The following is a 44,585-nucleotide window of genomic DNA, read 5'->3' as shown; positions in this document are numbered from 1 at the left end:
GTGCGGCGACGGCGTCCGGGTACTACGGTGCGGCGACGGCGTCCGGGGACTACGGTGCGGCGACGGCGTCCGGGGACTCCGGTGCGGCGACGGCGTCCGGGTACTACGGTGCGGCGACGGCGTCCGGGGAGAAGTCCGTTGCCCTGGCCAGCGGCTACGACGGACGTGCGCGCGGAGCTATCGGTACCGCCCTCTTCCTCACTGAGCGCTCGTCGGACTGGACCATCATCGCGGCGGCCGGCGTCGTCGTCGATGGTGCGGCCATCAAGGCCGACACGTGGTACTCGCTGCGTGGCGGGAAGGTCGTGGCGTCGTGAGCAAGACCTTCTCCGTCCAGAACTTCAAGGGCGTCCGCGAGATCGAACTGAGCCCGACCGGGTCGCTGATCGTCGTCGCCGGCGCGAACGGTGCCGGGAAGTCGAGCTTCATCGACGCGTTCGTCGAGCTGTTCGACCCGAAGGGCACCCGCCTGACCCCGAAGCCGATCCGTGAGGGCGAGGACGAGGCCCGCGCGGAGTACACCGACACGGACCTCGGTGTCCGCATCGTCCGCACCTGGAAGAAGAACGACGCGGGACGCCTCGAGGTGTTCGCGCTCGACGGCGCGAAGTACTCGAAGCCCGCCGACGTCGTCGCGTCGCTCACGGGCGGCTTGATCTTCGACCCGGTCGCGTTCCTGAACCTCGACGAGAAGCGACAGCGGGACGCGCTCCTCGCGAAGGTCGACCTCCCGTTCGACGTCGACGCGTTGGCGCGGGAGAAGGCTGGTGCGGAGGAGCGCCGCCTGATCGCTGGCCGTGACGTGAAACGCCTGCAGGGTGCCCTGTCGGCGATGCCGAACCCGCTGGACGCGCCGAACGAGGAGGTGTCGGGCGCCGCGGTCCTCGCCGAAATCGAGTCCGTGCAGGAGCACAACCACCGCATCGACCGGGCCGAGGATCTCGTCACCGAACTCGGACGTCAGGTCCTCGACACCGACCGCACGATCGAGCGCTTGGAGGAGCAGATCACTCAGGCGCGCGCGGACCGCGCCGTCTGGGTCGAGAGGATCGAGGTGGCCCAGCGCGCTGCCGCTGCTCCGCGCGCGGATCTCGCGCCGTTGCAGGCAAAGCTCGCGGCCGTCGACGAATGGAACGCGGCCGTGCGAGCGCGTCGCGAGTATGCGAAGGTCGCCGACGAGTGCGCCGCCGCGGAGTCCGCTCAGGCCGCCGCGAACCGCGACCTCGCCTCGATCGAGAAGCGCAAGCGTGACGGCCTCGCAGCGGCGACGTTCCCCGTCGACGGGCTGTCCGTGGACGAGGACGGCGTGACGTTCGACGGCGTGCCGTTCACGCAGGTCAACTCGGCCATGCGTCGCCGCGTCGCGTTCGCGATCGCGACCGCGGGAGACCCGAAGCTGCGTCTCGTCATCGTGAAGGACGGTGACCTGTTGGACGCCGACTCCCTCGCCGCGATCCGGGATCTCGCCGACGAGCGCGGATACACCGTGCTCGTCGAGCGGGACCGTGACGAGTCCCGCCGGATCGGCTTCACGATCCAGGACGGCGCTCTCGCATGACCGCGCGCATCGACCATGCCTCCGAAGCGCTGAAGGCTCTCGGCCACATCACGGGAGTCGATGAGGCCACGAACCAGATCACGCTTGCGCTCGAAGCGCAGGTGCACGCGACTCTCGCTCTTGTCGAGCAGCAGCGCCTCGCCAACCTCATCGCGTTCCACGATGTCGCGACGCGTCAGGCGGACGCGGGCCACATCCTGAGCAGCGACGGCCTTGCCCGAGTCGAGCGTGCGGCGCGGGAGCTCCGGGCGGGGGTCGGACTGTGAGCGCCCTCGCGATCCTGGATCGCACCCTCGCGGACTCTGCCGACCGCGAATCTTGGCTGGACGCGCACGACAAGGTCATCGGCTCATCGACGGCGGGGAAGTTTGCGAAGCCGGGATCTGTGGAGCTCTACGTCCGGCAGATCCTCGAACCCCGCACGTTCGGCGGGAACGAGGCGACCCGGTCGGGCAACGACTGGGAGCCCGCGCTGCTCGGCGCGGTCGGGGCGCGTCCGAACAGCCTGCTGATCCACCACCCCGACTATCCCCGGTTCGGCGCGACGATCGACGGCACGAAGCCGGTCGGCGACCGTTTCGCGATCGTCGAGACGAAGACGAAGCACAACAAGGTCGTGACCGGGCCGACACCGTACGAGGTCCGGCAGCTCGCGTGGCAGTTCTACTGCATCCCCGAAGCCGTCCACGCGGAGTGGGTGTGGGGCGAGCTCGTCCGCGACCCCGACGCGCCAGGACTGTGGCGGCTGCGCCGCCCCGTGCAGTCGCGCACGTTCCACCGCGACCACCCACAGATCATCGCCGCGACGGACCTGATCGTCCCCATCGCGCACCGCGTCGTCGAGCTGCTCGACGCCGCCCGAGAGGAGGCATGGACATGACCAACCCCACCCCGCCCGCGACCCTCACCGAGGCGCTCAGCGCCTTCCAGGCCGAACTGCCCCGCGTGCAGAAGGGTGCACGCAACGACCACTTCAAGTCGTCGTACGCGGACCTCGCCGACGTCGTCGGCGTCGTCCTCCCCGCGCTCGCCCGCCAGGGCCTCGCCTGGGTGACCGTTCCGACGATGACGGAGGCCGGGTTCCGGCTCGAGTACAGCCTGCAGCACGTCGGCGGGGAACGGATCGACGGCTCCTGGCCGCTCCCGAATCCGACCGAGAGCACTGCACAGGCGGTCGGGTCCGCGATCACGTACGCGAAGCGCTACGCGCTGTCCGCGGTCACCGGCGTCGCTCCCGATCAGGACGACGACGGAAACAGCGCATCCCAGCAGGGAGCACCCGCCGCCGCGCCGAAGGAGTGGAAGAAGCAGGTCGCGGCCGCCGCGTCCGTCGCGGAGCTGCACGAGATCTACCAGTCCGCGGAGCGCGACGGATGGCTGAACGCATCGATCATCGCGAGCCTGAACGCCCGCCGTGCCGTGCTGAGCACCCCGGCCGCGCCGGACGCCGCCGACGCGTACGAAGCGGCGGCATCGGCGGAGTACGACGCCGCGGTCGCGCGTGGGGAGGTGGCCGGTCGTGTCTGAAGTGGCGCACCTCTCGACGGGCGAGATCGTCGAGTACGAACCGGCCTCCCCGCTCGAGCTGGAGCAGATGATCCGGGAGATCGGTGACCGGCTCGAGCGGGCGGTGCCCGTGATCCGTGGACTGTGGGCGGATCGGTACGCCGCGGAGCGGAAGTTCATCGAGGAGCGCGCGAAGGCCGTGATGCGGTCCGCCGAGCCGACGGTGACTCGGCAACGGGCCGAGGCGGATCTCGCGGCGATGCCCTTCAAGCACGAGTTCGACAACGCGAAGGAGATCTTGCATGCGGCTGAGGAGCTGCAGCGGGCGCTCACCGCGAAGTTGAACGGCTATCTCAATCTGAACCGCGCTCTCACGAGCGCGTACATCGCGAGCGGAGCGAGCCGATGAGCGACCGCCTACGCGTCATGAAGTCCCGGAAACCCGGCGACCGCCCCTGGAAGGTCCGCGCAGGTCGCACCGTGCTCGGCGCGTTCCCGACCGGTCCCGACGCGCTCCGATTCGTCCGCCGCCTCATCGCGGCGGCGCAGTGACCACCCCGAAGAAAGGAACCCAGGTGGCAGAGAAGAAGACCCAGGAAGGACCGCCGAGCTTCGCCGCGATGCTCGCCACGATCCGACCGTCGACCGACGTCGAGCTCGCGGAGAACCTCGCGAAGCTCATCGAGGAGGTGAAGGCGACGGGCAAGAAGGGCACGCTCAGCGTCGTCTTCGAGGTGAAGCCCGTCAACGGCGGTGACCGTCTGGTCATCGTGAACGACGCGTTGAAGCTCCGTCTCCCCGAACGAACCCGCGAGGGCACGACCGCGTTCGTCACCGACGACAACGGTCTCTCGCGCAGCGACCCGACCAGCAGCCCCCTGTTCACCGACGACGACATTCGCGATGCCGGCGCGAACGTCGACCCCCGTACCGGCGAGATCAAGGAGACCCCGAACGCATGAGCACCACGGAGAAGACCCTGGCGCCGGCCCCGACCGAGGCGGGGGCGATCGCGTCCCTCGCGGACATCGCAGCCGATCAGCAGCGCACCCCGATCACGCCTGGCGAGGTGTTCATCGTCCGCGACGGTGACGGTGGCCTGCGTGTCATCGACACCGACGCATACGCTCCGACGCCCCGGCACATCGCCGCGGCGCGCAGCGTGTCCGACGCGGCATCGTTCTGCGCGTACATCCACCGTCACGGAGGCCCCGGCACGGAGGTGTACGCCCACACGAACACGTCCAAGGTCGTCGGCATCCTCGACTCCCACCCCGCCTCCACGTCTGACACCGCGGGATGGCAGAAGCACCGCGTGTCCCTCGACCTCGAGAAGACGAAGGCGTGGCTCGCGTGGGAGAAGGCCGACGGACACCTGTTCGCGCAGGACGAGTTCGCCGACTTCCTCGACGACCGCTGGTCCGACGTGCTCGAGCCGGACGCGGGCGTGCTGATCGACATCGCCACCACCTTCCACGCGAAGACGAACGTCGAGTTCAACGGCGGTGTCCGACTCGACTCGGGCGACGTGAAGCTCACGTTCGAGGAGAAGACGACCGCGAAGGCCGGCCAGAAGGGCGACATCGAGATCCCGAAGAAGATCAAGCTCGGCCTGAAGCCCTACGTCGGCGGCCCGACCTACGCGATCTGGGCGCACTTCCGCTACCGGCTCCGCGGCGGCCAGGTGCTCCTCGGCTTCAAGCTCGAGCGCCCAGAGAACACCCTCGAGGCCGCGTTCGCCGACATCGTCACGGACATCCGTGAGGGCCGGAAGAACGGCGACGAGGTCGTGCACGAGGGCATCGGGGAGATCCCGATCTTCGCGGGCAAGCCCTCCGCCTGATCCGTCCGGTCGGCGTCCCCCATCGTCGACCGAACGAAAACGGGGGCCGAGCTGATTGCAGCAGCTCGGCCCCCTCCACCCACCACCGCCTCTAGCAGGAGTCCAGCGTGAGCATTCCCATGATGCCCCCTCAGGCATCCCCCACACCCTTCCGCGGCGTCGCGTTCATCGTCCGCGGCACCCCAGCCCCGCAGGGCTCGAAGCATGCGTACGTCGTCGGCAACCGCGCCCGTGTCGTCGAAGACAGCAAGATGTCCGCCCCGTGGCGGGACAGCGTCGCCGCGGCCGCCGCGGACGCGATGAACGGTGCGTCCCCGATCGACGTACCCGTGACCGTCACCATCACCTTCTTCTTCGCCCGCCCCCAGTCGGTGAAGCGCCCGCTGCCGTCAGTGCGACCCGACATCGACAAGCTCGCCCGAGCGGTGCTCGACGGCCTCACCGCCGGCGGCGTGTACACCGACGACTCCCGCGTCGTCGACCTCCACGCGAAGAAGCGCTACCGGGACGTCCCGGGCGCCGAGGTCACCGTGACTGCCGCGGAGGTGGCTTCTTGACGACCCTGTATGTCGCGGGTCCCATGACCGGCCTTCCCGACTTCAACTATCCAGCCTTCCGTGCCGCTGCAACCGAGCTACGGGACGCGGGATACGTCGTCGAGGACCCATCCACCAACACCAACCCGACTCCCGACGACTACCACGGCTGGCTTCGTGCGGGGCTCGCGCAGCTCATCACCTGCGACGGCGTGGCAATTCTCGACGGATGGGAAGCATCCGGCGGGGCCCGACTGGAGGTGAACGTCGCGGCGACGCTCGGCATGAGGGTGCGCCCCGTACACGAGTGGGTCACGGAGGCGCAGGCCGATCCCGAGCGGGAGTTCCCTGACCGCCCCGAACGCGTGAAGTGCCGCGGGTGCGGCTCGTTCGACACGCACCGAATCGGTATCGGGTCGCGTCTCATCGCGATCGACGACGCCATCGATTACGAGAACTGGCAGTGCATCGACTGCGGTCGGGAGTGGGAACGATGAGCCTCTACTACGAAGACGAGTACATCGAGCTCCACCATGGCGACTGCCGTGCGGTCCGCGGATGGACTCGGGCAGACGTCCTCGTGACGGACCCGCCCTACGGAATGAACTTCCAGTCCAACCACAGAAGGTCCGGCAAGTTCACCCGAATCGTCGGCGACGACGACGCGTCACTTCGCGACGCGGTACTCGAGCTGTGGCCAGACCATCGACCAGCAATCGTCTTCGGTCGCTGGTCTGTTGCGGCTCCCGTCGGAGAGCGTCAGCGCGTCATCTGGTTCAAGTCCGGAGGCGGACCCGGCATGGGCGACCTGCGTCTGCCCTGGGGGCCCGCCCACGAGGACATCCATGTCCTAGGTGATGGCTGGGATGTGGCAGCGACCGGGAAGAAGCGGACGGGCAGCGTGATCGTCACGTCGCGCGGCCGGGGGGGGTCCAGCGGCGACGAGAACGCGTTCGGTCACCCCACCCCAAAGCCGGTATCACTCATGGAGGATCTCATTTCGAGCTGCCCTCCTGGGGTGATCGCGGACCCGTTCGCGGGTTCAGGTGCAACGCTCATCGCGGCGCGAAACCTCGGCCGCCGCGCTATCGGGGTCGAACTCGAGGAGCGCTACTGCGAAGCAATCGTGCGCAGGCTGTCGCAGCAGGCGTTCGACTTCTCCGCGCTCGAGTCGGGTGCGGGCCAATGATGCGCGCCGGCCGTCGGCGTCCTCCACGCGCCGCCGGCGACCGCGGCCTCGCCGTCGCCGCGTTCCTCACCGGAGAGCAGGCCGCCGCATGAGCGCCGCGCACCCTCCGGTGGACGTGAAGCGCGCCGTCATCCGTCGGGATGGCGGGTTCTGCCTCCTTGCCCTGCACCGCTGCCAGGGAGAGGCGACGACGACCGATCATCGCGCGAACCGTGGCATGGGCGGATCGCGACTCCTCAACGACCCTGTGAACCTGATCGCCGCGTGCGGGATCTGCAACGGCGACAAGGCGGACGCGACCTCGCTGGTGCTCCTCGAGCTGGAGGAGCGGGGCTTGTGGGTGCGTCCCGCGGCGACCCACGAGAAGACGTTGGTGCGTGCACGTGAGACGCCCGTGGAGGCGTTGGACGGCACCCGGTGGTTCCTGCTGTCGGCGACGGAGCGGATCACCGTGGCGGAAGCGATGGGGGCGCGCTGATGCCGGAACTGGAAGTCAACGACAACACCAACGAGAGGAGCGCGTGATGGCTGTCACCAAGCGCACACGGTTCGAGATTCTGCGACGCGACGGGTACCGCTGCTACTACTGCGGCGTCCGCGGAAACGAAACGGGCAGCGGACTCACGATCGACCACGTCACGCCCGTCGCCTTGGGCGGCAGTGACGACGCCACGAACTTGGTCAGCGCGTGCGCTGACTGCAACGCGGGTAAGTCGTCCGTCCCAGCCGATGCGGCGACGGTTGCGGACATCGACCGCAAGGCCGCCGAGTACGCCCACGCTCGCACGATAGCGCTGCGTGCGCTCGACGCCGATCTTGATGCGGAGGCTGAGTACCTCACGGGAATGTGGGATGCGTGGGACGCTGCCGCGCCGTCTTACTCGAAGGGGTCAGCGCCTGGCGAGATCGAATCGTTCGCCTCGGATTGGTTCCGACGCGGTGTGCCGCTGCGAGTCGTGGAGAAGGCATTCACGATCGCCTGGGCCGGTCCCGCGCGGCCTAACCAGAAGGTGAAGTACGCGGGCGGCGTGGTCAACAACATGATGGCCGGCGCAGAGGACCGCACCCGCTCGATGGTGGCCGGCGACTCGGTCGTCTTCGGCAGCGGGTATGACGCCGGGTGGGCGGACGGTGTCGCCTTCGCTGGGCTGCTCACTGACGAGCGCGACCTGGTCGCGCTGCACGTCGACGGCCGGAAGAACGAGTTCTGGCGGGTGATGTCCAATGCCTCGTGACTATGCCCAGATCCGTCAAGACATGTGGTCAGACGACCGCTGGCGCGCGCTCACCGCGCCAGCGCAGTGGCTCTACATGCTCCTCCTCTCCGACCCCCGCCTGACCTACGCAGGCGTGACGGACTGGCACCCCGGGAAGCTCTCCCAGCGGGCGAAGGAATGCACCGGCCGGGACGTCGTGATCGCCGGATTCGAGCTCGCGGAGGCCTACTTCGTGGTCATCGACGAGGACACCGAAGAGGTGATGATCCGCTCCTACCTGAGGCACGACCCGCTGATGCGTAACCCGCGCCTCGCGGTGACGATGGCGAAGGACTTCGGAGGCGTCGCGTCGAACAAGATCCGCGCCGCGATCGTGTGGGAGCTGCAGCGGTTGAAGCGGTCGGAGCCGGACCTGCCGGCGTGGGAGAAGCCCCAGGTGAAGACGGTTCTGAAGCAGAACGCGGTGAACCCGAGGGAGATGACGACCGACCTTCCCACGGGCACCGCAACGTACCTGTTAGGTGCCGGTTTACCCACCGGCTTAGGGAAGCGGTTAGGTGACGGATCGCCCGCAGTGAGGGGAACGGTTTACCAGCCCTCTACAACAGCAACAGCAACAGCAACAGCAACAGCAACATCTTCTAACGAAGATGCGGTCGATTCCCGCGAGAGTTATCCACAGCCCCCAGTTGCCGATGAAACGGCATCCGACACAGAGCCATTGCAGGTGGCGTCGTGATCGCGGAGCGAGAGCCGGACGAGACCGAACAGAGCCTCGAGCTCTACATCGCCGCGTGCCGGGAGCGGTACGCCTTCGACCGCGAGTATCGCGCGCGCCTGCAACGCGAGCTGTTCGACACCGACGCTCACCGATCCATCCAAGCAACCCTCGAGGCCGTCCGATTCGAGACGGCAATGAAACGAAAGGCAGCAGCATGACCGGAGAAACAACCATCACCGTCGTGGGCAACCTCACGGCCGACCCCGAGCTGCGCTACACGCAGAACGGGCTGCCCGTCGCGAACTTCACCATCGCGTCGACCCCCCGCACGTTCGACCGTCAGGCGAACGAGTGGAAGGACGGCGAGGCCCTGTTCCTGCGTGCGTCGGTCTGGCGTGAGTTCGCCGAGCACGTGGCGGGCTCGCTGACGAAGGGGTCCCGTGTCATTGCGACCGGACGTCTGCGTCAGCGCTCCTACCAGGACCGCGACGGTCAGACGCGGGTGAGTGTCGAACTCGAGGTGGACGAGATCGGCCCGAGCCTCCGCTACGCGACCGCGCAGGTGACACGCGCGGCCTCCACGGGCGGCCCGGGAGGCCGGCCGCACGCGCCCGCGACTGAGGAGCCGTGGGCGACGCCTTCGAGCGCTCCTGCGGGCGAGTGGGCCACGCCGGAACCGACCGCCTACGGCGACGAGGTCCCGTTCTGATGCGCATTCTGACTGTTCGGCAGCCGTGGGCGTGGGCGATCATCCACGGCGGGAAGGATGTCGAGAACCGCACCCGCAACATCGCCGGCTCCTACCGCGGGCCTGTCGCGATCCATGTCTCCGGCAGGTTCGCCGAGGACGTTGACAGTCCCGCTCTCGACGACGCGACGGAGCGTTGGCACGACCAGCCTGAGGCGGACTGCAATCGGCATCCATGGCGATTGAACGTCGGCAAGACCATCGGCCTCGTCGACCTCGTCGACGTGCACCAGGGCGCGGATTGCTGGGATACGCCGTCCTTCTGCTCACCGTGGGCGGATGGCCCATGGCACCTCTCGCTCGCGAACCCGCGGCCACTCATCGAGCCGATCCCGTTCAAGGGCGCTCTCGGCCTCCGTCACCTCGATGACGACACCACAGCGCGGATTCTCGCGCAGATCGGAGACCCCACGTGACGATCATCTGCATCACCAACACGCCCATCCCGGGGATGCGGCCGTGCACAGTCCGAGACGAGCACAAGATCACGTGCCCGGACCGCGACGTGAACCGCGCCCTCGCCAGCCACGTACACGGCGAGGCACCCGACCCGACGTGCGGCGGGTGCCTCCCGAGGCTCGCGCACCGCGGCTACCTCTGCCAGGGGTGCTTCGCTCGCCTCGAGAGCGTGTACGCGGGTTGGGAACGGTTCGCGCGCACGATCCAGGGCGTGGACCGTGCCGTGCAACGCGACAACGCGGGCGTCCGCACCCGCCCGGAGGGGCACATCCCGATCCCGTTGACGTCGCTGTCGGTCGACGAGTGCTGGGGGTTCCTCGCGTCGTTCACACAACGCTCCCTCGACGAGTGGGTGTCGACGCCGGCGGGCGCGGCGGACGCGGTCCAGTTCACCCGCGCCGCGCAGCGCGCGTACCGCGACCACCCTGTGGAGGAAGCGGAGACGGAGCTTCGACGGGTCCGGTGCCCGTCGTGCAAGCAGCTCACCCTCACCCGCCGGCCGCCCGCAACCGACGGGCAGCTCGTGACCGTGAAGTGCCAGAACACGGCCTGCGGACACACCATCCGTGAGGGCGAGGAAGCGCTCTCGTATGTCCCCGACCCGACGGAGGGGTGGCGGCCCGTGCGGGTCGAGAAGCTCGCCGTCATCCGCCGAATCGAAAGGAACGCATCATGACCGAGCGTCTCGCGAAGTTCCACGTCCGCGTGCACGCGTCGAACCGGCACGCCGGTTACGGAAGGCCCTACACGGTGATCGCGGCGACGAGGCAGGAAGCCGTGAACCGCGCCGTCGACCTCGGATGGGGCGGTCACCCAAGCGACGCTCGCGTGACGATCGACCGCATCGAGGACATCGACCCGCGCGAGTGTCCTCACGCCACCGAATCACCCGACCACACGGATGGGAGCCGAGGTGAGTGATCTGCGCATCGTGCCCGTCGATCTGAAAGACGCTCGCGCGTTCGTCGCCGCGCATCACCGCCACAACGAACCGCCGATCGGGCACAAGTTCAGCGTCGGCGTAGCGTCCGGTGACCAGCTGGTAGGCGTGGCGATCGTCGGACGCCCGGTGTCGCGGGTGATCCAGTCGCAGGGCGCGACGCTCGAAGTGATCCGCACGGCCACGGACGGCACCCGCAACGCGAACAGCATGCTCTACGGCGCTGCACGCCGCGCCGCGTTCGCGCTCGGCTACGACCGGCTCATCACGTACACGCAGGCCGACGAAGGTGGCGCGAGCCTTCACGCGGCTGGTTTCCGCGTCGTCGCTCAGCGCCCGCCTCGCCCCGGCTGGGACACGCCCTCACGACCGCGCACGAACAGGGCCGACAACGTGCCGCGCGTGCTCTGGGAGTCGGTCACCCATTCGACCGATCCGTCACCCGACCACACGGATGGTGGCCGGGATGCCTAGGTTGCTCGATCTGTTCAGCTGTGCGGGTGGTGCCGGGATGGGCTATCACCGTGCCGGGTTCGAGGTCGTCGGTGTCGACATCGTGCCGCAGCCGCACTACCCGTTCGAGCACCACGTTGCCGACGCGCTCGCGTTCGCGGTCGAGCATGGTCGGGAGTTCGACGTGATCCACGCCTCGCCGCCGTGCCAGGTGTACAGCGCATCGGCGAACGCGCACGACGTGAAGCATCCCGACCTGCTCGCTCCGACGCGTGAGGTACTGCGATCGCTCGGCGTGCCGTACATCATCGAGAACGTCGAACGCGCGCCCCTGATCGATCCCGTGCTGCTGTGCGGATCGATGTTCGGCCTACGCGCTCCCGACGTGGATGGGGTCGAGTTGCAGCTACAGCGTCACCGCCTGTTCGAGACGTCATTCACAGTCGGTATGGCCCCGGCACCGTGCGCGCACGATGGCGCTCCTGTCGGCGGCTCCTACAAGGGCGCGCGGCGACGCACACCCGAGGATCGCGACCAGAAGCGGCGCGGCGGCTACACCCCCGCGCTGCCGGTTCGAGCTGCGCTGCTCGGCATCGACTGGATGGACATGCGTGACGAGCACGAACTCGCGCAGGCAATCCCGCCCGTCTACACCGAATGGCTCGGGGGCCAGGCGCTCACTCACCTCCATGAAAGGACAGCAGCATGACCGCGATAGTGATCCACGACATCGAGACGCACGAGACTATCCACCGCATCGACACGACAAACCTCGACCGGCGCGCCCGAGAGAAGGCGTTCATGGGCGTCGCGATGCAGACCGACTTCGACCGGTACTACATCGCCGAGGAAGGCGAGGGCGGCACGACCGATCGGGGGTCTGACGATGCCTGAGCCGATCAATCTGCGGGTGCCGAAGTCGATGCATCCCGACGATGTCGTGTGGGCGTTCCGCTACGGCGTGGCGTGGGCACGGTACTCGGTACTGGGTGACGCGTCAGCGATCCGCCGTCACGGCCTCGCCTACACGAACCACTACCGCAACGTCCACGCACTCGCTGACAGGGTGCGCGTCGCCGCGATCCGTCGCCTCCGCGATCGCGTGGCTCAGCAACCGACCGATCCGTCACCCACAGAGGAGACCCGATGAGTTCCCAGCCGAAGGAGTGGGTGACGGTCGCCGAGGCCGCGGGCTAGTCCGACGACTTCAGGGAGATCTGGATGCCGCGCGGCGAGAGTCCCGTGATCTCGCCGGCGCGCACCCAGGTCACCCCGGATCCGAGCGCCTGACGCAGGACGTGGTTGCGGTACTGGCGCTGCTGTTTCGTGCGCTGCTCTAGCTCCTCGAGCTTGGCCTGCGCGGCTGCCAGATCGTCTTCCACGGCCACACGGAGAACTCTACCTGGGTAGAGCAACACCCGCTATACTTTGGTATAGCGATGGAGGGGAACAGATGGTCGAGTACTACGAGGTCGCACCCCCCGGCTACGTCCCGATCGGGCAGGCAGCCGGCACCGTGAACCGCAGCACCCGCACCATCTACGAGTGGGTCCGCTCCGAAGGCGTCCGCACGTTCAAACGCTCCAACGAACCAGCCCTCGTGAACCTCGACGACGTCCTCCGCGTCGAGAGCGTCCGCCAGAACGGCCGACGCCGGAAACCACGACCCCCACACGCGTGACACGCCGCCCGCCTACTTGACACTAAGCCGCACTGGCTGCAATCTGACCGAGATGGTGGCGAACTACGCCCACCGAACACACTCAGCCCCGGCCCTGACCACAGGTAAACCGGGGCTTCGTCGTACCATCCCGCGTTCGTAGCTCAACAGGCAGAGCACCGACCTCCCACGTCGGGGGTTGCGAGTTCGAACCTCGCCGAACGCTCACACCACGTCACCCGCTGACCGCGCATCACGCGCCAACCCTGAACGTGGCCTGGCGCCACCGAAGAGGTGAACCACCATGGCCACACGCGCCCGTCGTGCACATCGACCAGTCGAAGCCCTTACGCGCGAGAAGATCCAGGAGGCGGCTCGGGACGGCTCGCGTAGCCGTAACTCCATCGCCCGCGAGTTCAGCGTCTCAGGTGAGACGGTGACGCGGATCTGCGCGGAGGCGGGCATCACCTTCGACCGGTCGAAGACCGAAGCCGCGGTGCGGGCTCACGCGCTGGACATCGCTGCTGAGCAGCAGACGCTCCTGCGGATGATGGTCGCTGAGGTGCAGGAAGAGCTCGACCTGCTGAACGCCCCGTACCTCGTGTGGTCGTTCGGGGGCATGGATGGCGAGATCCATTCGCACCTCCTCGACGCTGCCCCAATGGACGTCCGCAACATGGCGATCCGTTCCGCGGCGACCGTCGTGGACAAGGTGGCGCGTCACCTCGGGACGACTCCGGAGGGTGCGGCCGCAGCGGAGTCGGTGCTGGACCGTATCGAGGCGGAGTTCGACGGCGAGTTCGCCGAGGCGGACGACACCGAGTTCGGCGGCGTGGGGTGACTCGACCGCCGGCGCTGTCACGGAAGCAGCGGTGGAGCATCGCCCGCGCGTCGCGGCGGAAGATCGCGCTGTGGGTCGGTGCGGTGTCGGCGGGCAAGACCATGGTGTCTCTGCTCGCTCTGTTCATCGCGATCCGGCACACCAAGGGTCGCGGCCTGATCGTCATCGTCGGGAAGACGTTGCAGACGATCGAACGCAACGTCATCGGCGAGATGCAGAAGCCGGAACTGTTCGGGCGTCTCGCGAAGCAGGTGAAGCACACGACCGGGTCGAACACGGCGATCATCCTCGGCCGGGTCGTGCATCTCGTCGGCGCGAACGACGCGCGCTCTGAGGAGAAGATCCGCGGGTCGACGATCGAGCTCGCGTACGTCGATGAGGCGACGCTGGTTCCCGAGGCGTTCTGGGCGATGCTGCTGACCCGTCTGCGTGTCGCCGGCGCCCGCCTCCTCGCGACTACCAACCCTGGATCCAGTCAGCATTGGCTGCGCGTGAAGTACATCCTCGACGCGGACGCGCAGAACATGATCGTGTTCCACTTCACGATGCACGACAACCCGCTCTACTTCGAGGGCGGCGACCCGGGCCCGTCGTACATCGCCGACATGGAAGCGTCGTTCCGGAAGTCGAAGCTGTTCTTCGACCGGTTCATCCGCGGCCTGTGGACGAACGCTGAGGGCGCGATCTACGACGGTTGGGACCCGGCGGAGCACGTGATCCCGTGGGAGCAACTCCCGCCCATGTACAGGCTCCTCGGCGTCGGCATGGACTTCGGCACCCAGCACGCCACGTCGGTGATCCTTCTCGGCCTCGGCTACGACCGGAAGCTGTACGCGATCGACGAGCTCCGCATCGAGTCGGACGCGCAGACGCACCGCCAAGCCCCATCAGTACAGGCGAAAGCGATCGCCGACTGGTTGAAGATCAACCATCTCCCCGAGGGGTTCCTGCGACCCGAGGGGCTGTTCGCCGACCCGGCCGCGCTCGCGTACCGGCAGGAACTCCGCGAGTCGCAAGGAGTGGACACCGCCCCGGCCGACAACTCCGTCGCGTACGGCATCGGCCTCGTCGCGTCTCTCCTTGCCCGCGGCCTGCTGAAGGTCACCGACCGGTGCTGGGGCGTCATCAAGGAAGCCCCCGAGTACCGGTACGACCCGAAAGCGCAGGAACGCGGCGTCGACGAGCCCATCAAGGACCGCGATGACTCCCTCGACGCTCTCCGCTACGTGATCGCCTCCACCGAGTACGAGTGGCGCGACGAAGTCGGCCCGAGACCACACACGTTCTGACCTGGGAAGGGGGAACCTGATGCCGCTCCCCGCTTCGTCCCTGACCGCACAGTGGCCGCCGAAGGTCCTCGACAACCTGCTGCCCGCGATGGCCCGGTGGGGTGCGTGGTGGGCGAACGACCTGAACCGGCTGCAGTACGTGTACGGCGGCGGGATCATGCCGGACCGGACGGGGTTCTTCGCTTCCGACACGGGCGGCATCAAGGTCCACTCGCTCGGCCCGATCCGCTGGTTCGTCGCGCAGCCCGCGATCGGTACCCGCCTGAACACGAAGCTCCCGGTCCCGATCGCTGCGGAGATCTGCCAGGCGTCCGCGGATCTGCTGTTCTCCGACCCGGTGACGGTGACCGCGAATGACGAGGCCACGCAGGCGCGCGTCGGGGAACTGCTGGACGACGGGTTCCACTCGTCGGTCGCGGAAGCCGCGGAGATGTCGGCCGCGCTCGGCGGCGTGTACCTCCGCGTCACGTGGGACGACACCGTGAAGCCCGACGGCCCGTTCACGACCGTGAAGGACGCTGACGAAGCGATCCCCGAGTTCCGGTTCGGTGTGCTCACCGCGGTCACCTTCTGGGCTGTGGTCGCTCGCGACGGGAAGAACGTGTGGCGTCACCTGGAACGCCACGAGCTGACCGCGCTCGGGCGGGGTGTGATCCTCCACGGCCTGTACGTCGGGGACGACACGACTCTCGGCATGCGCGTCGGCCTCACCAGCCGCCCCGAGACAGCGCCTCTCGCGATCCACGCTGACCTTTCCGCCGAGGGCACGATCGACACCCTGTCGCCGGGCCTCGCGGTCACGTACATCCCGAACCAGACCCCGAACCGGTCGTGGCGTCACGACCCGCTCGGGCAGAACCTGGGACGCTCCGACCTCGACGGCATCGAGCACCTGATGGATCAACTGTCGGAGACGATGTCGGACTGGATGCGGGCACGCCGCGCCGCGCGCGCCCGCGTGCTGGTGTCGAAGGAGCTCGCGAAGTCCGCCGGCCCCGGTCAGGCGTCCGTGGTCGACATGGATCAGGAGACGTACGTCTCGACCGACATGAGCGGCCAGTCCGGCACGGCACCCCTGTCGATGGCGGACCGGATGAACGTGATGCAGCCCGCGTTCGACCCCGCCGGGTACAAGGCCACCGCCGACGAGCTGGTCGAGCAGATCCTGCAGATGGCGGGCTACTCGATGTCGACGTTCGGTGTGCAGGGTGAGCAGCGCGGCGACCGCACGGCGACGGAGATCGAAGCCCGCGAACGCCGCTCCCTGATGACCCGTGCACGGAAGATTCGGATCTGGCGTCCCGCACTCGAGGCGTACATCGAGAAGCTGCTCGCCGTGGACCGTGACTTCTTCGGCCACCCGAGCAGCGGTGAAGTGCACGTCGAGTTCTCCGATGGTGTGCAGGAGTCGCAGTTGCATCTCGCGCAGACCGTGCAGGCCCTGTACGCGTCGGAGTCCGCGTCGGTCGAGGAGCGGGTGAGCATCCTGCACCCCGACTGGGACGAGACGCAGATCAACGACGAGGTCTCGAAGATCAAGACGGAGTTCGCGCAGACGCTGCCCGACCCGATGATGAACCCGTTCGACCAGGCGGCGTCGGGTGACCCCGCAGCCGGCTGAGCCGTCGTCGGAACAGATCGCGGCAGCACTGATCGGCCTGTACGTCCTTGCCGAGCATGAGCTGCTCGCGGGAGTGTCGGCGGTGCTGCGGATGCCGTGGTCGGTGTCGCGGGACGCGTTGATCCTGACCCGCGCGCGTCTCCTCGTTCGCCAGGTGCTGACGTACCTCACGGCACGGTCCACCCCGATGCTGCAGGCGATGATCACTGCCGCGGTGGCTGAGGGCCGCCGGGACGCGGAACTCGTCCTCACCCGGGCGCACCAGGCCGGTGGCGGTGGTGGTGGGCGTGTCCCCCCGGGCCGGGATGTGACGTTCCCCGGCGGTGACCCGTTCGACCTGTCGATGCCTCACGGTGAACGCGCAGCGGCCGCGATCCGCAACGACATCGTGTCGTCCCTCGATGACGTCCGGTTCCGGATCACCCGCCTCCCCGACGACATCTACAAGATGATCGCCCCGAACGGCGCGGTCCGGCAGGTCCTCGACAACAACGTCACCCCCGCGCAAGCGCAGGCGATGGCGTGGCGGGTGTTCGTGTCGCAGGGCATCACCGGGTTCACCGACAAGTCCGGCCGGAACTGGTCCCTGTCGGCGTACACGGAGATGGCTGTCCGCACCGCCGCGACCCGCGCGTACAACGCGTCACACCTCGCCCGCATGCAGGCCCTCGGCGTCGACTACTTCTCGGTGCCCGACACGGGGCATCCGTGCCCGTTGTGCTTCCCGTGGCAGGGGCGTGTGCTCACCGCGACCCCGGTCGCGTATCCGACGATCCCGGTCGACGCGACGATCGCGGAAGCGACCGCGGCGGGCCTGTTCCACCCGAACTGCAAGCACACGCTCATCCCCGTGTTCCCCGGGGTGACGGTGCTGCCCGAGGCCCACGTGTGGACCCCGGAGATGCAGGACGCGTACGACCTGTCGCAGAAGCAGCGTCGCCTCGAGCTGGACGTGCGGAAGGCGAAGCGGCAGCTCGAGTTCGCGGTGTCTCCGGAGACCCGCGCGGACGCGCGCGTGAAGGTGCGTGCGGGTCAGGCGAAGCTGCGCGACTTCGTCGCGACGTCCGGGTTCGCCCGCGACTACCGGCGTGAGCAGGTCGACCTGACCGACGCCCGCATCAAGCTCCCGACTCCCATCCGGTGAGTCGGGTCATCCCCAAGCAAGGAGAACGATCATGGCACTCACCGATTCTGACCTCGTCGACCACGACGACGACGCTGACCTCAAGGCCGCGTCCCAGCGAACCGACGATCGACTCAGGATCGCGTCCGACTCGCCCCCTGCACCCGATCACGCAAGGCGTCTGGCAACTCAGCAGGCCATCCGCGGCTACCTCTGGGACGCCGCGTTCGAGATCGAGGCGAATGTGCAGCCCTGCCGTGAAGCATCTCTGGCCCTCACGCACCTCGAAGAGGCGCTGATGTGGGCGGGCAAGGCCATCTTCCGCTGATGCCCACCCGCCAACGGAAGGCCCGGAAGCGCGCCGGCATCGCGTTCACGAAGACGCCGAAGACAGCCCCCAGCGTCCCGACACCCCCAAGCCTCGGTCTCACGTCGATGGCCGAGATCCTCGCCGGCCTCGTCATCCGCGGCCGGTAACCATCCCCACCACGAGCCTGGCGCTCGGAAGGAGCACGACCATGTTCATCAAGAAGCCGTTCCCGCTGCTGCGGTTCGTGGGCGACGCCGTCGAAGGCACGTCGACCCCGCCCGCTCCGGCTGCGCCGGCCGCGCCCGCCGAACCGGCCGCACCGCCCGCGCCCAGCGAGAAGGTCGAGGACCTCCCCGACTGGGCACAGAAGGTCATCCGCGACACCCGGAAGGAAGCGGGCGACTACCGCACCGCTGCGAAGACCGCCGCGGAGGAGGCGCAGAAGGCCCTGACGGACAAGCTCGCCGTCGCCCTCGGCCTCAAGCCGGACGCCGCGACCGACCCCGCCGCGCTCACCGCGTCGCTGACGAAGGCGCAGCAGGACGCCGTCACCTCCGCCCGCGAGCTCGCCGTGTTCAAGCAGGCCGCTGCGGCCGGCGCGGACCCGTCGAAGCTCCTCGACCGGGCTTCGTTCCTCACTTCCATCGGCGGTATCGACCCGACCGATGGTGCGGCGATCAAGGCGGCCATCGACGCCGCCGTGACCGCAGATCAGACCCTCAAGGCGACCCGGGCGGTCGGCGCGAGCACTGTCGAAACTCCCGGCGGGACCGGCGAGCAGGGACAGATCACCGAAGCGCAGCTTGCGCAGATGACCCCCGAGCAGATCGCGGAGGCCCACGAGAAGGGCCTCCTCAAGGATCTGCTCACCTAACCCCTGAAAGGAGAGCCTCGTGGCTTTCAACAAGTTCAAGCCGGAGATCTGGAGCGCCCTGCTCCTGATCGCCCTCCGGAAGTCGCTGGTGTACAGCGCCTTCACCAACCGCGACTACGAGGGTGAGATCGCGGAGGCGGGCGACACCGTCCGCATCACCTCCGTCGGCCGCCCGACTGTCTCGAACTACGTCCCGGGAACGACCGTGATCGCGCCCGAGACCGTGGCGGACAGCCAGCGCACCCTCGTCGTCGACCAGGCGAAGTACTTTGCCTTCCAGGTCGACGACGTCGACAAGCGCCAGGCGAAGGGCGGCATCCTCGAGCAGCTCACCAACGAAGCCGCGTACGCGTTCGCCGACACGGTCGACCAGTACATCGCGTCGTTCTACACGTCGATCCAGCAGGCGAACCAGCTCGGTTCGATCTCGGTGTCGGCCGCGACCCCCGGGCAGGCGTACGACAACGTGCTGGTGCCGCTGAAGGTCAAGCTCGACAAGGCGAGCGTCGCGACCCAGGGTCGCTCCGTCGCCGTCACGCCCGACTTCCACGGTGTCCTCCTCCGCGACCCCCGCTTCATCAAGGTCAACGAGGCTGGCACCGACCAGGGCCTCCGAAACGGTCTCGTCGGCCGCGCCGCCGGGTTCGACATCCTGCTCACGAACAACGCCCCGAACACCACGGGCAGCGAGTTCGCGACGATCGCCGGCAACGACCGCGCGATCACCTTCGCGGATCAGATCAACAAGGTCGAGCCGTACCGGCCGCAGTCCTCGTTCTCCGACGCCGTGAAGGGCCTGCTCCTCTTCGGCGCGAAGAACGTCCGTCCCGACTCGCTGGCGAGCGCGCTCGTCACGGTCACGGCCTGAGAAAGGAGCGCTGACACATGGCACGCGCAACTCTCACCCCCACCGCCCTCGTCCCGAACGCGGGCATCAACGACCCCGCCGGCACCGCGTCGACCGCGGGCGCAGGAAACGGCTTCACCGTCCCGTACGCGGGATCGAAGCACATCCTCCTCCGCGTCACCAACGGCACCGGCGGATCCGGCACCGCGACCGTCCTCGCCGGTTCGCAGCCGTCGGCGATCGCGTCGGGCCAGGGCAGCCTCGCCGACACGGTCGGTGCCGGGGCGACGCGCTGGCTCGGCCCGTTCGAGTCCGCCCGGTTCCAGCAGCCGGACGGTTCCCTCGCGATCGACACGTCCGTGGTCATGACCGTGACCGCGTTCTCGGTCGACGGCCGCTACGTGGGCTGATCCCATGAGCGACACGTCGGCTGAGAAGCCTCACTTGTTCGTCCGTGGAGAGGGTGGGGCCATCTTCAAGATGGACCTACCCCTCCACGAGACGATCGAGGACCGTCTCACCAAGGGCCACCTCGTGCGCGTCGCGAACGCGGACGGCGACCCGTACACCCCCGGACAGGACGGCCCGGAAACGGCCGGCCTGCCCACACAGCGACCCGCACTGAACGCGAGCAAGGCGACCTGGGTCGGCTGGGCTGTCGCGAACGGCATGACGCCGGACGACGCCGAAGCCGCCACGAAGGACGACCTGATCGAGAAGTTCGGGATCGGGAAGTGACCGCCTGGTGGGCGGGGCCTCACACGCCCCGCCCACTGGCACCACACGAAGGGAGCCGGTCATGAGCATGTCCTTCGGGAGCTTCGTCGTTCCCACACGCCTCGCCGAGTCGACGGACCTGACCAACTGGACGGGCGACGCGGCACCCTCGAACGCTGACGCGATCCTCCGCTCCTGTACGACTCTCGTGCTCGAGGCTGTCCAGGGCGTGATCTGCGACGTCGACCCGAGCACGGGTCTCGCCACCGACCCGGTCATCGCCGGCGCGCTGCGTGACGCGACGTGCATTCAGGCTGCCGCGTGGATCGCGCTCGGCATCGACCCGGCCACGGGCGGGATCGTGCAGGCGTCGAAGAACGCCCGCTCCAAGGGCATCGGGTCCGCCCGCATCGAGTACTCCGACGCGGAAGTGCAAGCCGTCGCCGCCGCGCGCGCTGCCGCGTACAGCGGCCTCGTTCCGGAAGCGACCTCGTACCTGCAGCAGCGCAACCTGCTCGGCACGAACATCTGGACACTCGGATGAGCGACGAGCTCGCGGACTTCTACGTCCACACCGTCACCGTGCAGACCAGCATTCGCACCAGCGGGTACGGCGTTGACGTGTTCAACGACCCGGTGATGCTGACGCCCACCGGCGGCACGGGATGCTTCGTGGAACGCAAGCGCCGCCTCGTCCGCAACAACGCTGGCGCGGAAGTCGTCTCCGAGACGACCCTCTACACCTACCCGGCCGCCGCCGACCTCTTCACCGTCGACTCCCTGGTCTCCACAGGCGGCGTCGACTCCCGCGTGATCACCGTCGCCCAGTCCGACTCCGGCGACCTCGACCTCCCCGACCACATCGCGGTCTACCTGACGTAGGAGCGACATGTCCGACGGCAGCCTGTTCGAGAAGCTCACCGCCCTCGAGCAGGCGGTCGACGATCTCACCCCGCTCGCTGTGGGACGCGGGATGGAGCACATCCGCGGGGTCGCCGCCGACCTCACCCCGATCCGCGAAGGTCACCTCGTCGGGTCCGCGTCGGTGACCGTGCACGGCGACGAAGCGAACCTGACCTACCCGGGACCGTACGCCCGCCGCCAGCACTTCGAACTGACCTGGAAGCACACGCACGGGCAGGCTCTGTACCTCGAGCAGCCAATGCGCACCGAAGCGGAAGCCGCGTTGAAGATCATCGCCGACACGCTCGGGGAGGCGTTCTGATGGGCACCACCAGTGAACTGATCGACGGGTTCGCGGCGCTGATCTCGGCCGCGGGGATCGCCGTGTGGGATCCGGCGGGCGTGTACACCGCCGACCAGACGGGCATCTTCCGGAAGGTGCTCCCCCCCGCACCCGACCGGGCGATCGCGTTGACGATCGTCGACACCAGCGACGACCCGACGATGCCGCTCGGTTCGAAGATGCTGCAGGTCCGCGGCCGCGGTGTCCCCGGGGACCCGACCGACGTCGATGACCTCCTCGACCCGATCTTCACGGTCCTCCACGGTCTCACCGGCATCACCGTCGGGTCGCAGACCGTGATCCAGTGCCTGCGGCGAATCTCCGCCCCGATGGGCACGGACCAGTCGAAACGCTGGGAACGCGCCGACCAGTACTACCTCGACGTCGACGCCCCACCGACCGACCTGCGCCCCGAACGCGGCGCCTGGTAATCCCCACCCCTCGACCACCGACACTCCCGTCGGTGCCCGCCCCCGAACCGCTTGGTGAGGGGCTTTCACCCTGCCCCGATCAGCCTGAGGAGGCTCATCATGACCACCGCTCTCGCCCGACGGTTCCGACTCGACGTCTCGTCGATCGCGAACCCCACCGCGTGGCTGCCCTTCAAGGGCATCAACGACCTGAACACCCCCGTCAGCCCCAACCTGCAGGCCGCCGACGACTACGACACCAACGGGTTCTCGTCGTTCGAGAAGACCATGCAGGGCTGGGTCGTCACCGCGAAGGCGCTCCGCAAGACCGTCGCCGGGGTGTTCGACGCCGGCCAGGAACTCGTCCGGGCCGCGCAGCTCGGCTGGGGCGACGCGGCCCGCGTGAACGTCCGCTGGTACGACCGCAACGGCGGCCCGGAGGCGTTCCAGGGCGTCGCGATCGTCGGATGGGTACCGTCGAAGACCGGCGTCACCGACCTCGACGAGATCACCGCGACGTTCACCGGCGACGGGATCCTGTCCCCGATCGCGAACCCGTTCAGCGACCCGATCGCCCCGATCATCCTCGGTGCGTCGCCGTCCGGTGTCGCCGCCGGCGGGATCATCAACATCACCGGTTCCGGCTTCGCGGGCGTGACGGGCGCTGCGGGCGTGAAGATCGGCGGCACGAACGCGTCGAGCTACATCGTCGTGTCCGACAACACGATCGTCGCCGTCCTCCCCGCCGGTTCCGCCGGGTCCGCGCCGATCACGACCACGAACCTGTCCGGCACCTCCGCCGCCTTCCCCTACACCCGGGCGTAACACACCCCTCGGGCGCGCGGATGGGGATGCGCGCGCCCGAGGTCCATCCCCACAGAAAGGTCCCCACCACCATGACTCTGCGCGAGTTCACCGACTTCGCCGACGGGCCCCTCGCCTTCCCCTACAAGGGCAAGGTCTACACCGCCCCCGCCATCGGAATCGACCTCGGCATCCGCCTGTCCGGCATCCTCAACAAGGGCGAGGACGCCGACCGCAGCTTCGAAGAGATGTGGCCTGACCTGTTCGGTCAGGAACTGCTCGACGAGATGCGCGCCGACGGGGTCCCGATCCTGTTCGTCACGCGCGCCGCGGCGACGATCCTCGCCGACTTCGAGTATGGCCGCGAGTACGCGACCGCGATGTGGGAGACCGGTGCCGACCCAAAAGCGATGGTGGAGTACCTGAAGTCGAAGGGCAATCGGGCTACGAGGCGATCGCGCAGTACGGGTGGGGCGAGCAAGACCCCGTCACCGGCATCTTCGAAGGCTACGACCTCCCGAAAGAGCTGAGGAAGCCGTCCGGGTCGGTCGCGTTCGTCGACATCCTCGCCCAGTGGGTGCTGCTCGTCGGCACCTTCCATCAGGTCCTGCACGTCGACCTCGAGTCCGTGTGGCGGGTGAAGCCGTGGCGCTGGTTCGAGACGCGCGTGAAGTTCCTGATGACCACCGACACCCCACTCGCCCGGTACTTCGCGCCGGAGGAACCGCAGGAGGTGCCCGGTGAGCGTGAATGAGGGTCCCACCACGGTCGGTTCGATCGTGGGGAAGCTGCGGATGGATCGCGACGAGTGGGTCGCGCAGCTCGCCGCGACGAAGAAGGACATCCACGACATCGAGTCGGCGGACCCGAACATCCGGGTCGGCGCGACGACGGGCGAGGCTGTCGCGAAGCTCGCCGCGGTGGAGCAGTCCACGCGGCGCGTGTCCCGGTCGACGGACACCGTCACCGCCGCGCAGGCGCGTCTCACGACCGCGATGCACGCCGCCGACACCGCGTACGCGCGCGCGCAGCTCGCGCAGATGCGGTTGACGGAGCTGCAGGACCGCGGCGTGACGACGGGTTCCCGGTTCGCGGCCGCCGAACTCGCGGTGACGGAGGCGCTTCGACGTCTGGACGTCGCGAACGAGAAGGCGACCGCGTCGGAGGTCGCGTTGACCGCCGCGCAGCAGGCCGCCGCGGCCGCGGCGCTCGAGGAAGCCTCCGCGCAGGACGACGTCGAACGTTCCACGGTGAAAGCGAACGAAGCGAACCGCACGAACGTGACCCGTGTCGGCGCGATCGCGGCGGCCGTCGCGCTCCTCGTCCCCCTCCTCGCCCCTGTCGGCGCGGTCGCGGTCGGCGTCGCGGGTGCGCTGCTCGGGATGGGTTCCGCCGGCGTGCTCGCCCTGTTCGGCATCCGGAAGGAGATGCAGGACGGCACGGTCGTCGGCGGGATGTACCGCAACGGCCTGTCGGACCTGAAGGGCATCTTCGACACCCTGTCGCGCACCGCCGCGGTGAACATGCTCGGCTCGTTCCGGGACGTGGTGTCGCAGATCCGCGCGGACATGCCGATGCTGAACACCCAGGTGGGGCAGTTCTCGGTGATCCTCGGGCGGACGGGCTCGGCGGCCATCGCGGGCACGATCAGCAGCCTCCGTGTGCTGAACCCGTTGTTCCTGACCGCGGGCCTGTACGTGCAGAGCCTCGCGGAAGGGTTCCAGCGGTGGGCGTCGGGGTCAGGGATCGAGAAGTTCGCCGGCTACGCGCTGTCGATGCTCCCGACCGTCACCGACGTGCTCGGCAAGCTCGCGGCGATGGTGATGCACATCCTCGAGGCCCTCGCCCCGCTCGGTCAGATCGGCCTGACAGTGCTGTCCGGGATCGCGACGGCGATCGACGCTATCCCCGTCGACGTGCTGTCACAGCTCATCGTGACGATCACGTGGGGGGCGGTCGCGTTCAAGGCTTGGGGCTTCATCGCCCCGATGCTCGCGTCGATCGCGAGCACCATGGGCGCGGTCGGTGTCGCGTCGACCATCGCGACGGGCCCGGTCGGGTGGATCGTCGCGGGGCTGTCGGCCCTCGCCGGCGTGTTCGCGGTCGTCATCGCTCAGCAGACCGACGCGACGCAGGCCATGCAGGACTACACCGCCGCGGTGCAGGCCGACAACGGCGTGATCGGTGAGAACGTGCGCCAGAAGGCCGCGCAGAAGCTCGCCGACGCCGGCGCGTACGCGAACGCGAAGCTCCTCGGCATCAGCACCCAGGTCGTCACTCAGGCGGTGCTCGGCAACGCGGACGCGCAGAAGAAGCTGAACGAGGCGCTCGGCGTGGGACGGAACCAGCAGGAGTGGCTCAACCAGACCACCGACAAGACCGGCCAGAACCTGCTGGACGTCGCGACGGCCGCCGCCGACCTGACCACCGCGGTGAACACCAACCGCGACGCGATCTCGGGCGAGATCACCCGGAACAAGGAGCTGCAGGACGCGCTCGGGGACACGACCGAAGCGACCAACGCTCAGACCTCCGCCGACACGGCCGCGGCGGCTGCCCTCGGAATCTCCGTGTCGGCGATCCAGGCCGCTCGAGCCTCGCAGAAGGACATGAAGTCCTCGACCGAGGAGGCGACCGCGCAGATGTACCTGCAGGGCGACGCCGCTGGCCTCCTGAAGCAGCAGCTCGACCTGCTTAACGGGAAGGCGATCTCCACCGCGGACGCGCAGAACCGGTTCGACTCGTCGCTCGCGAACATGGGCGCCCACATTGACAAGACCGGCAAGGACGTGAAGCGCGCGACCACGAACCTTGAGGGGATGTCGGCGGCCGCCGTCGCGAACCGGGGCGAGCTGATCTCGTCCGTGCAGGCCGCGCAGAACGCCGCCCAGGCTTATCGCGACAACGGTGCGAGCAGCGAGGACGCGCGGAAGAAGCTCGTCGACATGAAGAAGGCGATCATCGAGCACGCGGTGGAGCTCGGGGAGGACCGGAAGCAGGTCGAGGCGTTCGTGAACTCGATCTTCCAGATCCCCGCCGAGGTGCCCAAGACGAAGGTCGAGGTCGACACGGCGGCCGCGAACGCGCAGATCGCGGCCCTGCAGAAGAACCTCGAGCAGCTCTCTCGCAACATCGACATCGCGGTGAAGCTGCATGGCGCGGAGAACCTGTCGAATGTGACCGGTGGTGTCGCGTTCGCGAACGGTGGCACACCCCGCGGGCTCGCCGGCGGTGGCGGCGGCAGCGTGCTCGGCCGCGGCACCGCCGGGTCGGACACGGCCGGCCTTTATCGCCTCGCGAACGGTGAAGAGGTCACCTCGAACGTGTTCGGGCAGGCCGACCGGAACCGCGCCCTGCTGAAGCAGATCAACGCGGGATACACGCCCACGATCCCGACCATGCAGCAGGCCCCGCAGGCCGTGAAGCAAAAGGCGACGGAGGTGCACATTCACGTGTCCGGGGTGAACCAGGAAGACCCGCGCGTGCTCGGCGCGGTCGTCGGCGGCGAGGTCGGGCGTCAGCTTCGGGTGCTGAAGAAGTGAGCACCGTCACCCTGACCTCCATCGGCGGGTCCGTCACGATGTACGGCGAGAACCAGCGCGCCGACGGCGTCTACCAGGTGGGTGCGCAGTTCTTCTCCGACTGGTACACGGTGTCCGACTCGAAGACCGAGATCCGTGAGCGGCCCGCCGGCGACGGCGCGTTCGGCATCGACCGTGACTGGCGGTCGTCGTTGATGCTGAACATGGCGGGCCGCTTCCGCGGTGCGGGCTGGGCGTCCATGCTCATGGCGTTGCGGAGCATCCTGATCGTCGGGGTGCCCGTGACCATCACGGTCGTCGACGACTTCGGGGAGACGACGCGGGTGGTGTCGGTGCGGCGCTTCGTGCCCACACCGAACCCGGGCGCGCAGCTCGTCGAGTTCCAGCTCGTCGTCCTCGCGACCGACCCGCTCATGTACGGGCCGATCCGCTCCGCGTCGACGACCCCGCCGACGTCCGGCACCGGCCAGCCGTGGCCGCAGGTGTGGCCCGTCGACTGGGGCACCCCGGGCATGGACGGCCGCGCGACCGCGGAGAACGGCGGCAGCGCCCCAAGCCCCCTCGTCCTCGCTGTCACGGGTGGTGCGGACGGTGTCGAGCTCGTCGAAATCCTGTCCGGACGGATCCTGCGCCTGGAACGCGTCATCCCGGTCGGCTCGACGGTCGTGTTCGACGTGTCGCTGTCGGTCGCGTACCTCGACCTGCCCGAGAACGACATCACCGGGTTCATGACCCGCAGGGAATGGGACGGGTTCCAGATCCCCGCGTTCGGATCCCGCATCGTGCAGTTCAACCCGCTCGGCACCGTCATCGGCACCCCGCTCTTGACGTTGTCGTGGTCCGACGCGAACTGAGGGGGTCGGATGCTGCGCTGGTTCATCGCCGATCTCCGCACCGGACGGCAACTCATCGACATCCAGGTGATGGCGGAGTCAACCTGGTCACGCTCGCTGAACGCCCCGGAGAAGCTCACCGCGGTGCTCGACATGCAGGACCCCGCGACGATCGCGTTGCGGCCTCGGCAGACGATCCGGCCGGGGCGGTCGGTGCTCGCTGTCGCGGTCGGCGATGTGATCCTCGCGGCCGGGCCGGTGTGGGCTCACGACTACGACCGCGATCAGAAGACGCTGCGGGTGACCGCGGTCGGGCTGTGGTCGTACTTCGATCACCGCTACCTGCTGCCCCTCGCCGCAGCGACCGCGGATGTCGCGACGTTCATCGTCTCTGACCCGGCTTCGGCGGGCAAGACTATGCCGAACGCCGCGCTCGCGACGAACCTGTCGAACCTCGAGTACGGCACGATCGCGAAACGGTGGGTGCAGCAGGCGCAGGCGTGGACCGGCGGCAACGTGCCCGTCGTGTTCGAAGCCGATCGCGCCGGCGGCCGCGAGCGGAACGCGGACGCCGTCGACTTCAAGAACATCGGCACGCTGCTCACCCAGTTGACGCAGCTGGAGGACGGCCCCGATATCCGGTTCAAGCCGCAGTTCGCCGCGGACCGGCTCGGCGTGCAGTTCCTGCTGCAGACCGGCACGGACGCGAACCCGCTGATCACCGGCACCGCGGTGCACCAGTGGACGGTGGGCGTGCCGGGCAGTGGGGTGTCGGCGTTGAAGGTCGGCGTCGACGCGACGACTCTCGCGTCGGTCGCGTGGGCGTCCGCCGGTCGTTCGGTGGACTCGGTGCTCGTGTCCCGCTCCACCGACCCCACACTCACCGATCTCGGCTTCCCGCTGTTCGAGTCGCTCGACACCAGCCATTCGACGGTCGTGATTCAGGACACGCTCGACGGCTACTCGGGCGAGGCGACCACGTTCGGGCGCGCCCCGCTCGAGACGTGGACGTTCACAGTCGAGGCGGCACGGCAGCCGCTGCTCGGCGCGTACTGGGAGGGCGACTGGTGCGACATCACGATCCCCGCGTACGACCCGGATCAGGGCCACGGTGACCCGTACGTGTTCGAACAGTCGACCCCGCGGCGTCGCATCGTCGCGTTCGACGGCAACGCGAAGGGACTCACCGTGAACGTGACGACTCAGGCGGCGGTCAATGGGTAAGGGGTACGCCAGCCCGCCGCAGGGCGAGTACGGGGAGCTGGAGCGGATCCTCAGCGACGTGCAGACGCGGCTGAAGGAACTCGAGACCCCCACGGGCACGAGCGTGAACAGCCTCGTCGACCAGGTGCAGCAGGCGATCGCCGACATCACCACCACAGTGACCGCCGCGATCGACGCGAACTCGTACACGCGGGCTGAGATTAACGCGCTGGTCGCGAGCCCGGGCGCGATCGCGCCGACGACGGTGACCGCGTCGGGCAGCATGTCCACGGCGGGCGCTCTCACCACCGGAAGCGACACGGTCGTCGGCGGTCAACTCCGCGCGCTCGACGCGGTCACGAACGTGATCACCAGCGGCCGGTACGCGACGTGGATCGAGACCGCGACGGGCCGCTTCGGGAACACGTCATCGTCGCGCCGCTACAAGCAGGACATCACCGAGGCGCAGATCGACGCGGATGTGTTCCTCACGATCGTGCCGTTCGTTTTCCACTACATCGCCGAGGTCCGGAAGCGCGACGACCCCATGTTCGAGGGGTACGTCGGCCCCGACTACGTCGTCGCCGACGAGTACGGCCTGATGGCGGAAGACCTGCACGCCGCCGGCCTCACACCGTGGGTGTACTACGACGCCGCCGGCCTCCCCGACTCCGTGAACTACACGATGCTCGTCGTCCCGCTCCTCGCGGTCGCGCGCGCTGAGAAGGCCGCGCGGGCGGCGCTCGAGGAGCGCGTGACGCGCCTCGAATCCCTGATGGAAGGACACTGATGACCGTTCGCAGTTCGTGGCCTGGCCCCACTGGTCAGACCGGCACCACCGAAGCCCGCAAGGCCATCTCGGGTCTGTTCGCGTCGGACAGCACCGGCGCGGTTCGCGCTGGCGTCCTCTCCCCGGTGAACACGCAGCTCCTCGTCGCCCGCACGGACCTGAACGTCGACATCGCCGCGCTCCAGGCGGTCGCGGTGCAGTTCGGTGGCGCGATCCTGATCGCGAACGACGGGGTCGTGCAGCTCCCGTCACCGCTGGTTTCTCCGCCGGCGGGGATCAACTACTACGTCGTGTACGCGAAGCAGAACGAGTCGGTGTCGCCTGGGACGGACCCGAACAACACCCCGGTGGTGGGTGCGGCTCTGTCGACGTCCGACTTCGCGACGGCCCGCACGTCGATGCCGACCGGTGCCGTCGAGATCGGGACGGTGCAGATCCCGTCGGGGGTCACCGCGACGAACGCGAGCGGCGTCGCCGTGACGACCACGGCGACGTACACCGCCGCGGCGGGCGGTGTCGTGCTGGTTCGGAACGCGACCGAGCTCGCCGCGTGGACCCCGGCGGACAGCTCCCTCGCCTTCCGTCTGGACACCGGCACGCTCTACACGCGGGCGGGTGGCGCGTGGTCGCCGTCGGCGGGTGTGATGCCGGTGATCGACGTGGTCGTGGGTACGAGCATCGCGGTCGCGAGCGGCGGGTCGGCGAACGTGAACCTGTGGTCCGCGCCCGGGTCGGGGCAGTCGATCGTGCAACCGGCGGGGACGGAGTGGTTCACCTACAACCCGACGACCGGCGACATCACGTGTGTGAAAGCGGGCCGCTACCAGATCACGGCGCGTCTCGCGGTGCAGCCCGCGTCAGGCGGTGCCGCGCAGGCGTACCTGATCCGTGGTGGGAGCCCGACCGACGTGCTCACCCTCGACTCGGTGAACGCGCATTCCTCGCAGCAGACGATGCTGAAGCTCGACGTCGCCTCGGTGCTCCTGGTGGCCGGCGCGTCGCTGCGAGTGTGGATCTCGTCCGTGACGGCCGCGTTGACGGTCGGTGGGACGGCGCGCGCGCAGGGCGAGTTCTCGATCCGCTACCTCGGGCCGAGCTGACCATGTCGTCTCTGATCATCGCCGCCGGAGCACGCCTCGACGCGGCCGGCACCCGGGACGCGTTCGGTGCCCTGTCCGATGACCTCGTGCGTGCCGGCTACCCGCCGATCACGGTGAACTTCGGCGACCGGGACATGACGGAGGAGATCCACCTCTTCACCACCCGGTACCGGCAGCAGGCGACCGGCTCCGGCGCGTTCGGTGACGTGCGCACGTGGGACGGGTCCGCGTACGGATTCCCTGGCGGCACCCGGTGGGTGCGGGTCTCCGCGGACGGCCCGGTCGCGATTCCCGGGTCCAGCAACCACGGCCGGAAACGGTCCGGAGATCTCGCCGCCCCGTACAACGCTGACACGCCCGCGCACCGCGCCGCCGAGCAGCTCGCGAAGGCCCACAACATCACCTGCGAGGGCATGGGCTTCGGCGAGTGGTGGCACTGGACGTACTGGGGGCTGCTCGGCGTCATCGGTACCCCCGCGGCCACGACCGCAACACCCTTCACCCCTGTCCCGAAACGGAGCCTGACCATGGACGAAGCACTCATCATCGAGCAGACGAGCAACAACATGGTGCTCGTCAATGTGAAGGACCGCACGCTCGTGAACCTCGGCAACGACCCGAAGTCGCAGCTGCGGGCCTGGTTCGCGGAGAACCACCCGTACAAGTTCATGGGCTCCGACGAGTGGACCAAGACGTTCGGTCCCGGCACCGGCTACAACTACGTCGGTCACGGCACCCCGGCATGACCGCCGCTCCCCGCACCCGCATGAACCGGGCGTGGTGGGTGTTCTCCGCCGCGGGGGTGCTGACGTTCGTGATCTCCGGGCTGATCCTCCTCGGCGGCACGCCCGCCCCCGACGGGCAGTCGTGGCTGCGGGACCCGGACAGCATCATCCTGCAGATCCTCGTTGTGGTCGGGGCGGTCACGAGCGTCGCCGCCCCGGCCGCGGGGAAGCTGCAGCGCATCGGCACGGGCGTGGAGAAGACCGTCGACCACGTCGTGAACTCCCACGGCGGCACCATCCTCCGCGACGACATCGACGAGCTGAAAGACCTCGTGAGAGCCGTCCGGTCCGAGCAGAAGCAGCAACGCCAAGACATCCTCGGCATCCGTGAGGAGATCGGCCAGATCCGCAAGTCCGAACGGGACCAGTGGAACGCGATCGAGACCACTGCCAACCGCAACCGAAAGGAAACCTGACCATGTCCCTGAACAGCATCCCGGCAGTGACCGTCCAGGACGGCGCGCTCGGCGCGATCGTCGAGTCCACCTCGACCCGCAAGCGTGTGTACAGCGCGTGGATCCTCATCGGCCTCGCCCTGCAGGCGATCGTCGCCGGGATCATCGCCGGTACGGCCTCGTTCGCCGCTGTGGCCGCCCTGGGGTGGCCGCTCCTGGTGAGCGTGGCCGCGGCCATCCTGGGGGCCGTGGCGGGCGCGTACGCCGCGCTGACGCCCCAGGTCGCGACCCTCGCCCGTGCGAACACATCGAGCACGACGTCAACGCCTGCGACGAGCACCACGGGCGCCACATTGCCGATCACCTACGCGCTCCCGACCGCCCAGATGTCCCCGAGCGACGTCGCCTCCCTGGTCGTGAACCAGGTCGCGCCGGTCGACGTTCCCGCACCGACCACGGGCGACTGATGGTCTACATCAAGGTGCGGCCGGGCGGGTGGCGACAGCGCCCGTACATATCGACATCGCTCGACGCGGCCGCGCTCGATCACTTCGAGCAGGGCATCTACGACGCCTCGGTCACCGCCGACGGCGCGTTCCAGGACACGCCCGAGGGCCGCACTGCCCTCGCCGCGTCCACGGAGTTGGGCGAGGCGTTCGTCGGTGTCGCGAACGGGGTGACCGCGACGATCACCGGTGACCCCGCGGACCCGGATGTTCGTCTGTTCATGAACGGGGTGGAGCTCTGATGGCTGGGATCGCGAAGGACTCGACGCTGACGAGCGGGAGTGCCCGTTTCGTGCAGCGACCGGACCCGGTGGTCGTGTTCGACGACACCGACTTCTCGACCGGTCCCCGCGGGTGGCGGGGGCTGATCAACGGCACCGCGGCGCAGGGCGTGCTCGTCCCGTCCACGATGCCGGGGAACGGGGCGTCATCGCTTCACCTCGGCATCGAGGACGGCGGCGCGTCGTACAACGCGGACGGCTACGCGATGGCCGTGAAGCGTGCGTCGCTGCCGTTCAACCCGGCGACGGGGAACCTGTACGAGTTCATGACGCTCGAGATGGAGGTCGCGCTCGGCTCGTACTGGAACACGCAGAACCGGTGGGCGAGCCCCCGATGCGTGGACATCGGCATCGACAACGGGTACGGGCTCTACCAGGGCGGGCAGATCGACAACCGGGCGCTGCCCGCGGTCCGCTACCTCGTCATCGACGAGTCGAACAGCAGCGCGCTGGTGCAGAAGTTCCAGACCCGCCACGGCGACAACGGCGGCAACGTCACCGGCAACCTCACGTCGGGCTCCGCGGTCGTCGGCGGCTACTCGTCGGGGGACATCGGGAAGGTCGGCGCGACGGTCACCGGCTCCGGCATCCCGGCAGGGACCACGATCCTGACCCGCACGAACAACACGATCACCCTGTCCGCCCCCGCGACCGCGACTCTCAACGGGGCCGCGCTCGTCATCGGGTCCGTGATCGTTCTCGTCGATCTCGTCGACATGTACGGCGCACCGATCACGTACCCGTACGGTTACAACGAGGACAAGACCGGCGTCTGGAAGATCAAGATCATGCAGTCGATCGTCGACCAGCGGGTCGTCGGGCTGCAGGTCCAAGGCAAGGGGTACGGGTTCCTCAACCAGGCCCTCGCGGACCCCTACTCCGACCTCAGCCTCTACAACCTCGGGAAGGGCTGGGCGCACCCGTTGAACCAGGGCGGTGTCGCGTCGTTCTACGGCGGCGCGAACGCGTGCGTCGAACTGTACGGGCGCAACAACACCGGGCAGGTCCAAGCGGACCTGTGGTTCTCCCGACCGCGGATGGAGATGTTGGCAGCATGAGCACGTTCAACCTGCTCGCGAACGGTCGCGCGATCTCCGCGCCGGTACGGCTGCGACGGATGCTGACGAGCAAACCGACGGACGTGTTCCTCTCGGTCACCGACTGCACCGGAGCGCCGACCGCCGCGGCCCTGACCGCGTACTTCGAGGTCCTCCAACCCACCTCGGACGGTGCGATCACGAACGCGTACCCCGGCGGGATGTGGACGCGGCTCGACGCGGACACGCACCCGTTCGCGCTTCCCGAGGGCGACTGGGACACGATGCTCGCCGACCAGACGACCACGAAGCTGAACATCGACAAGGTCGTGACCGCGTCGGGGAGCCTCGCGATCTCGATCGGATCGGGCGGCACCCTGCCACACCCGTTCGTCGTCGGGCAGCGGATCTCCGGAACCGGCATCGCGCACGGCGCGTCGAACATCATCGACGCCGTCGGATCGGCCGGCGCGGACGGCACCTCCGGATCGTCCGCGACGCTCCGGTTCCCGGGCATCACCGGCGACTCGAACGGGTCGGGGAAGCTGTTCACTAACCCGAAGCAGTGGAAGCGCCGCATCCTCGGGTTCCCGACCTGGGCGCTGGTGCTGCTCCCGAAGTTCACCGGCGGCGCGTCACCCGCGTTCACCGTCACCGTCTCAGCGATCACGGAGGACTGACATGGCCGCACACGTCCACCACGCCGGCGCGAACGGCATCTGCTCGTGCGGGCTCGTGTCCGTCGGCGACGACTGGATGGATCCCGCGCACCTCCCGATCCCGTGGGACGTGCCCGTGAACCTCGACTACGCGACACCCCCGGACGACACCGACCCGGTCGACGTGGTCATCGTCGACACCGGCACCCCACCGGTCGACCCCGCGCCGGTCGTGATCTACCAGTCATCGGAGGGATGAAATGGGCTACCAGGCGATCGTCGGGTCCGCGGACCTGACCACGAAGATGCGCTACATCAGCTCGTACACGTTCACCGAGAACGCCGGCACCCCCGCGGCCGCGCGCGTCGTGATCCGTGACGGCAGCGCGTCCGGGCCGGTCATCATCGACGAGCCGATCGTCGCGGGCGGTGTCGCGAAAGGCGACCTCTCGAAGCCCGTGTTCTGCCCCAGCGGGGTCTACGTGCAGGTTACCACCGGCACCGTCCGCGGCTCGATCCGAGGCACCTGACGCAGATAAGCGCATAGCTTCTCCGGCGCACATATAAGCCCCCGGCTTCTACCCTTCCCAGGGTGGGAGTCGGGGGTTTCCGGCGTTGTCGGCGGCATCCCGCAGGATGACCGCATGTCCGAGTGGCACCCGCTCCTAGCCGCGGTCGAATCTCAGATCGGACGGCCGCGCAGGACCAGAAGAACACCAAGAACACCCGAACCGATCAGCAGGAACGCGATCCCGCGCACGGCCCATACGATCGCGTTCTGGATTCCCGTGTACGCGTCTCCACCGTATTCGGTGGTGTTCGCATTGCTCAGAAGCACGATCGCGGCGATGATCGCGAACACGGCGTACACGCCTGCCAGGATTCCTGCGAACGCGTTGCCACTGATGTCCTGCTCATACCGGGGGACAGCGGTCGCACCGCGGCCCTCCGTCGGTCCTGTTGGTGCTTCGCTGTCCGTCATGGTGTCCCCCGATCGTGTATGGCGAGAGCCTATCGTCAGGGCTTGAACGGCTTGTCACATTCCGGATGCGCGGGGTCCGGGACAGCGATCGAGAAGCAGATCACCGGGTAGCACGACGTGTCGTTGACGCCGTCGTTGCTATTCGCCGAGGACCCGGCCGGGCACCGTATTGGTGCTTTCGTCGCGGGTGCTGGGTTCTGCTTCTTCTGCGTGGTCGGAGGTGCTTGCGTCACGGAGGGAGAGGGAGTCGGCGTGGACACCTGCTCGACGGGCGTCGATGTGAGAGAAGGCGTCGGCGACGGAGTTGGCGAGGGCGTCGTCGTATCGACGATCGAAACCGTCGTAGCTACTTGCTCTTCAAGTCGCGGCAGGTTCGTGATCAACGCGTACGCTCCCCCGGCGACGGCAACGACGGCGACAACTCCGACCGCAGAGGCGATGATGCTCCTGATATTCATGTGTCCTTCTCCTTGAGTGGCATGGTCGCACCATGATTCCGATCGAAGATCTGACGGCCGAGCAGGAGGCGCTCAAGGAACCCACCATCGACTTGGCGGCGCGCGCGCTGCTCGACGCACGCGACGAGATCGCGGCAAGGGAGAGCGACGCTAGCGGGCATCGATCCGAGCCATCGCATCAGCGGCATCCTTAAGCGCTTCCGGCATCAGGTGACCGTAGATCTGGGTGGTCGTCTGCACGGACTCGTGCCCAAGCCGGCGGGAAACGACGAAGATCGGCACGCCCTCCTGCAGCAGCCACGACGCGTGGGTGTGCCGTAGGTCGTGCGGCCGCGGCTCCTTCCGCAGCTTCGAGGCGTCGACGGCGTCCTGCCAGCCGTGGTTGTGGAAGGTGGTGTTGGTGAGCTGCGACCCCAGCGTGTTCGGGAACACCAGATCGTGCTGGCGATTGGCGGCAACGAGATCCGCGGCGAGTCCCGGCGTGATCGACACATCTCGGTCGCTCGGCGTGTTCTTCGTCGAGCCGATGAAGAACTTCCGGTGCGCGTCACCCTTCCACGCCTTGTCGACCTGGATGTAGGGAACGTCAGCGTCGAGGTGCAGATCATCCCAGGTCAGCGCTGTCGCCTCACTGAAGCGCATTCCGGTGCCGACGAGAACTCGCGTGAGCATCTGGTGTCGCTGGGGGATGTGCTCAAGGAGCGTGTCGAACTCAGCCTTCGTGAGGAAGGTGGCGCGCCGTCCGGCTCGATCCTCGTTCGGCAGTTCCACGAGCTCGCAGGGATTGTCGCCTCGCCACCCCCTCCTTACCGCGGTCTTGAACGCGCTCGAGAGCAGGCCCATACGATTCGCGATCGACTTCCGCGTCGCCCCGTCGCGCCGCTGCCGCTGGATCCATGCCGCTATGTGCTCGTCGGTGACCACGTCGACGCGCAACCCACCGAGCTGCTCGGTGAAGTGCGTCGCGATCATCGAGCGGTAGCCGGCAATCGTGCCCTCGTTCGCCCGGGTGAGCAGCGACAGGTGCCGCTCGAGCATCTCGCTGACGGTCGGCTTGCGACTCGCCGCGGCGGTGAGCATCTGTTCGGCCAAGGCGAACCTCTGGTCGTTGGCGTCCAGCAACCGGCGCAGCATCTCCGCCTCACCCTCAGTGGGGAACGTCATGCTCGTCTGGCGCCCAGACTCCGGGTCACGCCACAGCACAGCGAACGACGCCGCACCCGTCTTCTGGACCCGCTTCCGAACGCTCGCCATGCCCGCCAGACTAGGGCTCGTGTCAACACATTTCGAGTTAGTGTCAACGGATCCGCCGGAATCCCTTGAAAATACTGGCGGAGACGGAGGGATTTGAACCCTCGGTCCCCTTGCGAGGACTCCACCTTAGCAGGGTGGTGCACTAGGCCTGACTATGCGACGTCTCCAGGCGTGCGGCGGCAGAACCGCGCACGCACCCGGCAAGCATAACCGGTGGAGCGCGTGTGTCCGAAACCCGTTCGGCACCCGGGCGGGGCGCGTCATGGAGCGGTGGATGCCGCGGCCTCCGCATCGCGCGGGGCCGCGGCATCCGTCACTTCTTGAGGTTTCCGTCCGAGCAGGTCTCCTGCGCCGCCGTCTGACCCGAGATCGACGACGGAAGGGTCGCGGTCGGGTTCGGCGTCGTCGAGGTCGACGGCGTGCTCGTGGTCGACGGCGTCGACGCCGGCGTCGGAGTGGCCGACGGTGTGACCTCGACGACACCGCCGTTCTGGCCGACCTTGCCCGTCAGCTGCAGTGCCTCGTTGTTCTCGAGCGCTGTGAACAGCGCACTCGCCGCCGACGTGTTCGGCACGACCTTGTTGGGGTTCGAGGGGTCGGTGAGGGTGGGGTACTGCACGAACACGATGTCGCTGTACGGGACGTCCTTCATGGCCGTCGCGAGCTGCACCAACGTGATGGGATTCGTGAGCGACTTGCTCGGGGTGATGTTCTTCACGGCGATCGAGGCGAGACGCAGGAGCGTCGTCGGGTCGGACAGCGTGCCCGCGCTGATGAGCTTCTGGGCGAGGCGGGACATGTATTGCTGCTGGTTCGAGATGCGGCCGAGGTCGCTGCCGTCGCCCACGCCGTGGCGGGTACGCAGGAACTCCAGTGCCTCGAGGCCCACGAGAGTGTGCATGCCCGGTCCGAGATCGAGCCCCGTGTTCGTCGGGTCGTAGATCCGGCCCGACACACAGACGTCGACCCCGCCGATGGCATCGGTGATCTGGATGACACCACCCCACGTGATCTTCGCCGCACCCTGGATCTGCATGCCGGTGAGAGAGGTGATTGTCTGCGCCACGCAGCCGAGGCCCGCCACCGAGTAGGTGGAGTTGAGCGGCTGCTTGCTCATCGCGGAGGTCTTCGTGCCGTCGTCACGGGTGCACGAGGGGATCGGAAGCATCAGGTCGCGCGGGAAGGAGATGACCGTGACCCGACGCGGGTTGTCGGAGATGTGCACGACGATGTCGACGTCGTTGTTGATCGATCCGTCATCGGCGCCGCTGCATCGGCCGGGGAACATCGCGGCGAAGTCGGGGAGGCACTCGTCGGTTCCGACGATCAGCAGGTTGTAGCCGCCCTGGATCGCACCGATGTCCGGCGGCACGCTGTCTTCGCCCGGGAGGGCGACCGCGTTGCTGACGTAGTCGGTCGTGAAGCTGTACACCGTGAAGCCGACGACGCCCACCACAGCGACCAGCACCGAGGCGACCGCGACCGCGAGGATCTTGAACAGCTGAGAGACGGGCCGCGGCGAGCGCAGCTGCCCGTGCCGGGCCACTGTGCGGCGGCGCGGCTGGGGAGTCGACGGTGTCACTCAGGTCCTCTCGGGGTCAGGGTCGGCCGGCGGCCGGTCCCTCGCTCCTCGGGCCGTTCGGGCAGCCGTCGGGATCTGCGGAGGGTGTGGGATTCGAACCCACGGGACATCTCTGCCCACTGGTTTTCAAGACCAGCTCCATCGGCCGCTCGGACAACCCTCCCGACACGTCCGCCGAAGCGGTCGAGTCGAACCGGCGACGAGTCTAGTCGACGAGGCTCGGCGGCAATTCTCGCAACGGAGCGCTGAGCGGCGCCTGAACGAAAGGTGCGTGTCGGCGATGAGTCGAACGGATGCCGCGGCTCACAGCGCGCGCAGCACCTGCGCGACCCCGCCGTCGGCGACCGATGCGGTCACCTCGCCGGCCGCCTCCCGCACCTCGTCGGGGCCTTGGCCCATCGCCACCGCGCGGCCACCGCCGGCGAGGGCCCAGGTGAACATGCCGATGTCGTTGCGGCCGTCGCCCATCACGAGCACCCGGTCGGAGGCGACATCCAGCCAGGCGCGCACCTTCTCGAGCGCGGTCGACTTGTCGACCCCCTTCGGGGCGATGTCGAGCCAGGCCGTCCAGCCGACGGCGTACGACACCTGGTTCAAGCCGATGCGGGCGACGAGGTCGATGAAGTCGTGCTCGGTCTGCTCGGGAGAGACGACGACCACGCGGGTGACCGGCTCGGCGGCGAGCTCGTCGAAGCCGACACGCAACGCCCGCTCGAGCTGCCAGTCGTCGAGGTAGTCGGTGAACAGGCGACGTCCATCGGCGAGTTCGACAAGGTAGTGCGCGTCGGGCAGGTGCGCCTTCAGAAGCGTGAGCACCTCGGTCGCGTCGAAGGTCTCCGCGTGGAAGCGCTCGTAGTCGCGACGGTCGCCGAGGCGCTTCATGATCATCGCCCCGTTCGAGCACACCACGTACTCGGGAAGGATCCGCAGGGCACGCACGATGCCGATCGTGCCCTCCCAACTGCGGCCCGTCGCGAGCATCACCCGGTGGCCGCGCGCCTGGGCGTCGGCGACCGCGTCGACGACGCCGGGACTCAGCGACTCGTCCTCGAGCAGCACCGTGCCGTCGATGTCGAGCACCACGAGGGCCCCCTCCGACACGGGGGCGCCGGGGGTGGCATCGGTCACGCGACCGGCTCCATGACCTCGAGCCCGCCGAGGTAGGGGCGCAGCACCTCGGGCACCGTGACCGAGCCGTCCGCGCGCTGGTGGGTCTCGAGCAGGGCGACGATCCAGCGGGTGGTCGCGAGCGTGCCGTTGAGGGTGGCCACGTGCTGCGCCTTCGCCGGCGCGCCCGACTCGACCGCCGGACGGTACCGGATGTCGAGGCGACGCGCCTGGTACGTCGTGCAGTTCGACGTGCTCGTCAGCTCGCGGTACGAGCCCTGCGTGGGCACCCACGCCTCGACGTCGTACTTGCGTGCGGCACTCGAGCCGAGGTCGCCCGCGGCGACGTCGATGACCCGGTAGGAGAGGCCGAGGTCCTGTAGCATCCCCTCCTGCAGGGCCACGAGGCGCAGATGCTCCTCCTCGGCGGCCTCGGGAGTCGTATAGACGAACATCTCGAGCTTGTTGAACTGGTGCACGCGGATGATGCCGCGGGTGTCCTTGCCGTACGAGCCCGCCTCGCTGCGGTAGCAGGTCGACCAGCCGGCGTAGCGCTTCGGCCCACGGTCGAGGTCGATGATCTCGCCCATGTGGTAACCGGCGAGCGGCACCTCGCTCGTGCCGACGAGATAGAGGTCCTGCTCGTCGAGGTGGTAGACCTCGGCGGAGTGCTTGCCGAGGAACCCGGTGCCGTGCATCACCTCGGGTCGCACGAGCGTCGGCGGGATGATCGGGGTGAATCCGGCCTGCAGCGCACGGTCGAGCGCGAGCGACATGATCGCGATCTCGAGACGCGCCCCGATGCCGGTGAGGAAGTAGAACCGGGCCCCGGAGACCTTGGCGCCCCGCTCCATGTCGATCGCGCCCAGCTTCTCACCGATCGCCAGGTGGTCGAGCGGTTCGAAATCGAATGTCGGTTCGCCACCGTGCGTGCGCAGGGTGACGAAGTCGTCCTCGCCGCCGGACGGCACCCCGTCGACCACGATGTTCTCGATGACCGCGAGAGCCTCGTCGGCGGACGCCTCGGCCTCCCCGACCGCGGCCTGCGCCTGCTTGACCTGTTCGCTGAGCGTCTTCGCCTCGGCGACGAGCGCCGCCTTCTCCTCCTTCGGAGCCTGGGCGACCTTCTTGCCGTGCGCGTTCTGCGCCGCGCGCAGCTCCTCGAACGTCGTGAGCGCCGCGCGCCGGGCGCGGTCCGCCGCGAGGGCGCGGTCGACGGTGTCGGGCGACTCACCGCGAGCCGTCTGGGAACGCTTGACCAGCTCGGGGTTGTCACGCAGAAGCGCCAGATCGATCACCCCACAAGTCTATGGGCGCGTCATCGAGCGGCGGAGGTCAGGGGCGGCTCAGCTGCCGGTGCCTGGCATTCGCGGGGTGGTGGAGTCCGGATACGCGGATTCGATCAGCGCTGCGGTGTCGGCACGCTGCGCCTCATAGGCGGCGCTCGCGTCCGCTGCCGCCTGGCGGGCCGTCGCGATCTTCGCCGGGTACCCATCGAGCACCTGCCTCTGCTCGGCGAGGTCTTTCGTGGCCCAGTCGAAGTACCCGCGCCACGGCCCGTGGTACCAGCGACCGTCCGGGTAGGTGACGGTGACGGTGGCCTGCTCGCGTGTCCCCGGGTCCGCGGCGTTGAACTCCGCGAGATCGGTGCTGTATCGCGTGCTCTCCTGCGTGTATCTGTCGGAGGCGTGTGTGAAGTCCGCCTGCGCCTGTACGGCGGCGGCATCGAGCTCGGCGACGTGCTGATGTGCGGTCCTGAGTGCGTCGATGAGACGATTCGTCTCATCATCGAACGCCCGGAAGACACCCACGAGTGACGTCCGATCCGCGATGAAGCGTGAATAGACCTGCTCGACGCCGGCCGAGAAGCCGCCGGGCAGCGAGATCTCCGTTCCCAGGTAGGCGAACGTCTCTGTTCCGAGTGCCGTCTGATCGTCGCCGACCGACGCAGCGATCTGATCGCGCACGGGGTCGTCGGCGGGAACCTTGGCGAGTTCGGCAGCCATCGCCGAATCCAGCGACGACTGCTCGGCAGACGTCATGCGGGAGTAGGCAGCGTGGAGCATCTCGTGAGCCGCCGCCGTCACGACCGTCGCCTCCGCCCGCGGATCCTGTGGTTGGTAGAGATAGATGCGATCGAGCCGGTGCGCCGGACCCGATACGAAGCACCCTGTAGCCATCGTATCCGCCGACCCCGCGCCGGCGCACTCGGTGTTCACTGTCGCGAGGTCGGTGAGGCTCGGCAGCGTCGAGAGGAACAAGTCGGTACCCGCCCCCGTGAGGTACATGCGCTCGGCGAGCGCCACAGCTTGTGCCGACGGCTTGTCGCCGGTTCCCCACCACGCCACGAGCTGCGGTGCGAACCAGATTCCGATGACGAGCGCTACCACGGCGACAGGGCTGAGCAGAAGCAGGCGCCGCGTCGCCCGCCGGCGATGCACGCCGTCGAAGGGCGACGGGTCGCGTCGGGGCGGCGTGTTCCAGGGGTCCCCATTCTCCCCGAAGAAGGTCACGGCGCGAGCGTAGCGGTGCGAGGCCGCCCCGCGCATCCCCGAGTCGGGATGCGGCGCTAGGGTGTGGATCATGACCGACCCGGTGCCCACGGTGCGGCGCGCGGCTCTCATCTACAACCCGGTGAAGGTGGATCGCGACCGGTTGCGCACGCAGGTCGTGCACTACTCGGGACGGGCCGGCTGGGAGTCGCCTCTCTTCTTCGAGACGACCGTCGGCGATGCCGGTTCCGGCCAGGCTCGTGCCGCGGTCGCGGCGGGAGCGTCGGTCGTGCTGGTGGCCGGCGGTGACGGCACCGTGAGAGCGGTCGCGGAGGCGATGGCCTACACCGGGATCCCCGTGACGATCGTCCCGAGCGGAACCGGGAACCTGCTCGCCCGCAACCTGCGCCTGACCCTCGACGACCCCGAACGGGTCATCTCCTCGGCCTTCGACGGCGAGATCCATCCGATCGACATCGGCCTGGCGCGGATGACCCGCCTCGACCACACCGTCGAGGAGGCGTCCTTCGTGGTCATGGCCGGCATGGGCCTCGACGCCGCGATGATCGCGAACACGCGCCCGCGCATGAAGAAGGCCGTCGGATGGGTGGCCTACGTCGACGGCGCCGCGCGCTCGCTGCCGAAGGCCGCGCCGTTCCGCATCGTCTACCAGCTCGACGACGACAAGCTCGCCAGCTCCCGCACCTACAGCGTCCTGTTCGCCAACTGCGGGTCACTGCCCGCTGGCATCGCCCTGATCCCGGACGCGTCGATCGCCGACGGCGCGCTGGATGTCGTGCTCATCCAGCCCCGTGGGTTCTGGGGCTGGGCGGCCGTGTGGCGACGGGTCTGGTGGGACAACTCGGTGCTGCGCCGCTTCAAGGCCGGCCGGCTCGTGCTCGAGCGCCGCCGCGATCGGGCCGTGCGCTACCTCTCGGCGCACGGGATCGACACGCGCACCGAGACTCCGCAGGCCGTGCAGCTCGATGGCGACCACTTCGGCATCGCGATCGGGATCGACTGCCGCGTCGCCGAGGGGGCATTGCTCGTGACCGTGCCTCCGGGGCACGACGTCAGCCGCTGGTGACGGCGTCGCGACTCCACACGTGCGACCGCGCCGCGGCATCCCATCGCAGCGTGCCCTCGCGGTGCATGTCGACGAACATCTGCACGTAGGCGGCCGGAGACGTCGCCGTCTGCGCCATGAGCGTGCGCGGCACGATGCAGGTGACGACGCCGTCGGCGCCGTGCACCCTCACGTGCGAGGTGAGGAGGATGCGCAGCGCGCGTTCGGGGTCGAGGCCCTTGCGTCGGGTCATGCCGCGCGCGATGCCCGGGAACTTCCATACCGGAATCGCCGTGACGAGGGAGGACGGGTGGATGTCGCAGGGGACGGCGGTGATCGCGGCATCGAGGGACGACGTGCTCATACCGGTCAAGATCCGGATGACGGCATTCCATGTCGCGACCGGCCCCGGCGTCATCGGGATTCCGTAGGGTGGCACGGAGGACATCTCCCGCTCGCCGACGCGCACCGCCCGAACCGTGCGTGTCGCGACATGATCGCGCCCGCCCCGACTCCTGTCTGACAGGGGTGGGCGTCATGCGCCCGCGGGAGACGGACGGGGGAGGACATGGTCGACGACGCGCGCCGGAGTGACGCCGCACTGCTCCTGCAGGCGAGGGACGGCGATGCCGCGGCATGGGGGCAGCTCTGGAGCCGCCATCACCCCGCGGCGATCAGCGCCGCGCGAGCGCAGGGCGTGACGGAGGCCGACGCGGAGGATCTCGCGCAGGAAGCATTCGCCCGCGTGCAGGAGGCGGTGCAGCGGGGGAACGGGCCGACCGAGGCATTCCGTCCCTACCTGTTCACGACCGTGCGCCGGCTCGCCTGGCGTCATCTCGAACGAGCCGGCCTCGAGCCCACGAGCGACCCGCGCGGGCTCGACGCCCTTGCCCCGAGCGTCGACTCCCCCGAGGACCAGGCCGTCGCCCTGTCGGATCGCGACGCGATCGTGCGGGCGTTCCGGAGCCTCCCGATCACCTGGCAGGAGGTGCTGTGGCTCACGGCCGTCGAGGGACGCGGGCCGCGCGACGCGGCGCCGCTGCTGGGCCTGCGCCCGACGGCGGTGGCGAATCTGAGTCGTCGCGCCCGTGAGGGTCTGAAGCGAGCGTGGATCACCGAGAACCTGCCGAGCGCGACAGGCCCCGAGTGCACGTGGACGAGGGAGCACCTCGCGGCACGGGTGCGACGGTCGGCCACGACGACGCAGAACGAGCGGATGTCTCGTCACCTCGCCGAGTGCGACGCGTGCCGCGCCCTGGCCGCCGAGGCGAGAGACCTGTCCCGGCATCTCGCACTCGTGCTGCTGCCGATCGTGTTCGGCGCAGGTGCAGCGGCGTTCGCCGCACTCTCGGGAGCTCCGGCGGCCGGTGGCGCCGCGGCCACCGCGTCGAGCGCAGGTGCCACGGCGAGCGGGGTGTCGGCGGGATCCGCGACCATCGCGACCTCGGCGATCGTCGGCGGATCGGTCGCCCTCGTCGGTGCCGTCGCGGCGGCCGCTGTGGCGGCCACGATGTTCGCGACGTCGGTGTCACCGCCTCCCGCTCCGCCCGCCGCCGCAGCCGTGCCGATGACCGACGACGGGCCGTCCGCCTCCCCCTCGA

At 68.6% G+C, this 44,585-nt stretch carries 65 protein-coding genes, 3 tRNA genes and 1 pseudogene; 58 read left to right on the top strand and 11 right to left on the bottom strand.

The genetic code is table 11. From position 1 onward, the window contains the following. From BGO15_RS04530 to BGO15_RS04415, 24 genes are all read left to right on the top strand, one after another. Positions 1 to 317, top strand: a 317-nt coding sequence (locus BGO15_RS04530) for a hypothetical protein (protein WP_286747400.1), incomplete at its 5' end; no start/stop codon positions are given. Beyond that, positions 314 to 1,558 (top strand): ATP-binding protein, encoded by a 1,245-nt coding sequence (locus BGO15_RS04525; RefSeq protein WP_056206600.1) that lies wholly within the window; start codon positions 314 to 316, stop codon positions 1,556 to 1,558. The genes BGO15_RS04530 and BGO15_RS04525, both read left to right, overlap by 4 nt. Then, the gene (locus tag BGO15_RS04520) at positions 1,555 to 1,824 is read left to right on the top strand and encodes a hypothetical protein (protein ID WP_056206599.1); all 270 of its coding nucleotides are present in this window, start codon (positions 1,555 to 1,557) and stop codon (positions 1,822 to 1,824) included. Before BGO15_RS04525 ends, BGO15_RS04520 begins: the two co-directional genes overlap by 4 nt. Beyond that, positions 1,821 to 2,438: a hypothetical protein gene (locus tag BGO15_RS04515; RefSeq protein ID WP_056206597.1), complete on the top strand. Its 618-nt coding sequence runs from the start codon at positions 1,821 to 1,823 to the stop codon at positions 2,436 to 2,438. Before BGO15_RS04520 ends, BGO15_RS04515 begins: the two co-directional genes overlap by 4 nt. Further along, positions 2,435 to 3,085 (top strand): ERF family protein, encoded by a 651-nt coding sequence (locus BGO15_RS04510; protein ID WP_162237853.1) that lies wholly within the window; start codon positions 2,435 to 2,437, stop codon positions 3,083 to 3,085. The genes BGO15_RS04515 and BGO15_RS04510 overlap by 4 nt, the downstream gene beginning before the upstream one ends. Beyond that, entirely contained in the window at positions 3,078 to 3,473 is a 396-nt protein-coding gene (locus BGO15_RS04505; protein ID WP_156454775.1) for a hypothetical protein, read from the top strand. The genes BGO15_RS04510 and BGO15_RS04505 overlap by 8 nt, the downstream gene beginning before the upstream one ends. Next, the gene (locus tag BGO15_RS04500; protein ID WP_156454776.1) at positions 3,470 to 3,616 is read left to right on the top strand and encodes a hypothetical protein; all 147 of its coding nucleotides are present in this window, start codon (positions 3,470 to 3,472) and stop codon (positions 3,614 to 3,616) included. Before BGO15_RS04505 ends, BGO15_RS04500 begins: the two co-directional genes overlap by 4 nt. A 23-nt stretch (positions 3,617 to 3,639) precedes the next feature. After that, positions 3,640 to 4,026, top strand: coding sequence for a YfdP family phage-associated protein (locus BGO15_RS04495; protein ID WP_056206589.1), 387 nt, complete (start codon positions 3,640 to 3,642; stop codon positions 4,024 to 4,026). Continuing rightward, the gene (locus BGO15_RS04490; RefSeq protein WP_056519255.1) at positions 4,023 to 4,907 is read left to right on the top strand and encodes a DUF2303 family protein; all 885 of its coding nucleotides are present in this window, start codon (positions 4,023 to 4,025) and stop codon (positions 4,905 to 4,907) included. The genes BGO15_RS04495 and BGO15_RS04490 overlap by 4 nt, the downstream gene beginning before the upstream one ends. Positions 4,908 to 5,014: 107 nt before the next feature. Continuing rightward, entirely contained in the window at positions 5,015 to 5,464 is a 450-nt protein-coding gene (locus BGO15_RS04485) for a RusA family crossover junction endodeoxyribonuclease (RefSeq protein WP_156454777.1), read from the top strand. Continuing rightward, positions 5,461 to 5,940: a DUF4406 domain-containing protein gene (locus BGO15_RS04480; RefSeq protein ID WP_156454778.1), complete on the top strand. Its 480-nt coding sequence runs from the start codon at positions 5,461 to 5,463 to the stop codon at positions 5,938 to 5,940. The genes BGO15_RS04485 and BGO15_RS04480 overlap by 4 nt, the downstream gene beginning before the upstream one ends. Next, positions 5,937 to 6,632, top strand: a complete 696-nt coding sequence (locus tag BGO15_RS04475; RefSeq protein ID WP_056206582.1) for a DNA-methyltransferase — start codon at positions 5,937 to 5,939, stop codon at positions 6,630 to 6,632. Before BGO15_RS04480 ends, BGO15_RS04475 begins: the two co-directional genes overlap by 4 nt. Positions 6,633 to 6,720: 88 nt before the next feature. Further along, positions 6,721 to 7,110 carry an HNH endonuclease gene (locus BGO15_RS04470; protein WP_200930834.1) on the top strand — a complete coding sequence of 130 codons (390 nt, stop codon included), beginning with the start codon at positions 6,721 to 6,723 and terminating at the stop codon, positions 7,108 to 7,110. Positions 7,111 to 7,156: 46 nt separating this feature from the next. After that, positions 7,157 to 7,867 carry an HNH endonuclease gene (locus tag BGO15_RS04465; RefSeq protein ID WP_056206580.1) on the top strand — a complete coding sequence of 237 codons (711 nt, stop codon included), beginning with the start codon at positions 7,157 to 7,159 and terminating at the stop codon, positions 7,865 to 7,867. A gap of 22 nt (positions 7,868 to 7,889) precedes the next feature. Then, positions 7,890 to 8,588 carry a hypothetical protein gene (locus BGO15_RS04460; RefSeq protein WP_273189484.1) on the top strand — a complete coding sequence of 233 codons (699 nt, stop codon included), beginning with the start codon at positions 7,890 to 7,892 and terminating at the stop codon, positions 8,586 to 8,588. Continuing rightward, entirely contained in the window at positions 8,585 to 8,788 is a 204-nt protein-coding gene (locus BGO15_RS04455) for a hypothetical protein (protein ID WP_056206718.1), read from the top strand. The genes BGO15_RS04460 and BGO15_RS04455 overlap by 4 nt, the downstream gene beginning before the upstream one ends. Beyond that, the gene (locus BGO15_RS04450; RefSeq protein WP_273189489.1) at positions 8,785 to 9,279 is read left to right on the top strand and encodes a single-stranded DNA-binding protein; all 495 of its coding nucleotides are present in this window, start codon (positions 8,785 to 8,787) and stop codon (positions 9,277 to 9,279) included. Before BGO15_RS04455 ends, BGO15_RS04450 begins: the two co-directional genes overlap by 4 nt. Further along, positions 9,279 to 9,734 carry an ASCH domain-containing protein gene (locus BGO15_RS04445; RefSeq protein WP_056206722.1) on the top strand — a complete coding sequence of 152 codons (456 nt, stop codon included), beginning with the start codon at positions 9,279 to 9,281 and terminating at the stop codon, positions 9,732 to 9,734. The genes BGO15_RS04450 and BGO15_RS04445 overlap by 1 nt, the downstream gene beginning before the upstream one ends. Next, positions 9,731 to 10,453: a hypothetical protein gene (locus BGO15_RS04440; RefSeq protein ID WP_056206724.1), complete on the top strand. Its 723-nt coding sequence runs from the start codon at positions 9,731 to 9,733 to the stop codon at positions 10,451 to 10,453. Before BGO15_RS04445 ends, BGO15_RS04440 begins: the two co-directional genes overlap by 4 nt. Next, a complete protein-coding gene (locus BGO15_RS04435; RefSeq protein ID WP_156454736.1) occupies positions 10,450 to 10,698 on the top strand; it encodes a hypothetical protein in 249 nt (82 codons plus the stop codon). The genes BGO15_RS04440 and BGO15_RS04435 overlap by 4 nt, the downstream gene beginning before the upstream one ends. After that, positions 10,691 to 11,191 (top strand): XF1762 family protein, encoded by a 501-nt coding sequence (locus tag BGO15_RS04430; RefSeq protein ID WP_235557408.1) that lies wholly within the window; start codon positions 10,691 to 10,693, stop codon positions 11,189 to 11,191. Before BGO15_RS04435 ends, BGO15_RS04430 begins: the two co-directional genes overlap by 8 nt. Before the next feature lies 1 nt (position 11,192). After that, positions 11,193 to 11,879 carry a DNA cytosine methyltransferase gene (locus tag BGO15_RS04425; RefSeq protein ID WP_200930840.1) on the top strand — a complete coding sequence of 229 codons (687 nt, stop codon included), beginning with the start codon at positions 11,193 to 11,195 and terminating at the stop codon, positions 11,877 to 11,879. Next, positions 11,876 to 12,064 carry a hypothetical protein gene (locus BGO15_RS04420; protein WP_056206726.1) on the top strand — a complete coding sequence of 63 codons (189 nt, stop codon included), beginning with the start codon at positions 11,876 to 11,878 and terminating at the stop codon, positions 12,062 to 12,064. The genes BGO15_RS04425 and BGO15_RS04420 overlap by 4 nt, the downstream gene beginning before the upstream one ends. Continuing rightward, positions 12,057 to 12,320: a hypothetical protein gene (locus BGO15_RS04415; protein WP_056206729.1), complete on the top strand. Its 264-nt coding sequence runs from the start codon at positions 12,057 to 12,059 to the stop codon at positions 12,318 to 12,320. Before BGO15_RS04420 ends, BGO15_RS04415 begins: the two co-directional genes overlap by 8 nt. A gap of 43 nt (positions 12,321 to 12,363) precedes the next feature. On the opposite strand, the gene BGO15_RS04410 is transcribed toward BGO15_RS04415, so the two are convergent. Continuing rightward, complete coding sequence (locus BGO15_RS04410; protein ID WP_056206732.1) at positions 12,364 to 12,558, bottom strand: hypothetical protein; 195 nt, start codon at positions 12,556 to 12,558, stop codon at positions 12,364 to 12,366. A gap of 65 nt (positions 12,559 to 12,623) precedes the next feature. Between BGO15_RS04410 and BGO15_RS04405 the strand changes: the two genes are divergently transcribed. The 32 genes from BGO15_RS04405 (at position 12,624) to BGO15_RS04250 (ending at position 34,573) form a co-directional block, all read left to right on the top strand. Further along, entirely contained in the window at positions 12,624 to 12,851 is a 228-nt protein-coding gene (locus BGO15_RS04405; protein WP_056206735.1) for a hypothetical protein, read from the top strand. 132 nt (positions 12,852 to 12,983) lie between these two features. Beyond that, positions 12,984 to 13,056 (top strand) — tRNA-Gly (locus BGO15_RS04400). 210 nt (positions 13,057 to 13,266) lie between these two features. Beyond that, complete coding sequence (locus BGO15_RS04395; RefSeq protein WP_056519064.1) at positions 13,267 to 13,671, top strand: hypothetical protein; 405 nt, start codon at positions 13,267 to 13,269, stop codon at positions 13,669 to 13,671. Next, the gene (locus BGO15_RS04390; RefSeq protein WP_056519067.1) at positions 13,668 to 14,960 is read left to right on the top strand and encodes a PBSX family phage terminase large subunit; all 1,293 of its coding nucleotides are present in this window, start codon (positions 13,668 to 13,670) and stop codon (positions 14,958 to 14,960) included. The genes BGO15_RS04395 and BGO15_RS04390 overlap by 4 nt, the downstream gene beginning before the upstream one ends. 19 nt (positions 14,961 to 14,979) lie before the next feature. After that, positions 14,980 to 16,581: a phage portal protein gene (locus BGO15_RS04385; RefSeq protein WP_056206743.1), complete on the top strand. Its 1,602-nt coding sequence runs from the start codon at positions 14,980 to 14,982 to the stop codon at positions 16,579 to 16,581. Next, positions 16,562 to 17,725 carry a phage minor capsid protein gene (locus tag BGO15_RS04380; protein WP_056206746.1) on the top strand — a complete coding sequence of 388 codons (1,164 nt, stop codon included), beginning with the start codon at positions 16,562 to 16,564 and terminating at the stop codon, positions 17,723 to 17,725. The genes BGO15_RS04385 and BGO15_RS04380 overlap by 20 nt, the downstream gene beginning before the upstream one ends. A 31-nt stretch (positions 17,726 to 17,756) precedes the next feature. Beyond that, positions 17,757 to 18,032, top strand: a complete 276-nt coding sequence (locus tag BGO15_RS04375; protein WP_056206749.1) for an Acb2/Tad1 domain-containing protein — start codon at positions 17,757 to 17,759, stop codon at positions 18,030 to 18,032. Further along, a complete protein-coding gene (locus BGO15_RS04370; RefSeq protein WP_156454738.1) occupies positions 18,032 to 18,181 on the top strand; it encodes a hypothetical protein in 150 nt (49 codons plus the stop codon). Before BGO15_RS04375 ends, BGO15_RS04370 begins: the two co-directional genes overlap by 1 nt. Before the next feature lie 41 nt (positions 18,182 to 18,222). Beyond that, positions 18,223 to 18,888: a hypothetical protein gene (locus tag BGO15_RS04365; RefSeq protein ID WP_056519069.1), complete on the top strand. Its 666-nt coding sequence runs from the start codon at positions 18,223 to 18,225 to the stop codon at positions 18,886 to 18,888. Between the two features lie 19 nt (positions 18,889 to 18,907). Further along, positions 18,908 to 19,756, top strand: a complete 849-nt coding sequence (locus BGO15_RS04360; RefSeq protein WP_056206756.1) for a phage major capsid protein — start codon at positions 18,908 to 18,910, stop codon at positions 19,754 to 19,756. A gap of 17 nt (positions 19,757 to 19,773) precedes the next feature. Beyond that, positions 19,774 to 20,145 carry a hypothetical protein gene (locus tag BGO15_RS04355; RefSeq protein ID WP_056519071.1) on the top strand — a complete coding sequence of 124 codons (372 nt, stop codon included), beginning with the start codon at positions 19,774 to 19,776 and terminating at the stop codon, positions 20,143 to 20,145. Positions 20,146 to 20,149: 4 nt separating this feature from the next. Further along, positions 20,150 to 20,473, top strand: coding sequence for a hypothetical protein (locus tag BGO15_RS04350; RefSeq protein ID WP_082483024.1), 324 nt, complete (start codon positions 20,150 to 20,152; stop codon positions 20,471 to 20,473). Between the two features lie 61 nt (positions 20,474 to 20,534). Beyond that, positions 20,535 to 20,996, top strand: a complete 462-nt coding sequence (locus BGO15_RS04345) for a hypothetical protein (RefSeq protein WP_056206760.1) — start codon at positions 20,535 to 20,537, stop codon at positions 20,994 to 20,996. Next, the gene (locus tag BGO15_RS04340; protein ID WP_056206763.1) at positions 20,993 to 21,334 is read left to right on the top strand and encodes a hypothetical protein; all 342 of its coding nucleotides are present in this window, start codon (positions 20,993 to 20,995) and stop codon (positions 21,332 to 21,334) included. Before BGO15_RS04345 ends, BGO15_RS04340 begins: the two co-directional genes overlap by 4 nt. A gap of 7 nt (positions 21,335 to 21,341) precedes the next feature. Next, a complete protein-coding gene (locus tag BGO15_RS04335) occupies positions 21,342 to 21,677 on the top strand; it encodes a hypothetical protein (protein WP_056206767.1) in 336 nt (111 codons plus the stop codon). Next, complete coding sequence (locus tag BGO15_RS04330; protein ID WP_056519073.1) at positions 21,677 to 22,129, top strand: minor capsid protein; 453 nt, start codon at positions 21,677 to 21,679, stop codon at positions 22,127 to 22,129. The genes BGO15_RS04335 and BGO15_RS04330 overlap by 1 nt, the downstream gene beginning before the upstream one ends. A gap of 99 nt (positions 22,130 to 22,228) precedes the next feature. Beyond that, positions 22,229 to 22,933 (top strand): phage tail tube protein, encoded by a 705-nt coding sequence (locus BGO15_RS04325; RefSeq protein ID WP_056206770.1) that lies wholly within the window; start codon positions 22,229 to 22,231, stop codon positions 22,931 to 22,933. 71 nt (positions 22,934 to 23,004) lie between these two features. Next, positions 23,005 to 23,442: a DUF7426 family protein gene (locus BGO15_RS04320; protein ID WP_156454739.1), complete on the top strand. Its 438-nt coding sequence runs from the start codon at positions 23,005 to 23,007 to the stop codon at positions 23,440 to 23,442. 47 nt (positions 23,443 to 23,489) lie between these two features. Further along, positions 23,490 to 23,666 (top strand): hypothetical protein, encoded by a 177-nt coding sequence (locus BGO15_RS04315; protein WP_156454740.1) that lies wholly within the window; start codon positions 23,490 to 23,492, stop codon positions 23,664 to 23,666. Beyond that, positions 23,653 to 26,454, top strand: coding sequence for a hypothetical protein (locus BGO15_RS04310; protein WP_056206776.1), 2,802 nt, complete (start codon positions 23,653 to 23,655; stop codon positions 26,452 to 26,454). The genes BGO15_RS04315 and BGO15_RS04310 overlap by 14 nt, the downstream gene beginning before the upstream one ends. Then, positions 26,451 to 27,308 carry a hypothetical protein gene (locus BGO15_RS04305; RefSeq protein ID WP_056206779.1) on the top strand — a complete coding sequence of 286 codons (858 nt, stop codon included), beginning with the start codon at positions 26,451 to 26,453 and terminating at the stop codon, positions 27,306 to 27,308. Before BGO15_RS04310 ends, BGO15_RS04305 begins: the two co-directional genes overlap by 4 nt. 9 nt (positions 27,309 to 27,317) lie before the next feature. After that, positions 27,318 to 28,511, top strand: a complete 1,194-nt coding sequence (locus BGO15_RS04300; protein WP_056206781.1) for a hypothetical protein — start codon at positions 27,318 to 27,320, stop codon at positions 28,509 to 28,511. Then, entirely contained in the window at positions 28,504 to 29,280 is a 777-nt protein-coding gene (locus BGO15_RS04295) for a hypothetical protein (protein ID WP_056519075.1), read from the top strand. The genes BGO15_RS04300 and BGO15_RS04295 overlap by 8 nt, the downstream gene beginning before the upstream one ends. After that, the gene (locus tag BGO15_RS04290; RefSeq protein ID WP_056519077.1) at positions 29,280 to 30,380 is read left to right on the top strand and encodes a hypothetical protein; all 1,101 of its coding nucleotides are present in this window, start codon (positions 29,280 to 29,282) and stop codon (positions 30,378 to 30,380) included. The genes BGO15_RS04295 and BGO15_RS04290 overlap by 1 nt, the downstream gene beginning before the upstream one ends. A gap of 2 nt (positions 30,381 to 30,382) precedes the next feature. After that, positions 30,383 to 31,126 carry a M15 family metallopeptidase domain-containing protein gene (locus BGO15_RS04285; protein ID WP_056519079.1) on the top strand — a complete coding sequence of 248 codons (744 nt, stop codon included), beginning with the start codon at positions 30,383 to 30,385 and terminating at the stop codon, positions 31,124 to 31,126. Next, positions 31,123 to 31,581 carry a DUF2746 domain-containing protein gene (locus tag BGO15_RS04280; RefSeq protein ID WP_056206794.1) on the top strand — a complete coding sequence of 153 codons (459 nt, stop codon included), beginning with the start codon at positions 31,123 to 31,125 and terminating at the stop codon, positions 31,579 to 31,581. Before BGO15_RS04285 ends, BGO15_RS04280 begins: the two co-directional genes overlap by 4 nt. 2 nt (positions 31,582 to 31,583) lie before the next feature. Then, positions 31,584 to 32,027 carry a hypothetical protein gene (locus BGO15_RS04275; RefSeq protein WP_056206797.1) on the top strand — a complete coding sequence of 148 codons (444 nt, stop codon included), beginning with the start codon at positions 31,584 to 31,586 and terminating at the stop codon, positions 32,025 to 32,027. Then, positions 32,027 to 32,308: a hypothetical protein gene (locus BGO15_RS04270; protein WP_056206800.1), complete on the top strand. Its 282-nt coding sequence runs from the start codon at positions 32,027 to 32,029 to the stop codon at positions 32,306 to 32,308. Before BGO15_RS04275 ends, BGO15_RS04270 begins: the two co-directional genes overlap by 1 nt. Continuing rightward, a complete protein-coding gene (locus BGO15_RS04265; protein ID WP_056206802.1) occupies positions 32,308 to 33,405 on the top strand; it encodes a hypothetical protein in 1,098 nt (365 codons plus the stop codon). The genes BGO15_RS04270 and BGO15_RS04265 overlap by 1 nt, the downstream gene beginning before the upstream one ends. Continuing rightward, positions 33,402 to 34,064 carry a hypothetical protein gene (locus BGO15_RS04260; RefSeq protein WP_056206804.1) on the top strand — a complete coding sequence of 221 codons (663 nt, stop codon included), beginning with the start codon at positions 33,402 to 33,404 and terminating at the stop codon, positions 34,062 to 34,064. The genes BGO15_RS04265 and BGO15_RS04260 overlap by 4 nt, the downstream gene beginning before the upstream one ends. A 1-nt stretch (position 34,065) precedes the next feature. Next, the gene (locus BGO15_RS04255; protein WP_056206806.1) at positions 34,066 to 34,302 is read left to right on the top strand and encodes a hypothetical protein; all 237 of its coding nucleotides are present in this window, start codon (positions 34,066 to 34,068) and stop codon (positions 34,300 to 34,302) included. Position 34,303: 1 nt separating this feature from the next. After that, complete coding sequence (locus BGO15_RS04250) at positions 34,304 to 34,573, top strand: hypothetical protein (protein WP_056206808.1); 270 nt, start codon at positions 34,304 to 34,306, stop codon at positions 34,571 to 34,573. Between the two features lie 152 nt (positions 34,574 to 34,725). Here BGO15_RS04250 and BGO15_RS04245 read toward each other — a convergent pair whose 3' ends face one another. The 9 genes from BGO15_RS04245 to BGO15_RS04205 all read right to left on the bottom strand — a co-directional run bounded on the left by BGO15_RS04245 (position 34,726) and on the right by BGO15_RS04205 (position 41,939). Continuing rightward, positions 34,726 to 34,914, bottom strand: a complete 189-nt coding sequence (locus BGO15_RS04245; protein ID WP_056206811.1) for a hypothetical protein — start codon at positions 34,912 to 34,914, stop codon at positions 34,726 to 34,728. 146 nt (positions 34,915 to 35,060) lie between these two features. After that, complete coding sequence (locus tag BGO15_RS04240) at positions 35,061 to 35,483, bottom strand: hypothetical protein (RefSeq protein ID WP_156454742.1); 423 nt, start codon at positions 35,481 to 35,483, stop codon at positions 35,061 to 35,063. Between the two features lie 150 nt (positions 35,484 to 35,633). Further along, the gene (locus BGO15_RS04235; protein ID WP_056206814.1) at positions 35,634 to 36,737 is read right to left on the bottom strand and encodes a tyrosine-type recombinase/integrase; all 1,104 of its coding nucleotides are present in this window, start codon (positions 36,735 to 36,737) and stop codon (positions 35,634 to 35,636) included. Between the two features lie 75 nt (positions 36,738 to 36,812). After that, positions 36,813 to 36,904 (bottom strand) — tRNA-Ser (locus BGO15_RS04230). A 146-nt stretch (positions 36,905 to 37,050) separates the two neighbouring features. Then, on the bottom strand, positions 37,051 to 38,319 hold the full coding sequence (locus BGO15_RS04225; protein WP_235557409.1) for an LCP family protein: 1,269 nt from the start codon (positions 38,317 to 38,319) through the stop codon (positions 37,051 to 37,053). A 78-nt stretch (positions 38,320 to 38,397) separates the two neighbouring features. Continuing rightward, positions 38,398 to 38,482, bottom strand: a tRNA-Ser gene (locus tag BGO15_RS04220). A 140-nt stretch (positions 38,483 to 38,622) separates the two neighbouring features. Then, positions 38,623 to 39,447, bottom strand: coding sequence for an HAD family hydrolase (locus tag BGO15_RS04215; protein ID WP_056206817.1), 825 nt, complete (start codon positions 39,445 to 39,447; stop codon positions 38,623 to 38,625). Further along, the gene (gene serS, locus BGO15_RS04210) at positions 39,444 to 40,724 is read right to left on the bottom strand and encodes a serine--tRNA ligase (RefSeq protein ID WP_045247097.1); all 1,281 of its coding nucleotides are present in this window, start codon (positions 40,722 to 40,724) and stop codon (positions 39,444 to 39,446) included. The genes BGO15_RS04215 and serS overlap by 4 nt, the downstream gene beginning before the upstream one ends. A gap of 48 nt (positions 40,725 to 40,772) precedes the next feature. Beyond that, entirely contained in the window at positions 40,773 to 41,939 is a 1,167-nt protein-coding gene (locus BGO15_RS04205; RefSeq protein ID WP_156454743.1) for a hypothetical protein, read from the bottom strand. 70 nt (positions 41,940 to 42,009) lie between these two features. On the opposite strand from BGO15_RS04205, the gene BGO15_RS04200 reads away from it, so the two are divergent. After that, positions 42,010 to 43,005, top strand: a complete 996-nt coding sequence (locus BGO15_RS04200) for a diacylglycerol/lipid kinase family protein (protein ID WP_056206822.1) — start codon at positions 42,010 to 42,012, stop codon at positions 43,003 to 43,005. Here the strand turns inward: BGO15_RS04200 and BGO15_RS04195 are convergent. Further along, entirely contained in the window at positions 42,992 to 43,348 is a 357-nt protein-coding gene (locus tag BGO15_RS04195; RefSeq protein ID WP_156454744.1) for a hypothetical protein, read from the bottom strand. The genes BGO15_RS04200 and BGO15_RS04195 overlap by 14 nt on opposite strands. Before the next feature lie 204 nt (positions 43,349 to 43,552). On the opposite strand from BGO15_RS04195, the pseudogene BGO15_RS04190 reads away from it, so the two are divergent. Next, a pseudogene (locus BGO15_RS04190) lies at positions 43,553 to 44,585 on the top strand (sigma-70 family RNA polymerase sigma factor); the annotation flags it as partial.

The organism is Microbacterium sp. 71-23, from assembly GCF_001897265.1.
Taxonomy (GTDB): domain Bacteria; phylum Actinomycetota; class Actinomycetes; order Actinomycetales; family Microbacteriaceae; genus Microbacterium; species Microbacterium ginsengisoli.
This window is presented reverse-complemented; position numbering and strand designations above follow the sequence as displayed.

What these genes read in the sequence shown, in the direction of transcription:
- BGO15_RS04520 (WP_056206599.1), top strand. Translation starts at nt 1,555, where the DNA reads ATGACCGCGCGCATCGACCATGCCTCCGAAGCGCTGAAGGCTCTCGGC.
- BGO15_RS04510 (WP_162237853.1), top strand. Translation starts at nt 2,435, where the DNA reads ATGACCAACCCCACCCCGCCCGCGACCCTCACCGAGGCGCTCAGCGCC.
- BGO15_RS04500 (WP_156454776.1), top strand. Translation starts at nt 3,470, where the DNA reads ATGAGCGACCGCCTACGCGTCATGAAGTCCCGGAAACCCGGCGACCGC.
- BGO15_RS04490 (WP_056519255.1), top strand. Translation starts at nt 4,023, where the DNA reads ATGAGCACCACGGAGAAGACCCTGGCGCCGGCCCCGACCGAGGCGGGG.
- BGO15_RS04475 (WP_056206582.1), top strand. Translation starts at nt 5,937, where the DNA reads ATGAGCCTCTACTACGAAGACGAGTACATCGAGCTCCACCATGGCGAC.
- BGO15_RS04470 (WP_200930834.1), top strand. Translation starts at nt 6,721, where the DNA reads ATGAGCGCCGCGCACCCTCCGGTGGACGTGAAGCGCGCCGTCATCCGT.
- BGO15_RS04465 (WP_056206580.1), top strand. Translation starts at nt 7,157, where the DNA reads ATGGCTGTCACCAAGCGCACACGGTTCGAGATTCTGCGACGCGACGGG.
- BGO15_RS04460 (WP_273189484.1), top strand. Translation starts at nt 7,890, where the DNA reads ATGTGGTCAGACGACCGCTGGCGCGCGCTCACCGCGCCAGCGCAGTGG.
- BGO15_RS04450 (WP_273189489.1), top strand. Translation starts at nt 8,785, where the DNA reads ATGACCGGAGAAACAACCATCACCGTCGTGGGCAACCTCACGGCCGAC.
- BGO15_RS04445 (WP_056206722.1), top strand. Translation starts at nt 9,279, where the DNA reads ATGCGCATTCTGACTGTTCGGCAGCCGTGGGCGTGGGCGATCATCCAC.
- BGO15_RS04435 (WP_156454736.1), top strand. Translation starts at nt 10,450, where the DNA reads ATGACCGAGCGTCTCGCGAAGTTCCACGTCCGCGTGCACGCGTCGAAC.
- BGO15_RS04420 (WP_056206726.1), top strand. Translation starts at nt 11,876, where the DNA reads ATGACCGCGATAGTGATCCACGACATCGAGACGCACGAGACTATCCAC.
- BGO15_RS04415 (WP_056206729.1), top strand. Translation starts at nt 12,057, where the DNA reads ATGCCTGAGCCGATCAATCTGCGGGTGCCGAAGTCGATGCATCCCGAC.
- BGO15_RS04405 (WP_056206735.1), top strand. Translation starts at nt 12,624, where the DNA reads ATGGTCGAGTACTACGAGGTCGCACCCCCCGGCTACGTCCCGATCGGG.
- BGO15_RS04385 (WP_056206743.1), top strand. Translation starts at nt 14,980, where the DNA reads ATGCCGCTCCCCGCTTCGTCCCTGACCGCACAGTGGCCGCCGAAGGTC.
- BGO15_RS04375 (WP_056206749.1), top strand. Translation starts at nt 17,757, where the DNA reads ATGGCACTCACCGATTCTGACCTCGTCGACCACGACGACGACGCTGAC.
- BGO15_RS04370 (WP_156454738.1), top strand. Translation starts at nt 18,032, where the DNA reads ATGCCCACCCGCCAACGGAAGGCCCGGAAGCGCGCCGGCATCGCGTTC.
- BGO15_RS04365 (WP_056519069.1), top strand. Translation starts at nt 18,223, where the DNA reads ATGTTCATCAAGAAGCCGTTCCCGCTGCTGCGGTTCGTGGGCGACGCC.
- BGO15_RS04355 (WP_056519071.1), top strand. Translation starts at nt 19,774, where the DNA reads ATGGCACGCGCAACTCTCACCCCCACCGCCCTCGTCCCGAACGCGGGC.
- BGO15_RS04350 (WP_082483024.1), top strand. Translation starts at nt 20,150, where the DNA reads ATGAGCGACACGTCGGCTGAGAAGCCTCACTTGTTCGTCCGTGGAGAG.
- BGO15_RS04345 (WP_056206760.1), top strand. Translation starts at nt 20,535, where the DNA reads ATGAGCATGTCCTTCGGGAGCTTCGTCGTTCCCACACGCCTCGCCGAG.
- BGO15_RS04340 (WP_056206763.1), top strand. Translation starts at nt 20,993, where the DNA reads ATGAGCGACGAGCTCGCGGACTTCTACGTCCACACCGTCACCGTGCAG.
- BGO15_RS04335 (WP_056206767.1), top strand. Translation starts at nt 21,342, where the DNA reads ATGTCCGACGGCAGCCTGTTCGAGAAGCTCACCGCCCTCGAGCAGGCG.
- BGO15_RS04330 (WP_056519073.1), top strand. Translation starts at nt 21,677, where the DNA reads ATGGGCACCACCAGTGAACTGATCGACGGGTTCGCGGCGCTGATCTCG.
- BGO15_RS04325 (WP_056206770.1), top strand. Translation starts at nt 22,229, where the DNA reads ATGACCACCGCTCTCGCCCGACGGTTCCGACTCGACGTCTCGTCGATC.
- BGO15_RS04320 (WP_156454739.1), top strand. Translation starts at nt 23,005, where the DNA reads ATGACTCTGCGCGAGTTCACCGACTTCGCCGACGGGCCCCTCGCCTTC.
- BGO15_RS04300 (WP_056206781.1), top strand. Translation starts at nt 27,318, where the DNA reads ATGCTGCGCTGGTTCATCGCCGATCTCCGCACCGGACGGCAACTCATC.
- BGO15_RS04295 (WP_056519075.1), top strand. Translation starts at nt 28,504, where the DNA reads ATGGGTAAGGGGTACGCCAGCCCGCCGCAGGGCGAGTACGGGGAGCTG.
- BGO15_RS04290 (WP_056519077.1), top strand. Translation starts at nt 29,280, where the DNA reads ATGACCGTTCGCAGTTCGTGGCCTGGCCCCACTGGTCAGACCGGCACC.
- BGO15_RS04285 (WP_056519079.1), top strand. Translation starts at nt 30,383, where the DNA reads ATGTCGTCTCTGATCATCGCCGCCGGAGCACGCCTCGACGCGGCCGGC.
- BGO15_RS04280 (WP_056206794.1), top strand. Translation starts at nt 31,123, where the DNA reads ATGACCGCCGCTCCCCGCACCCGCATGAACCGGGCGTGGTGGGTGTTC.
- BGO15_RS04275 (WP_056206797.1), top strand. Translation starts at nt 31,584, where the DNA reads ATGTCCCTGAACAGCATCCCGGCAGTGACCGTCCAGGACGGCGCGCTC.
- BGO15_RS04270 (WP_056206800.1), top strand. Translation starts at nt 32,027, where the DNA reads ATGGTCTACATCAAGGTGCGGCCGGGCGGGTGGCGACAGCGCCCGTAC.
- BGO15_RS04265 (WP_056206802.1), top strand. Translation starts at nt 32,308, where the DNA reads ATGGCTGGGATCGCGAAGGACTCGACGCTGACGAGCGGGAGTGCCCGT.
- BGO15_RS04260 (WP_056206804.1), top strand. Translation starts at nt 33,402, where the DNA reads ATGAGCACGTTCAACCTGCTCGCGAACGGTCGCGCGATCTCCGCGCCG.
- BGO15_RS04255 (WP_056206806.1), top strand. Translation starts at nt 34,066, where the DNA reads ATGGCCGCACACGTCCACCACGCCGGCGCGAACGGCATCTGCTCGTGC.
- BGO15_RS04250 (WP_056206808.1), top strand. Translation starts at nt 34,304, where the DNA reads ATGGGCTACCAGGCGATCGTCGGGTCCGCGGACCTGACCACGAAGATG.
- BGO15_RS04240 (WP_156454742.1), bottom strand. Translation starts at nt 35,483, where the DNA reads ATGAATATCAGGAGCATCATCGCCTCTGCGGTCGGAGTTGTCGCCGTC.
- BGO15_RS04235 (WP_056206814.1), bottom strand. Translation starts at nt 36,737, where the DNA reads ATGGCGAGCGTTCGGAAGCGGGTCCAGAAGACGGGTGCGGCGTCGTTC.
- BGO15_RS04200 (WP_056206822.1), top strand. Translation starts at nt 42,010, where the DNA reads ATGACCGACCCGGTGCCCACGGTGCGGCGCGCGGCTCTCATCTACAAC.
- BGO15_RS04195 (WP_156454744.1), bottom strand. Translation starts at nt 43,348, where the DNA reads ATGAGCACGTCGTCCCTCGATGCCGCGATCACCGCCGTCCCCTGCGAC.